Source organism: Paraburkholderia sp. SECH2, from assembly GCF_030464795.1.
GTDB classification, from domain to species: domain Bacteria; phylum Pseudomonadota; class Gammaproteobacteria; order Burkholderiales; family Burkholderiaceae; genus Paraburkholderia; species Paraburkholderia aspalathi.
Genome location: NZ_JALPRH010000014.1, coordinates 57,672 through 114,749, shown reverse-complemented (window position 1 = coordinate 114,749; position 57,078 = coordinate 57,672). Strand labels below are relative to the sequence as shown.

Below are 57,078 nucleotides of genomic sequence, written 5' to 3'. Positions count from 1 at the left end.
CCGCGTCGACCACATATAGCGAGCCGTATCACGTCGCACGCGCGTTTGCGTCGCTGGATCATCTGAGTAGCGGACGCGCAGCGTGGAACGTCGTGACGACTTCGTACGACCGCACGGCCGCGAACTTTACACGTGGCAATCATCCGGATCACGCGCTGCGCTATGAAATGGCGGGTGAATTCGTCGACGTCGTCAAGGGGCTGTGGGACAGCTGGGATGACGACGCGGTGCTCAAGGACAAGGCGAGTGGCGTCTACTTCGATCCCGCCAAGGTGCATACGCTGGATCACAAGGGGCAGTTCTTCGCCGTCAAAGGTCCGTTGAATGCGTCGCGTCCGCCACAGGGGCATCCTGTGGTGATCCAGGCCGGCTCGTCCGGCCCGGGGCAGGACCTGGCCGCGCGCACGGCGGAAGTGGTGTTTACCGCGCAGCAGACTATCGAAGAAGCGCAGGTCTTCTATCGCGATCTGAAAGGCCGCTTGCCGAAATTCGGCCGTGAGGGTCAGCAGTTGCACGTGATGCCGGGCGTGTTTCCTGTCATCGGCAGGACGGAGCAGGAAGCAAAAGACAAATACGCGCAGTTGCAGGAATGGACCGATACATCGGGTGCGTTGTCACTGTTGTCCGACCGGTTGGGGCATGACGTGTCGAAGTATCCGCTCGATGGTCCTTTGCCGGAGTTGCCCGAATCCGATCAGTTGAAGAGTCGCGCCAAACTGCTGACCGATCTCGCACGCCGCGAGAATCTGACTTTGCGCGAGCTGTACTACCTGGTGGCCGGCGCGCGTGGACACCGCATCGTATGGGGCACGCCTGTGCAAGTGGCGGATGCGCTCGAAGAGTGGTTCACGGGCGAAGCGGCCGATGGCTTCAATATCATGCCCCCGTATTTCCCGGGCGGTCTCGACGATTTTGTTGAACTCGTCGTGCCGGAGTTGCAGCGGCGTGGGTTATTCCGCACCGAATATAGCGGCACTACTCTGCGTGATCACCTCGGTTTGCAGCGGCCTGTGAGCCGCTATGCGGGGCAGTGAGAGACAAGAAGTAAAAGGCGGAAAGTAAAAAGCGGCGTCTGCTCAGCAGACGTCGCTTTTTTTTTCAAACTTGCATCCCGACCAGCGCCGTACTCGCAGGTCCAGATCGTTCGAGATCGTCTAAATCGCGAAGTGACGCAGATCCAGTGCCAACGGTGTGCGGGGCGCCGCCGCGTGTGCAGTCTCCGGCGCGGACGGCGTATGCGCCAGAAACTCACGCGTACGCGGACTGACCGGCGCGCGGAACAGCGCGTTAGCCGGACCGTGTTCGACAATCACACCGGCCTCGGTGAAATACACCGCATCGCTCACTTCCTCGGCAAAGCGCATCTCGTGCGTGACGAGCACGCAGGTCATGCCGTCCCTCACCAGATCGCGGATCACGGTCAGCACTTCGCCCACGGTCTCCGGGTCCAGTGCCGAGGTTACCTCGTCGAAGAGAATCAGATCCGGCTGCATCGCGAGCGCGCGTGCAATCGCCACGCGCTGTTGCTGACCGCCCGACAGTTCACCCGGATACGCATGCGCCTTGTTCTCGAGACGCACCTTCTTCAGCAGATCGTAAGCGGTGCGAGTGGCATCGGCTTTGTCGCGCCCGAGGATGCGCACCGGCGCGACAAGCAGATTGTCCAGTACGCTCAGATGCGGAAACAGGTTGTATTGCTGGAACACGAAGCCGACGCGCTTGCGTAGTTCGATCTCGTCGCGTTCAGAGGCGAGCTGATCGACGCGGGTGCCGTCGACTTCGATCTCGCCGTACTGGGGACGCAATAGCCCCGTAATGCAGCGCAAAATCGTCGACTTGCCCGACCCGGATGGTCCTATGATCGACACGGCCTGGCCGCGGAACACGTCGAGGTCGATGCCCTTGAGCACCGGCGTCGCGCCGAATGACAGATGCACGTCGCGCAAGCGGACCAGAGGGCGCGGACCCGCAGCGGCTGCGGGAGCGAGCGAGACATCAGCTGAAAGCATAGCGTTTCTCAAGAAGACGGGTGAAGCGCGCGATCGGGTAGCAGTAAGCGAAGAACAGGCCGAGCACGGTGAAATAGACGAGGACCGTGAAATCCGCGCGCGCCACGGTATTGCTCGCCACCTGCGCGGTGTCCAGCAAATCGTGCACACCCACCAGCGAAGCGAGCGCGGTCGCCATCGTGATGCTCGCGTACAGGTTCATCCACGGCGGCAGCATCCGCTTCACGCATTGCGGCAGGATGATCCAACGGAACACCTGGCTTCGGCTGAACGCAAGCGAACGTGCCGCATCCCACTGTGCATGAGGAATCGACTGGATTGCGCCGCGGAAGATCTCGGCGAAGTTGGCGCTGGCAGGCAGCGCGAGACCGAGCGTGACCTTGAACCAGTCGGGAAACGGCACGACGTGTTGCCCGAGCGCGATTTCGAATGGGAATACGTAGGTCGAAAAATAGATCAGCACGAGCAGGGGGGCGTTTCGAAACACCTGCACATAGCCGCGAACAATCAGCCGGACGCCCCGGATCGGCGACAGCAGCAAGGGGCCGAGCGCAAGACCGGCGAGTGTGCCGAGCGCGACGGCAAGCAGGCTGATTTCGATGTTGACCCACAAAGATTTGCCGAGCGCCGGTGCCCACGTGATGAGGGCGGCGAGTGCGGGATAGCTCGGACCATGTGCGATCTCGTGTTCAGCGAGCGCCAGCAGCGCGGCGACGCCGACTACGCTGGCAAACGCAAAGAGGGAACGGTAGCGTCCGTCCCGCGCGGGCACGGTGATGGATTCAGTGGCCATAGCCGGGCATCCTCAGACGAACTTCGAGCCAGCGTCCCGCGCGATTGATCGCAAAGGTCAGTGCGCCGAAGAACAGCAGGATCAGGATCATCAACTCGAGCACGTTGTCGCGCTGCGTCCAGATCATGATCGATGCATACGTGATGTCGCCGACGGCGATTGCGGAGGCAACCGTGGTCATCTTCACCAGGTCGACCATGTTGTTGACGAGCGCGGGGAGTGCATAGCGCAGCGCGAGCGGCAACTGCACGCTCCAAAGGCGCTGACGGCGGCTGAACCCGAGCGACTGGGCCGCTTCGAGTGTGGTGCGCGGCACCGCTTCGATACCGGCGCGCAGGGCTTCGGCATGAAACGCGCCCTTGTGCAGCGAAATGACGATCGCGCTCCAGATGAACGGCGTCAGCGGATTGCCGCCCAGATTGCGCAGTGCCTCGCTGAGCAGCATGTTGATCACCAGAAAGGCGCAGAACAGCTGCACGAGCGTCGGCGTATTGCGCGTGATCTCGACGAACACGCGAGCGGGGCGCGCGAGCGCCGGACGCTGTGAGGTGAGTAACGCCGCCAACGCCACGCCGGCGCCCAGACTGCCGAGCACCGTCACGAGCGAGAGTTCCAGCGTGACCAGCATGCCGTGCAGGAACGACGCGAGTTCATCAGGCGCGAGCACGAAACTGTAGTTCAGCCCGATCCTGCCGATCGCATCGACCACGCTAGTTGCGGCGTGCGAGAGCACTTGCGTCGACTCGCTCATGCACCTTGCGCCTTGTACTTCGTATGCAGATCGAGCACGGCCTGCGAGGGCTGCATGCCGTTCTTGTGCTCGACGTCGATCAGCCAGCCGCTGCGATGCCAGTCCTGCACGATTTTCTCAAGCGCGCTCTGCGTATCCGTTTCACCCTTGCGAACCCAGATCACAGACGGCGACGGAATCAGCTCGTTCGATACGGGAATCGTGTAGTCCTTCCAGTCCGGATTGCGCGCTACGAGCAGGCGCAACGTAGGGGCAACGTGAACCGCGGCGACGCAGTTATTACCGCGCAGCGCGAGCAGCGACTCCGGCTGGCCGCGAAATGCCTTCACCTGTGCGCCATATTCTTCGGCAAGCGGCTTCGTATAGTTGCTGCCCTGCGAGACGCACACGGGCTTGCCGCGCACATCGTTCCAGGTCTTGATGCCGCTATCCTTGCGGGTAATCAGCGCACCGCCGATTTCCTCAAACGGGGTTGGCGGATAGGAGAAGAGCTCCGCACGCTCCTTGGTGACTTCCATGTTGGCGATCAGGGCATCGACCTTGCCTTGCTGCAGGAACTGCACGCGGTTCGACGGCTGGACCGGCGTCAATTCCACGTCGACGCCGAGTCGTTTCGCGACGTCGTTCGCGAGATCGATATTAAAGCCGAGCGGTTTCTGTGTGGCCGGGTCCAGCGAACCGAACGGCGGCCCGGACAGGATCACGCCGATGACGATCTTGTGCCGCTGATGAATCCGATCGAGTGTCGTATCGGCGTGGGCGGCACTGGCGCCCAATGCTGCGAAAAGCGTCACGGCGCGCAAGGCGCGCTGGAGGGTGGGGCGGGTCGGTCGGCTGAACATGAAAGAGTAGGCGGAAGTCAGGTTGGATCCTGATATCGCTCCGGCCGATCGGCGTGACTTCGTTGCTATGAGGCCACCAGGACTCGCCGGAGGAGAAATACAGGACGCGATTCGGGACTGCCTATTCTCGGCATGTGTGACGCCGGAAAGAACCAAGGATTTTTCATACCGTTATCTGATTCGCGCATTTATGCAGACGCGAGCGTCGTTGAAACGGAGAAATGGATGTTGTGGCGGATTTGACGGGCTAATTTGACCGGCGATCCACCGGTTGTGTGTACCGCGCTATATCCGGCTGATACGTTTGCTGCCTGTTGCGGCACGCCGGCATGCTTTTGGAAAGCATGCCGGCGTGTTTGTGCGGCTAGCGCGTTGATGCTCTTCTGAATCAGAAATCCAGTCCCGGCCCACCTGCGCCCGGACCGCCCGGCTGGCCGGCTGCCGGCGCATCTTTCGGTGCTTCATGAACGGTGGCGTCGGTGGTCAACAGCAGACCCGCAACCGAGGCCGCGTTTTGCAGCGCCGTGCGCGTGACCTTGGTCGGATCGAGCACGCCCGATTCCACGAGGTCGCCGTATTGGCCGGTCTGTGCGTTGTAGCCGAAGTTGCCCGTACCTTCGGCCACTTTCGCGACCACCACGCTGGCTTCTTCACCGGCGTTCGTCACGATCTGGCGCAGCGGTTCTTCCAGCGCGCGCAGCACGATCTTGATGCCCGCATCCTGATCGGCGTTCACGCCTCTGAGTCCGCTGATGGCCTGCTTCACGCGGATCAGCGCAACACCGCCGCCCGGCACGATACCTTCTTCGACCGCAGCGCGCGTGGCGTGCAGCGCGTCGTCGACACGGTCTTTCTTTTCCTTGACCTCGATCTCGGTCGCGCCGCCCACCTTGATGACCGCCACGCCGCCCGCCAGCTTCGCCACACGTTCCTGCAGTTTTTCGCGGTCGTAGTCGGAGCTTGCTTCCTCGATCTGTGTGCGGATCTGCTTCACACGCGCTTCGATGTTCTTGCTGTCGCCGGCGCCGTCGATAACCGTGGTGTTCTCCTTGCCCACCTCGATGCGTTTGGCTTGACCGAGTTCCGCCAGTGTCGCTTTCTCGAGCGTCAGGCCGGTCTCTTCAGCGATCACCTGACCGCCGGTCAGAATCGCGATGTCTTCGAGCAGGGCCTTGCGGCGGTCGCCGAAGCCCGGCGCCTTGACCGCGACGGTCTTCAGAATGCCGCGAATGTTGTTGACCACGAGCGTAGCCAGCGCTTCGCCTTCCACGTCTTCCGCGATGATCAGAAGCGGGCGGCCGGCTTTGGCGACCTGCTCCAGAATCGGCAGCAGATCGCGGATATTCGACACCTTCTTGTCGTGCAGCAGCACGAACGGGTTATCGAGCACGGCAACCTGCTTGTCCTGATCGTTGATGAAATACGGCGACAGGTAGCCACGATCGAATTGCAGACCTTCCACCACGTCGAGTTCATCGTCGAGCGACTTGCCGTCTTCCACGGTAATGACGCCTTCCTTGCCGACCCGGTCGATCGCTTCGGCGATACGCTGGCCGATCGACTCTTCGCCGTTGGCCGAGATCGTTGCGACCTGAGCGATTTCCTTGCTGGTCGTGGTCGGCTTGCTGATCTTCTTCAGCTCGTCGATCGCGGCGATCACCGCTTTGTCGATGCCGCGTTTCAGGTCCAACGGGTTGAGACCTGCCGCGACATATTTCTGACCTTCACGCACGATGGCTTGTGCGAGCACGGTTGCGGTGGTGGTGCCGTCGCCGGCGGCGTCGCTGGTGCGCGAGGCGACTTCCTTCACGAGTTGCGCGCCGATGTTCTGCACGCGGTCCGGCAATTCGATTTCCTTGGCGACCGAGACGCCGTCTTTCGTCACCACCGGCGAGCCGAAGCTGCGTTCCAGCACGACATTGCGGCCCTTCGGACCGAGCGTGACCTTGACCGCGTTGGCCAGAATGTTGACGCCTTCTACGAGTTTCGAGCGGGCGACGTCACTAAAAATAATTTCTTTTGCTGCCATGGTTTGATGCTCCGTTCGTTATTGCGTGACGACTGCGACGACATCTTCTTCGCGCAGCACGAGCAGTTCGTTGCCGTCGACTTTGACCGACTGGCCGGCGTACTTGCCGAACAGCACGCGCTCGCCGACTTTCAGGTCGGGCTCGATGCGTTTGCCGTCGCTATCGCGCTTGCCCGGCCCAATGGCGATCACTTCGCCCTGGTCTGGCTTTTCGGCGGCGCTTTCCGGAATGACGATGCCTGAAGCAGTTTTGGTTTCCTGGTCGAGGCGCTTGACGATCAAGCGGTCATGCAAGGGACGTAGGCTCATGGTTCGACTTCCGCGATTGAAATTTGGCACTCGTCGCTGGTGAGTGCTGACCGGAATCGAGTATAGAAAGATGCCGCGCGACGCTCCAATAACGGATTCATCGATCCTTATCGGCGAATGGCATTTCAGAAACGCGCATATCAATAGCTCGATTCGCTGGTTTTGCAAGGTGGGCCGCGTCCCTATACTGATCCGTCGAATCGGCACGTCCCATTGGGACGCCGATACACGCTCACAGGACAATCAGCCGGATCAAGCCTGATCCGTGCGCTTATACAAGGAATGACGGCATGCAGGTCTCTCAGGAAAGCACAGCACGTGCACGGCTTTAGGCGGCGCTCAGCGCGTTGCCGGCGCTCGCTAAAGCGATCGGCGAAGATGCCGCGCAACGCGAGGTGCGGCGCGAGTTGCCGTTCGACCGCTTCGCATTGTTTCGCGAATCGGGGCTCGGCGTGCTCCGTTTTCCGGTCGAGTGGGGCGGCCTCGGCGGTTCGCTGGAAGATCTCTTCCATGTGATCGCCACGCTGGCTGCGGAAGAGTCGAATGTCGCGCACGCATTGCGGATTCATTTCGATCTGACCGAGCAGTTGGTGCTGTCGCCGCGCTCCGCCTTCAACGACACGCAGATCGAGCGTGTACGGGAAGGGGCGATCTTTGGAGGTGCGTCAACGGAGCTCGGCACATCCAGGCCCGGCGAAATCGTCACCAAGCTGGTGCGCGACGGTGAGCATTTTCGCGTAACGGGCAAAAAATATTACTCGACCGGCACGGCGTTCTCCGACTACGCGCGTATCAACGTGCAGGATGAAAACGACGAGAAGGTATCAATCGTTATCCCGGTCTCACGTGAAGGCCTGCAAGTGCTCGACGATTGGGACGGGATGGGTCAACGCATGACGGCGAGCGGCAGTCTCGTGCTCGACAACGTGCAGGTATTTGCCCATGAAATCGCAACGCGCGGCTATACGAGTCTTGCGGGCCGCCATGGCAGCGCGGTGCGGCAATTGCATCTGGTCACGGTCGCGGCGGGTATCGTGCGCAACATTCTCGCGGATGCGCGGCGCTACGTGACGCAATACGGTCGCCCGGTGCTGCATAGCCCGGCGCCCTCGGCACGCGAGGACGGTTTCGTGCAACAGGTGGTGGGCGATCTCGCGGCGCATAGTCTATCCATCGACGCGCTGGTCGCGCAAAACGCACGCACGCTGGACCGTTCGGCAAATGCAATCCGTAGCGGCGCAGCCAATGCGGAAGAACTCGTGCTGGAAGGGTCCTTGGCTACCGCCAAAACGCAACTGGTGGTCAGCAAGCTGGCCCTCTATGCGGGCGAGCGTCTGTTTGAAATCGGCGGAGCATCGGCCACTGGGCGAGCGCACAACTTCGACCGTCACTGGCGCAATCTGCGCACCATCTTCAGCCACAACCCGTTGCTGCATAAAGCTCGCGTGATTGGCGATTACGAGTTGAACGGCGTGACCACGCATCTGACTGAGGGGCGGGTTTTCTGAAACGCTGGAAAAAACGCCACGATCCTTTCACCCATCTTCCATTGATTGAATGCCATGAGCCGAGATCTGTTATTGCTGTTGGAGCCGGGCTTCACCGATCCGAACCACCCCGGCGAGCGCTTCATCTGTCCTGATGGCGCGCCTATCGAAGGTCTGCTCGCGAGCGATCCTGCGCTCAACGCACGCCTGGATATTCGCCGCTTGCCGTTTCCACGTCCGCGCGCGGCGGTCGTGGACGCGCTCGACGCTGAGCACCAGAGTCTGCCAGTTTTGATTTTCGGCGACGAACAGCCTGCGCCGGCAGATGCCCAGACGCTGGGCGAGAAGCGCTTCGTAACCGATACGCGCCGGATCCTCGACCTGCTCGCGCAGCGTCACGGTTTTCCTAAGGTGCATTGACGCAGCGGCTTGAGGTCGGCTTCGCGTAGCGATAGCAGTACGCGCTCACCGAACAAATTGAGGCCCGACTGACAATCGAAAAACTCAGCTGCGCGTCGTCGACGCAGACGAGCGCGCAGCCAGAGTTGAATGATTCACAGTGAGCTTCAGTTCAACGCGACCGCAGCAGCGGCGCTCACCGGCGAGCCTTCGATCGCGACAGACTGAGCACCGTCCGGGCCAACCGGCACATCACCCACCAACGTCGTGCGATACAACTGCCGGTCGAAGTCGAGATCGAAAATATCCGTAGGGGCGAGGTGAGCCGTCGCGCGGTTGTCCCAGAACGCGACGCTGCCGGCCTCCCATTTGAAGCGCACGGTGAATTCGGGCCGCGTCACATGTTCCCAGAGCAGTTCGAGCAGCACCTGGCTTTCGCGTGGCGTCACGCCGACAATCGACTTCAGGAAACTCGGGCTCACATAGAGTGCCCGCTCGCCCGTTTCCGGATGCACTCTGACGAGCGGATGCTCGGTAACGAGAATGCGTTGTTCGACGGCTTTGACAAACGCTTCCGTTCCACTCGCGCCGGCTGGTGGCGTAAAGCGGTGCAGCCCGCGCAGCCCATCGACAAACGTGCGCAACGGCGCGGACAGCTTCTGATACGCGGCCACCAGATTGGTCCACTGGGTATCGCCGCCGTACGGCGGAATGGTCACGCCGCGCAGGATCGACGCCCAGGGTGGATTGACCGCGGCCGTCACATCCGTGTGCCAACCAGTCCAAGGCCGCTGCAGCGTTTGACCCTCGAAACGGGTCGCCTTGCGGTACTTCGAGATCGAATAGATTTCCGGATGACCGTCGACATGGCCGAACACCGGATGCCCCAAAGTCAACTCACCAAACTGCGTGGAGAAAGCAATATGCTGCTCATGCGTCAGAAACTGCTCGCGAAAGAACACGACGCGCCATTTAAGAAGCGCCGCGCGAATATCCGCGATCTGACGCGCATCCAGTTTCTGCTTGAGATCGACACCGTGAATTTCAGCGCCGATATGCGCGGAAAGCGGATTGACCTGAATTGACTGTACTTCCTGCAATGCGGCTGCGCTCATGGGAGGCTCCTCGCGAAAGAGAACGTGTTGCGTCAATATCCCGCTACGGCGGGCACCTGTTTTGTCTCGGTGGTATAGCGGTTTGCAGGTCGCGGGAGTCCGAGGTTCTCGCGTAGCGTGCGGCCCTCGTATTCGGTGCGGAAAAGTCCACGCCGCTGCAATTCCGGCACCACCAGTTCGGCGAATTCCGTCAAGCCGCCCGGCAGCCACGGCGACATGATGTTGAAGCCATCGGCGCCTTCTTCTTCGAACCACTGTTGCAACTGGTCCGCGATGCTCTGCGGCGTGCCGACCACCTGCTGATGGCCGCGCGCGCCGGCAATGCGCAGGTACAGATCGCGGATCGTCAGGTTTTCGCGCCGCGCGAGATCGAACAGCAGGCGTTGACGGCTCTTGCCACCATTGGTTTCCGGCAACTCGGGGAGGGGCCCGTCGACGGGATACTGGGAAAGGTCCACGCCGCCCGACATGTTCGACAACAGCGACAGACCGACCGTCGGATGAATCAGGTCCTGCAGCGCGGCGAACTTCGCGTCCGCTTCTTCCTGCGTACGGCCGACAATCGGAAAAATGCCCGGCATGATCTTCAGGTGATCCGGCGAGCGGCCGTATTTCGCGAGGCGGCCTTTGACGTCGCGATAGAACGACTGCGCTTCATCGAGTGTCTGATGCGCGACGAAGATCACCTCTGCGGTTTGCGCCGCGAGCTCACGTCCCGCTTCCGATGCGCCGGCCTGCACGACGACTGGCCACCCCTGCGGCGAACGCGCGACGTTCAACGGCCCGCGCACTTTGAAATGCTTGCCTTTATGACCGAGCACGTGCAGCTTGTCCGGATCGAAATAGACGCCGCTTTCCTTGTCGCGGATAAACGCATCGTCTTCCCAGCTATCCCATAGGCCGGCCACCACATCGTAGAACTCGCGCGCGCGTTCATAGCGGACCGCGTGCTCCGGGTGGCGTTCGAAACTGAAGTTGAGCGCCTCGGATTCGGTGCTCGACGTCACGAGATTCCAACCCGAGCGTCCGCCGCTCAGATGATCGAGCGACGCGAATTTGCGCGCGAGGTTGTACGGCTCGTTGAATGTGGTGGAGACCGTGGCGATCAGGCCTACGTGTTTCGTCACGACAGAAAGCGCGGACAGTAGAGTCAACGGTTCGAAGTGATCGGCACGTGCGGTACGAGATAGCGAGGGTAGATTCGTGTCGCGCACGCTGACGCTGTCGGCGAAAAATATCGTGTCGAATTTGGCGCGTTCGGCGATCTGCGCCAGTTCCGCGTAGTGCGCGAAGTCGAGTCCGCCGCTCGCGAGTGCATCCGGGTGCCGCCACGCGGCGATATGGTGGCCCGTCTCCATCAGGAAGGCGCCCAGTTTGATCTGTCGCTTCTGGCGATTTTCGCCGCTCATCGTTGTCTCCGCGAAGGGTTTGTGTGTATGGGGGGCCGCGGGTGTTACCAGGCGAGTCGCCATTCGGTGATCGATGGATTCGCTACTGGAATGCGCGTGCCGCCGTGTGGCGTATCGCCGTCGTGAGGTTCGCGGCGCGCGGCGTCGTGCTCAGCGTCGTGCTCGGCGAAGTCGGCCAGCACTTCGTCGCGCAAACGAATGAAGCGGGGATCGTTACGCTCGCGCGGACGCGGCAGCGCGACATCGACGATCCGTTTGATGCGGCCCGGCCGTGGCGCCATCGTAACGACGCGGTCACCGAGGTAGAGCGCTTCGTCGACGTCGTGTGTAACGAGAATCATCGTGATGCGTTCGTGTTCCCAGATGCGTTGCAATTCGTTCTGCAGGCGGCCGCGCGTGAGCGCATCGAGCGCGCCGAATGGCTCGTCGAGCAGCAGCACGCGTGGACGGTTCACGAGGCCGCGTGCGATCGCCACACGCTGCGCCATGCCGCCCGACAACTGATGGGGATACGCATTCTCGAAGCCGTTCAGGCCGACCAGCGCGATGTGCTGCGCGACCGCATCCCGCTTTTCCCGTGCCGACAGCGGCGCGTTACGCAACGCGGCGAGAATGTTTTGCGATGCCGTGAGCCAAGGAAACAGGCGGTGATCCTGAAACACGATGCCGCGTTCGAGCGACGTATCGCGCACCTTGTCTCCGGCAACGACAATATCGCCGCTGTAATCGCTGTCTAGTCCCGCGATCAGCCGCAACAAGGTCGACTTGCCGCAACCGCTCGAACCAAGCACGCTGACGAATTCGCCGGGGCGCACCCGCAGGCTGATGTCGTCGAGCACCGCGAGCGATGTGCCGCCTTGTTGCGTATAGCGCTTGCTGACGTGAAGAATGTCGATGCTGTCGGAAAGCGTGGAAGAAGTCATGTGCGGACCTTGATCTGTAATCTGTATTCAGTGCAAACCCAGTGCAAATTCAGCGCATAGCCGGTGAATATCGGCTGCGTGCTTATCGAGCGGCCACCTGCGAACGGCGTGCAAAGATCGCCCGTTCCACCGCGCGCGCCAGCGCGTTCAACGCCCAACCGGTCACGCCGACCACGATCACGCCGAACAGCACCAGATCCATGCGGAACTGCTCGCTGCCGTCGATCAGCGTGTTGCCGATCCCGCTGCCTGCCACCAGCAGATATTCCGCGCCAAGCGTGGCAAGCCACGAATAGATCAGCGCGAGATAGAGGCCGGTGAAGATTGACGGCAATGCGGCCGGCAGAATGACAGCGCGGATCAATTGCCAGCGCGAATAGCGAAATGCGCGCGCGACTTCGATGTAGGCGCGCGGCACAGCGTGAATGCCGTCGCACGTGTGTGCGGCGACCGGCAGCAACGCCGCGAGCGAGAGGAACACGACTTTCGCTGCATCGCCGAGACCGAACCACACGGAAATCAGCGGAATCCACGCAAACAGGGAGATCTGTTTGAACGTGTCGAAGCTCGGGCCAATCATGCGCGTGGCAAGCCGCGAGAAGCCGAGCGCGCTGCCGAGCAACAGGCCACCTAGCGTGCCGATCACGAAACCGCTTGCTTCACGCACGAGTGAGGCGGAGAGGGCCTTGAAAAGCGCGCCGCTGACGATTTGCTGCCAGGCGGTGGCCAGCACCTGCGCGGGGCTGACCAGCAAGCCGCTCTTGACGACGTGCGCTTCCGAGATCGCCCACCAGATCGCAATGGCGACGATGGGTAAGACGGCGCCGCGCCAGTCGACGCGTGAGAGCAGGGACCGGCGCGGTCGCGCCGCGCGCTGGAAGGAGGCGGGCACGTTACTGCCGCAGTCGCAGGACGCATCGGCCGACTGTTTTAATCCGGCTGGCCGCTTGAAGAGAGCAAGACTCATCGTGGATACCTCATATACGGTGCGTGGCGGCAATCGGCGCCATGACCATCACTCGCGAAACGCCGACGGTTGACCGCGCCGCAAACGCGCTTCGAGCGCGTCGAGCGAACGATTCATCGCGTAACCGATGGCGCCGACCACGACGACCGAAGCCATCACCAGGTCGAGCTGGAACAGTTGCCGCCCGTAGACGATCAGATAGCCGAGCCCTTCCGAAGACGCCACCAGTTCGACGACCACCAGTGCGAGCCACGCTTTGGTGAACGCGAGCCGCACGCCGGTGGCGAGCGTCGGCACGGCAGCGGGCAGCACGAGATAGACGATCCGTTGCCAGTGCTTGTATTCGAAGACGCGCGCGACTTCATCGAGCGAAGCGGGTGTCTGGCGGAATCCTTGCAGCGTGCTCAACGTCACGGGAACAAGCGCGGCATGCGCGATCAGGATGTATTTGAGCGGCTCGCCGACACCGACGAGCAGCAGCAGAAACGGCAGCCAGCCGAGCACTGGAATCTGCACCAACGCATTGAAGCTGGGTAGCACATAGGCTTCGAAGGTACGCGACAGACCGAGCGCCGCGCCGAGCACAAAGCCGACCAGGGTGCCCGCAGCGAAGCCGAGCAGCACGCGCTGGAGACTGATGAGCGTGTTGCTTGCGAGATCGCCGCTTCTCGCCAGTTCGACAAAGGTGTCGAACACCCGCTCGGGTGGCGGCAAAATCTGCGGCGCGATCCAGCCGCGCTCGCAACCGGTCGCCCATAAGGCGAGCAGGACGACTGGCAATACCCACGGCGCGAGATGCCAGGCGAGGGCGCGCAAGCGCGCATTGCGATAGAGCGGCGCGCGCTGCGCTTCATCAGCGTGGCCGAGCCGTTCGCTATCGACCGGAAATGCGGTTTCGCTCATCGTGATCGCTCCCGTTTTAGCTGAGCGGCTTGCCGGCAGCGTCGTAGCGCGTCCAGTAGTGGTCGAGTTTTTGCGTGCGCAGCGCATTGTCGAGATACTTCGTCTCGAACCAGCCGTCGACCTGGACGGGTTGCCGGATCAGTTTGAGTTTCAGCGCATCCGCCGCGACCGCTTTATAACGCGCGACGATGAACGGATCGATCAACGGCGAATTGCGGTCTTTCAGGCTTTGATTCGCGAACTCGGCCTGCCATGAGGAGTAGGGCACCCCGCTTTTTGCCCACAGCTTGAAGAGCGCATCGCGGTTCGCTTCATCCGACGACCATTGCGCGCCTTGAACGAACACGTTGACGACGCGTTGCACGACATCCGGATGCGCGTTATCGAAATCGTCGAGTACCAGCAGATGCGATTGACGCGTGAATTGCGGCCCGTCGTTCTGCGATTCGTAGATGATTTTCGCGAGACCCTGGTCGCGCAGTTTGTACAGGTGATAGTCGTTGACCGACGCGTCGATCCCCTTGGACGCCAGCGCGGCGAGCGAGCTAGCGGTGTCGAGATTGATCACACGCAGGTCGCGCTCTTCGAGCTGATTGGCGGCGAGCGCGTTGTCGGCGACCAGTTGCAGATTGGTGCCACGAAAAATCGATACGCGGCGGCCTTTGAGGTCTTTGATCGAACGCACGTCCGAATCCGGGGGCACGGCGATCTTGATGCCGGTACGCACGCCCGAGGCGATCAGGAGGTGAGTCTTCAGGCCGTTGGCGCGGGCGAGTACTGCAGGCAGATCTCCCTGAAAGGCGAAGTCGAGTGACTTGTCGGCGATCGCTTCATTCACGGCGGGGCCGGCGCCTTTGAAGAAGAGCCATTCGACCTTGATGCCGTCGGCGGCGAATTCCTTTTCGAGCGACTGCTGCAATTGCACCGTCGCCGCTGGTGATCCGCCAAAGGTAGGTGGATCGCCCGTGCCCTGCTGCGCGACGCCGATCCGGATCACAGCGGGTTTGTCAGCGTAGGCATGACCCGTGGCAAGCGACAGGGCCGCCACGGCAACAAAAGATTTCAGCAGACGAAAATAGCGCATTCGGCGATACCGATCGATGGAAGGAAATGGAGTGCAAATGCTCAGATGGGCAGAGAGCTGGCAATACACGTTAGATTCGTGTGCGCTCGAATCCAACCAATCATTGCTGATAAGAAAATCTGCAGTAGTTCGAACCACGTTGCCTGAAAGGGTCCGTGCGGCACTGGCGCGGTGCAAGTGCGTGATTCCCGATTTGCATAGTTAAATTCGTCGTTTTGCTGGCATGGATTGCGTGGCTACCATTCGACGCTTCAGCCATTCATGCGAACGCGAGATCATGTCCACTGTTGCTTTTCCATCGACCGTCGCCGAGCCGCAGGCGCCTGCGGCTAACACAGCGTCTCCTACTGTCATCCGTAGTGCGCAAGATGTTTCGCGCATCGTCAACGCAGGCGCTGCAAAGGGCAGTAACGCACGCATCGTGATTGCGATCGCCCTGGGTGGAGTCTTTCTCGATGCTTACGACCTGACGTCGCTTGCTTACGGGATCAAGGACATCGCGCGCCAGTTTTCACTGTCGCCGGTTCAGGTGGGATTTGTCTCGTCGGCGATCACGTTTGGCGCGATTCTCGGCGCACTGTTCGGCGGGTATCTGACTGATCGCATAGGCCGTTATCGCGTGTTTATGGCCGATATGCTGTTCTTCGTGGTGGCGGCGATTGCGGCCGGTCTTGCGCCGAATGCGTGGGTGCTCGGCGGGGCACGCTTTCTGATGGGCTTCGGCGTAGGGCTCGATCTGCCCGTGGCGATGGCGTTTCTCGCCGAGTTCTCGCGGGTGGCGGGCAAGGGCAACAAGGCGGCGAGTGTCGCCGCGTGGTGCCCCGCATGGTACGCAGCCACGAGCACCTGCTATCTGCTGATTCTCGGGCTGTACGCGATTCTGCCGGAGCATCAGCTTGGCTGGCTATGGCGTCTGACGCTCGCGTTCGGTGCGGTACCGGCCATTGTGATTATTCTCGTGCGCAGCCGCTATATCAGCGAATCGCCTGTTTGGGCAGCGAACCAGGGCGATCTCGAAGAGGCGGCGCGCATTCTGAAGCGCTCCTACGGCGTCGACGCAGTGGTTGAACGAAGCGCGACACCGATCAAAGCACCGCGTGCGGCGTCCTGGCGTAACTACGGGGTACTGTTCAATGCGACTTACCGGCGCCGCACGATTCTTGCCGCGGTGATCGGCAGTGCATCTTCGTTTGGCTACAACGCGATTATTTTCGGCTTGCCGGTGATCATCACCAGCTTCTTTCATCAGGGGCCGCTTACGACGATCATCGCGGCGCTCGCGCTGAACCTGGCATTTGCGTTCGTGGGTGGACTGATCGGAGTGCGCACCGCGCCGACCGTCGGTGCGTGGAAGATGACCGTGCTCGGGCACTCGTTGCAGTTCGCTTCGCTGATCGGGCTCGCGCTGATCGGCAAACCGGGCAGTGGCGCGCTCGTGGTGCTTGCGATCCTGTTGCTCGGCGGCTATCTATTCGGGCAAGGTTTCGGACCTGGCTCCCACTCGATGACCTATGCGTCGCTGAGCTACCCGACCTCGCTGCGCGGAATCGGCGTCGGTTTCAATCAGACCTTGGTGCGTTCCGCGTCGACGGTTTCGTTGTTCCTATTCCCGGTTCTGGCCGCTGCGTTCGGTACGAAGGTTTTCTGGCTGATCGCGATTGCGCCGTTGACTTCGTTGCTCGTGCTGCTGGCGATTCGCTGGGAGCCATCGGGCTATGACATCGATGCTGAGGACTACGCGGAGCCGCCGGCCAAAGCAAACGCGGCGCTGGCGTAGCGTATTCAACGTTCTTCAACGCCCTTCAACAATCACGCGGCGCGCTCGACCAGGCCCGGTCGCAGCTGAGTGAGCGCGCTACATCCCAGCAGGCGCATGGCGATATGCATCTCCTGCATCATCAAGGCCAGTACCTCCTTGACACCGGCGCCGCCGCGCGACGCGAGACCGTAAAGCGGCGCACGCCCGAGCAAGACGCCGCGCGCGCCCAGCGAGACCGCTTTCAACGCATCGCTGCCGCGCCGCACGCCGCCGTCGACGAACACGTCGAGACGGTGACCTACGGCGTCGGCGATTTCCGGCAATAGTTCGAGCGGCGCGAACGTGCTGTCCAATTGCCGTCCGCCGTGGTTCGATAGCACGATCCCATCCGTTCCGCGTGCGAGCGCCAGCAATGCGTCGTCGCGCCCCTGAATGCCTTTCACGATCAGCTTGCCGCTCCAGTGCCGCCGGACCCATTCGAGATCTGCCCAGCCGAGTGTCAAGTCCATCTGCCGGCTGAGCATGGCGGCGTGACGCGCCAGATCGGCCCGTTCGCCGACGCTCTCTGCGATGTTTTTCAATTGCGGCGAACCATGGCGCGCCATCTGCCAGCACCAGTGCGGATGGCGGATGCAATCGGCAATGAGCCGCGGCGATAGTCGCAAGGGCAACGCGAAGCCGTTGCGCGTGTCGTGATCGCGTTTGCCATGGACCGGCACGTCGACCGTCAGGACAAGCGTGGAAAAGCCGGCCGCGCTCGCGCGCCGCATCAGGTCCTCGGCAATACCGCGGTCCTGCTGTACATAAAGTTGCATCCACAGGTCGCCACGCGGCGCGGCGGCGCGCACGTCTTCGAGCAGGGAGGTGGACGCTGTCGACAGAACGAAGGGCAAGCCCGCTTCGCTCGCGGCGTGGGCGAGCAGTTCGTCGGCACGCGGCCAGAACAGACCGTTCAAACCAGTCGGCCCGACGATCAACGGCGCGGCCGCCTCCCGTCCGAAAAACTGCGTGGCGCTCGAGCAGCGCGACACGTCGGTTAGCACGCGCGGTTTGAAGAGCCACTGGCGGTAAGCCTCGGCATTGCGGCGCAAGGCGTCGCCGTCCTCCGCGCCGCCGTCGAGATAGTCGAAGGCGAGGCGCGGCAGACGTTTCTGGGCGGCGATCCGGTAATCAGCTACGCATGAAAGCATGAATGCTCCACAGACTTCAAATTTGCTGCGGTTGTCCGATTCAATCGCATTACAATCGAGATAACTGCTATTCGATCTGTCTTGACGATCCGTTTTAAGGCCGCGCTACCACCATGTCAGAACACGCCAGAGGCACAGCCCGCAAGATTAAGGCGGCTGAACCGGAGCCGACGCGCTCGTCGCTGTTCGTCGGCTCGACCGCGAAAGCGTTTCAGGTCTTGCATGCGTTCGACGGTCCGAACCGTCACATGACGCTCGTCGATATCGCGAGGACGTCCGGCCTCGACCGCAGCGCGACGCAGCGTCTCGTGCATACGCTGGAAGCGCTCGGTTATCTATACCGTGTTCCCGACACGCGCAACTACGGTCTCACGACGAAAGTGCTGCAGTTCTCCTACAACTACGTGCGCGCCAACGAGCTCATCGACAAGGCCTCGCCGTATCTGCTCGACATCAGCCGGCGCCTTGGCGAGACCACCAATCTGCTGGAGCTCGACGGTCACGAGATCGTGTTCGTCGCGCGGTTTCCGGGCCAGCATTTGGTGAATATCGACATCGTGGTCGGTGCGCGTTTGCCGGCCATGTTCACTGCCGCCGGCATCGCGATCCTCTCGCGTCTATCCGACGACCGCGTGCGCGAGATCCTCGCGCAAACGCGCCTCGAACCGCTCACGCACTACACCGAAACCAATCCCGACAAACTGCTCGAGCGGGTGCGCAAAGTCGCCCGGCGCGGTTATGCGGTGATCGAGAACGAAACCGTGCTCGGCGATATTTCCGTTGCCGCGCCGGTGACGGATCACGGCGGCATGGGTGTCGCCGCGATCAATATCTCGGTGCCGACCTCGCGCTGGTCGCGTGAGAAAGTGGAAGCCGAACTCGCGCAACACGTGCAGGTGGCCGCAACGTCGATTTCGAAGTCGCGGCTCACGGGCTATCAGCGTTGAGCCGTCACTAGGCGCTCAACTAGGCGCTCACTAAGCGGTCACAGCGGCCGCTCGAAAGTATCGAGCTGCTTTTCCAGTTCGATTCGCAAATTCGCCGACAACTCCGGCGCCGCCTGGACCAGCGGCGCGAGCATCGTCGGCGCATGCACGCCGATCAGATCCATCACCGATTTCATCGGACCGGGATTGGTTTCGGCAAACGCCAGGTTCATCAACGGAATTAGCGAGCGGTGCAGAGCGAGCGCTTCCCGCGTTTTTCCGTCGGCCGCGAGCTGATAGATCTTGCGCCACGCGCTCGGCAACAGGCTCGCTGTCACCACGATGCCGCCACGCGCGCCCGCCGCGACATGCAGCGGAAACAACGTGTCTTCGCCGCTCAACACGGAGAACGACTCGTCGACGCCGGCGACAGTGCGCAGGAAGTGCCACATGTCGGTATTGCACGCCTTCATACCGATGATCCGCTCGTGCTTCGAGAGTTCGTGCAGCACTTCGGGCGCGATCGAAATGCGCGTGCGATACGGAATCTCATAGATCAGGATCGGCAGTGGCGATTCGTCGGCGTAACGCAGGAAGTAGTCGCGAATGCCTGCCTGGGTCGGATTCGTGTAGTAGGGCGTGATCACCAGCAAGCCGTCCGCACCCGCTGCAGCGAATTCCTTGCCTGCCTGCATGGCGTCGTGATAGCCCGGATCGAGCACGCCAGCGATGACAGGGATGCTGCCCGCCGCTTCCTCGGCGGCGATACCGGCCATGCGGATGCGTTCGGCCCGTGCCAGCGCGCCGTATTCGCCCGTACCGCCGAGCGGCACGACGCCGTCCACGCCCTGCTTGAGCAGATAGCGCATCAACGTGCGAGCCGCGCCGCTGTCGATCGTGTCGTCGGCGTTGACCGGTGTCGGAATGGCCGGCAGAACGCCGCGTAATTGTTGTGCTGAAAGCATAAAGAGTCTCGGTGAATGAATGGGGTTCAGGCGGTGAGGCTGCGCCGGCGCAAACGGTCCGCGACCCAGATGAGCGCGGCGATAAAGATGAAGAGGCAGGTCGAAACGGCCGCGATGACCGGCGAGATCTGCATCGTGATTTCGTCCCAGAACTGCTTGGGCAAGGTCGTACTCAGACCGCCCGAGGTGAAGAGGGCGATGGTCAGTTCATCGAACGAGGTCGCGAAGGCGAATAGGAACGACGACATTAAACCCGCGCCGAGAATCGGGAACGTGACGCGGCGCAGGGTGGCCCACGGACGCGCGCCCATGCTCTGGGCGGCGAGATCGAGGCGGGTGTCATAGTTGCGCAGCACGGCCATCATCGTGATCACGACGTAGGGCACGGCGACTGTCGTATGGGCCAGCACCAGGCCGAGTGACGATCCGACCAGACCAATCTTCGCGAAGAAGTAGAAGATGCCGACCGCGATGATCATGCGCGGCACGACGATCGGCGAGAGCACGAACGCCAGCATGGCCGCCTTGCCGCGCATGCCGCCGCGCACCAGCAGGAACGCGGCGGGCGTGCCGATCAGCATCGACAGCAAACCGGTGCCGATACCCACAAGCATCGAGCGCGTGATCGCCTGCATCCACAGCGGCGAATCGACGATCTGCCGATACCATTGCAGCGAAAATCCGTGCGGCGGCCACGCCAGCCCGGAAGCCGAATCGAACGACAGCGGGATCATCAGGAAGGCCGGCGAGCTGAGAAACACCAGCAGCAGGAACACGATCACCCGCAGCGTCAGGCTTTCGCCGCTGCCGGACATGCTGCGTTTGCGGCCTTTGCGTGAGCGGGGCATGACGGCGAGCAAGGCGTCCGTCGCATTACCGAGCGCGGTCAGAATCAGGTCGCCGAGCTTGCGGCTCCAGCCACTCGCACGTGAGCCTTTCGCGCCCGCGCTTTCGCCCGCCATGGTCGAGAGGCCGACCATGCGGTCGTACACCAGGAAGACGATTAGCACCACCGCAAGCAGCAGCACCGAAATCGCGCCGGCAAAGCCCCAGTTCAGCGCCTGCATGACCTGATCGATGATCAGTTGCGTGATCATCGTTTGATGACGGCCGCCCAGCAGCGTCGGCGTGATGAAGAAGCCGATCGCGGTGACGAACACCATCAGGGCGCCAGCCGCGACACCCGGCAACGACAGCGGGAAATACACCTTCCAGAACACGGTGCCGGGACGCGCGCCGAGCGTCGCCGCGGCGCGCGGCAGGCGGCGGTCGATGTTCTCCATGACCGACAGCATGGTCAGCACCGCGAGCGGCATCAGCGCATGCACCATGCCGACGATCACGCTGGAAAAGTGATAGAGCAGGCTCAGCGGTTCGTCGATGATGCCGAGCTTGAGCAGCAGTTGATTGATGACTCCGTTGCGCCCGAGCAGCACGACCCATGCAAACGTGCGCACGAGAAAGCTGGTCCAGAACGACAGCAGCACCCAGAACAGCAGGCGGTTCTTGCGTGCACGCGTTGCCGACGAGATCAGATAGGCGATCGGATAGCCGGTCAGCACCGAGAAGAACGTGGTCCATAGCGACACTTTCAGCGTGATCAGCAATACGTCCACATACACGGACGATGCGAAGAGCCGCTTGTATTCGATCAGCGTGAAGCCGGTGTCGTTGTGAATGCTGAGCATCAACAACTGGCCGACCGGATAGACCAGCATCACGAGCAGCAGCACGACGAGCGGCGCGCCTTTCGCGCCGGGCCGCAGCCACGTGCGCCAGGTGGGCCGGCGCGGCGCGGGCTGAATGGGCTGTGCCGGTCCCGCGGGCTGGGACGGGCGCGCGCTCAAAGCGGAATGATTCATCGCTTACCCCGCGATCGCAACGGCGTCGGCGGCGAGCCACGACAGGCCGAGCGTTTGCCCGACTTCGTACTGGCTGCCGAAACGGTTGGTGGGGAAGGCGGCCACGAGCGGCGCGGCATTGGCGGTATGCGGCTCGAGATAGAGCTTGGTCATGCTACCGGTCACCATGATGTCGGTGAGTTTCGCGGACAGGCTGCCGCCGTTGCCGGAGTCTGAGTTCGCGCCCGCACTGTCGTGCACGCGCAGATTTTGCGGACGCAGCATCAGCTTGACCGGCTTGCCGTTGGCGATCACCGGGTCGTAGGCCATCGCTTCGCCTTTCGCGACGCCTTGCACGCTGATCTGCACCTGATCGCCGGCCCGGCCCGTGACGACCGCGTCGAGCAGATTCGACTCGCCGAGAAAGTCCGCGACGAACACGCTGTTGGGCCGGAAATACAGATCGGCCGGCGTGCCGAGTTGAGCGATCGAACCCGCGTTCATCAGGCAGATGCGGTCCGACATCGTCATCGCTTCTTCCTGATCGTGCGTCACGTAGACGATCGTCGTGCCGAGTTCGCGATGGATGCGCTTGATCTCGAGCTGCATGTGATCGCGCAGTTTCTTGTCGAGCGCGCCGAGCGGTTCGTCCATCAGAATGATCGAGGGCCGGTAGACCATGCAGCGCGCGAGCGCGATCCGCTGCTGCTGGCCGCCGGATAGCTCGCGTGGATAGCGTTGTGCCACGTGCGGCAGATGCACCATCTCCAGCGCTTGCATGACCTTGTCTTGCGTGGCCTTTGCGTCCGTCTTGCGCATCTGCAGCGGAAACGCGATGTTCTGCGCGACTGTCATGTGCGGAAACAGCGCGTAGTTCTGAAACACCATACCGATGTCGCGTTCGTACGGCGCGCCGTACGTCACGTCCACGCCGTTGATGCGAATCTGTCCTTCATCCGGCAGGGCGAGGCCGGCGATCAGGCTGAGCAGGGTGGTCTTGCCAGAGCCGCTCGGTCCGAGCAAGGTCAGGAACTCGCCCTCGGCGACGTCGAGGCTGGTCGGCGCGAGCGCGACGAAATCGCCGTAGCGTTTGCTGAGTCCCGCGATCTGAAGATTCGAAGCAGACATGGAATCGGCCTCCGTGAAAGGTGACAGGGAGTGGCGGCGCGCTTACGTCAGGATCCAGCGATTGAAGCGCTCGAGTGCGACGCTCTGGTTTTCCTGCCAGTACTTCGCATCGATATGCAGGCCGTTGGCCATGTTCTGCGGATAGGTTGGGCAGTTTTTCGCGATCTCCGGCTTGATGAAGTTGAATGCTTCGGGTTGCGTTAGACCCGCCGGGAAATAGTCGACCAACGCGGCCTGGCGTTTCGGATCGGCGGCGAATTTGATGAATTCGCGGCAGGCATCGGTGTTCGGCGAGCCCTTCAGGATCGACCAGTTGTCGACGCCCCAAATGTTCTGGTTCCAGACGATGCCGACCGGCGCCCCACTGGCAATTGCTGCTTGCGCGCGCGAGATCCACGTGCTGATCATGTCCACTTCGCCCGAACCGAGCATCTGTTCGACCTGTGCGCCGGTGGTCCACCAGACGTCGACGTGCTTCGCAATCTTGGAGAGGCTCGCGAAGCCGCGGTCCATGTTGCAGGGATAGACCTGGCCGGTCGCTACGCCGTCGGCCATCAAGGCTTGTTCCATTGTGTCGAACGGATACTTGCGCAGACCGCGGCGGCCCGGGAAGTCCTTCACGTTCCACATGTCGGCCCATGAGCTCGGTGCCTTGCGGCCCTTGAACGCGTCCGTGCGATACGCAAGAACGGTGGTGTAAATGTTGGTGCCCACGCCATACGGCGACATGTATTGCTTCGGGATCTTCGCGATCACCGGATCGGATTCCAGCCCGTGTTTTTCGAGGTATTCCTTGCCGCCGCCGGTCAGCAGAAGAATGGCCGGCTGGCTGATCTTCGCCATGTCCCAGGTATAGCTGCCGGTGTCGACCATGCTCTTGATCAGCGCGGTCGGTTCGGCGTTCGCCTGCACGCCGACCACTTCGATGCCGGTCTTCTCCGTGAACGGCCGGTAGAACACCGCGCCGTAGGCCTTCGTATAGATGCCACCGTCGTCACGAATCACGATCCGTTTGCTGGCCGCGCGCGACGGCGTCCAGACGAACGGGAACGCGACCGCTGCCGTGCCTGCCAGCGCCGCCTTGATGGCCGTGCGGCGGCCGGGTTGTTGAATCTGATCGCGTGTGGGCTGCTTTTTCATGACGACTCCAGGGAAGTGGCAAGCGTGGAAAGCGAAAGACCGGTATGGCGAAAATTCAAGCCGCGTGAGCGGCGCGATGGGGCACGGACCGGCGCCTCAGGGCAGCAGGCGGCCGGGGTTGAATAACTGGTGCGGATCGAGCGCCTGCTTCACCGCGCGCATCAACGTGAGTTCGATAGCGGATTTGTAGTGGGCCATTTCGCTGAGCCCGGTCTGGCCGACGCCGTGTTCGGCGCTGAACGTGCCGTGCAATTCGTGCGCGACTTCGTTGACGCAATGGCGCATCGCGGTGGCCATCGCGACGGGGTCAGGGAATTCGCGCCATGCGTCGAAGGTGAAGAACGGGATGAAGTGCGCGTTGCCGTCGCCGAGATGCGCAACGATCAGAATGTCGAGGCCGGGGATGATTGCGTGGACCGCGCGTGTGGACCGCTCGATGAACGCAGGCACCGCCGATACCGGCACCGCGCAATCGGTCGTCAAGCCCACGCCGGCTTTCTTGTTCGCTTCGGACACGCTGTGGCGAATTTCCCAGAGGGCGGCGCGCTGCGTGTCGTTGCTGGCGAATACCGCATCGACGATGAGGCCGGCGTCGGCTGCCTGTTCGAGCGTGTGTTGCAGCAGTTCCGCCATCTCCTCGCCACCGCGTGTGTCCGCGAGCTCGACCAGCACGTGCCAGTCATGCAGTTCGCCAAGCGGATTGCGGCGCTCGGGTACATGTTCGATCACGAGTTCGAGCTGGCGGCGGTTGATCATCTCGAAGGCGTTGAGCCGCGACCCGCAGGCGGCCTGGAACATGCCGAGAATACGCAGCGCGGCCGCCGGGTCGACGGGCGCGAACCACGCGAGCGCGTGATGCGTCGGCAACGGATGCAGCTTCAACGTGGCCGCCGTGATGATGCCGAGCGTGCCTTCCGTGCCGATGAACAGATGCTTCAGATCGAGACCGGTGTTGTCTTTGCGTAGCGCACGCAGGCCGTTCCAGATCGTGCCGTCGGCGAGCACCACTTCGAGGCCGAGCACGTTGTCGCGCGCGTTGCCGTAGCGCAGAACGCCGGTGCCGCCCGCATTCGTCGACAGATTGCCGCCGATCTGGCATGAGCCTTCGGCGCCGAGACTTACCGGAAAGAGCCGTTGTTCGGCCGCGGCTGCGTCCTGCACGGTCTTCAGCACGCAGCCGGCTTCGACTTCCATTGAACCGTTGGCCGCGTCGATCGAGCGAATCCGCCGCATTCGCGAGAGATTGACGATGACTGGCCGAACGCCTTCGCTCGCGGGCACGGCGCCGCCGCACAGGCTGGTGTTGCCGCCTTGCGGCAGGACCGGCACGCCGTGCGCAGCGCACAGGCGAACCACCGCGGATACCTGCGCTGCCGTCGATGGCAGCGCAACACAGAGCGCCGGCGCCTTGAAGCGGCCGCGCCAATCCTCGGTGAAACCATCGAGGTCGGCTTCGGCGCTCAGGACCGCGTCCGCTCCGAGTTCGGTTTGCAGGCTGGCTAACAAGGGCGCGACAGGGTTCATTTCTGGTTCCTTGATCGGGCGGCTTCGATGCGGTCGGCTGCGACCCAGGTGGGACGGGACCTGCGTTGCCTGAGAAAAAGCATATGAGTAAAAAAATCGCATTGAAATGCAATTAATCGCAATGCGATTAAAGTGCTCGTTTTTCCTGGCGTGAGTCGGGAGGGTGCTGACGGCTACGAAAGAGGGCGCTGACGGCCACGAAACAAATAAGCAAAGCGAAATTTGTTGGTTTGGGTAAGCCTGCGGCGCCGCGATACTTGATCGTCCGATGGCCGCGCCATTCGATTTCGACGCATCCGTCTGCTGTTCAACTCCCAGACCGAACCCGACACCATGACGCAATCCCATCACCCCGATCAGCCTGCGCTCGACACACTGCGGCTGATCGGTCCAGCACCTGATAACTGGGTCCCGCCGCGCGAGGGCATCGACCATAACGTGGTGGTTGTCGGCGGTGGACAGACCGGCGCGGCGTTCGCTTTCGCCCTGCGGCGCGCCGGCATCGGTCAGGTTAGCGTGATCGATGCCGCAGCAGATGAGGGTCAAGCGGGCGTCTGGTTGAATCGCGCCCGCATGAATAAGCTGCGCACCCCTAAATCATTGGTGGGCCCTGAGGCGGGTCTGCCGGGGCTGAGCTTCCAGGCATGGTATGAAGCGCGCTTCGGCGCCGATTCGTATGCGGAGATCGACCGGATTCCTCGCACGCGTTGGGCAGAATATCTCGCGTGGTACCGGCATTTCCTCGAGATTCCGATTCGCTACGGCACGCGGCTTACGCGAATCGAACCGGTAGGTGAGCATTTCCGTTTGCATCTGGAAGTACGCGATGGCGCCACAGTGCGCAACATCGTGGAGACGGCACGCAAGATCGTGCTCGGCAATGGCGTTGCGGGTAACGGTGGGCCGAACATTCCTGCAGTGCTGAAAAATATTCTGTCGACACTACGTGCCCACACCTCCGAGGCGATCGATTTTGCTGCGCTGCGCGGCAAATCCGTGGCGGTGATCGGCGGCGCGGCATCCGCATTCGATGCGGCAGGCACGGCGCTCGAAGCCGGTGCAGGGCAGGTGCATCTGTTCGTGCGTCGTGAGCGGATTGCCTCGGTGCCGGTGACACGCACACGCGCTTATCCCGGCGCGTACGACAACTATTTCCATCTGCCTGATGCGATTCGCTGGTCGCAGGCGCGGCGCTTCCGCGTTGCCGGTTCGACGCCGCCAGTCGACGCCCTGGAGCGCGTCACACGTTTTTCGAACTTCCATCTGCATCTCGGCGCGCCGTGGACACACGCAAGCGTCAGAGATGAGCGCGTGGAGACCGACGTGTCGGGTGAGCCGTTCGCATTCGATTTCGTCATTGCCGGCACGGGCTATGTGATCGATCCGGCGTTGCGGCCGGAGTTGGCGCACATCGCCGGGCATATCCGCCTGTGGCGCGATCAATACGTGCCCGCTGCAGCCGATAGCGACGACGCGCTGGGCGCGCATCCGTATCTCGGCGCCGCGCTCGAATACCTCGAGAAGGTCGAGGGCGAAGCGCCTTATCTGAAGCACATCCACGTCTACAACCCGGCGGCCTTCGTCAGTTTTGGCTTGCCGGTCGGCGACGTGCCAAGCATGAAGCGCGATATTCCCGCCGTGGTGCAGCGAATCAGCCGCGATCTGTTTCTCGCCGATCTGGACGCGCATGAAGCACGGATTCACGGCGATATCGCCGCCGATTTTGACGATTCAATTTACGCACAGAGCGTCTGGCAGCGTGACAGGGTCGACGTCGCGTGAAGTGGACCTCAACAAGCGCGCGGTCACGATAGTTCAATAAGGCGAGAGGCAGGAGCCGCTATGTCCACGCAGTTCGAATCGATTACAACAGGAACGCCGGCCATTGGCACGGATGTCGTTGACGCCAACCGCGCCTTAACACGGCGTGGGTTTTCACGCGGTGTTCTGATTGCTGGCCTCGCTGCCATCGCGTGGTTCGGCAGCGCCGCGCTGACCGAGTGGTGGCCGAGTGCCGACGACTGGCCGTACACGAAAGAATTCATCGCATTGAAGCTGGTGCTCGCGGCATTTGCTGTTGCAACGGCGGTCGCGGGATGGCGCAATCCGTCCACTCAGGCCACGACCCCCACTCGCACGGGCGCATGGCTTGGGGCAATGCCATGGTTGCTCGCGCTGGCGCTCGGCGTGAGCGCATGGGAAGCGATCACGGCGCAACTCGAATGGCTGCCGCGGCCCTTCTTCGCGCCGCCGCAAGCGCTGATCGGTGTCTACGCCGAAGACTACCCGCGGCTTGGCTCGAGCGTCGTGCATTCATTTGGACTACTCGCCTATGGCTACGTGTTAGGCGCCGTGGCTGGCTTCGTGACGGGCGTGAGCATCGGCTGGTCGCAGGCCGTGAGCTACTGGGTCCATCCGGTCCTGCGCCTGATCGGGCCGCTACCGGCTACCGCGTGGTTGCCGTTGGCGTTCTTCTTCTTTCCGTCGAGCTTTAGCGCAAGCGTGTTCCTGATTGCGCTTGCGACCGCGTTCCCGGTTGCGGTGCTGACATGGTCTGGTGTAGCCGGCGTCAATTCGGCCTATTACGACATCGCGCGCACGCTCGGCGCGCGGCCCGCTTTTCTGATCCTGCGCGTGGCGATTCCGGCGGCGCTGCCGTCGGTGTTCGTCGGCCTGTTCATGGGTCTTGGCGCATCGTTTTCGGTGCTGATCGTCGCGGAGATGATGGGCGTGAAAGCGGGGCTTGGCTGGTATCTGCAATGGGCCCAGGGCTGGGCGGCGTATTCGAACATGTATGCCGCGCTGCTTGTGATGGCGCTGATGTGCTCCGGTCTGATCACCTTGCTGTTTCGTGTGCGTGATCGCCTGCTGGCCTGGCAAAAGGGATTGCTCAAATGGTAGCCGTACCCGAAGTGTTGAATCAGTCGGCCGCTGCCCGGTCGATCCGTGACGGCGCACGTATCGACGTGCGTCACGTCAGTCATCAATTCGCGCTGCGTGGCGCCGTGTTGCCGGTGCTTCAGGATGTCAGCTTCACGGTCGAGCCGGGCGAGTTCGTCGCGTTGCTCGGTCCGAGTGGTTGCGGCAAGTCCACCTTGCTGCGGCTGGTCGCTGGACTCGATACGCCGACGCAGGGCAGCGTGCAGGCCGATGGTGCGGCAATAGCCGGTCCTGATCCGTCGCGTGTGGTGGTATTTCAGGATCCAACCTTGTACCCATGGCGTACGGTGCGTGGCAATGTCGGGGTCGGTCCGCAGGCGCAGCGCAAACGCTTCGCGCGACGCAACGGTCCGCAAGAGGACCAGGCGGAGCAACGGATCGACGCCGCATTAGAGTTGGTCGGCCTCAGCGAATTCGCCGAAGCGTTTCCGCATCAATTGTCGGGTGGCATGGCGCAGCGCGTGGCACTGGCCCGCGCGCTCGTCAACGATCCGGCGCTGCTGGTGCTGGACGAGCCGTTCGGCAAGCTCGACTCCCTCACACGTATCCGCATGCAGGGTGAACTGGCGCGGCTTTGGTTGGACGCGCGCTTTTCCGTGCTACTGGTGACGCATGACGTGGAAGAGGCGCTGTTGCTCGCCGACCGCGTGATCGTTTTCAGCGAGCGGCCGGCGCGCGTGGTCGCCGAAGTGCGTAACGACGCGCCGTATCCGCGCCGTCGCGACGATCCGAAGCTGGTGGCGCTGCGCCGCGAGGTGCTCGCCCAGCTCGGGCTCGACACTTGAACGAATAAAACAATCGATAACGACCAGAGGAACAGTCAACCATGAATCCCTACGATGAATCGCCGCTGAGTCCGGCCCGCCGCGCGTGGTTGCGCAAGACGGCCTGGACCGCGGGCGCGGCGGCGCTCGGTGGTGCGTCGCTGATGCCGGGGTCGCTCGCGTTCGCTCAAACGCCGCAGGCTCCGCTCAAACCCCTCAAGCTTTCCTGGAACGCGGGCGCGATCTGCACCGCGCCCGTCGCCGTCGCGGTGAAGCAGGGGTTTTTCGAGCGGCACGGCTTGCAGGTGGAGCTCGTGAATTTTTCAGGTTCCACCGATCAGTTGCTCGAGGCAATCGCAACGGGCAAGTCCGACGCGGGTGTCGGCATGGCGCTGCGTTGGATCAAGCCGCTGGAGCAGGGCTTCGATGTGAAACTCACTGCCGGGATTCACGGTGGGTGCATGCGTTTGCTGGCCACGCGCGCGTCGGGCATCGTCGATGTGGCTGGGTTGAAAGGCCGCACGATCGGCGTGAGCGATATGGCGAGTCCGACCAAGAATTTCTTCGCCATCGTGTTGAAGAAGATCGGCGTCGATCCGGAGCGCGATGTGAACTGGCGCCAGTATCCGGCGAACCTGCTGGGCGAAGCGCTGAAGAAGGGCGAAGTGCAGGCGATCGCGGATGGCGACCCGACGATCTGGTCGATCCGCGAATCCGACCACTTGTATGAGGTGTCGAACAATCTGTGCGGTGAATATCAGACGCGTTCGTGCTGTGTGCTCGGCGTGCGCGGTACGCTGGTGCGAAAGGATCGCGCCACCGCGCAGGCGTTGACGCAGGCGCTGCTCGAAGCGACCGAATGGACTGCGAATCATCCTGCGAACGCCGCCGCGATTTTCTCGGTCTATACGCCGTCCGCCGATGTGGGCCAACTGGCGGCGATGCTCAAGAGCCACACCGATCGCCACCATCCGGTTGGGGATGCGTTCAAGAAGGAGATCTCGCTTTATGCCGACGACCTGAAGGCGGTGGGCGTGCTCAATAGCGGCACCGATTCCAATCGTCTCGCGGATCGGGTGTTCTCGAACGTGCTGGCTTGACGGCGCGCCGTATCCGTCCGATATGCGGTTTGTGTCGATCGATAGTCGAATTTATCGTTTGGCCGTGGCGGAAGGCATCGTTACGCTAATCGGCTTGCCTATGATGCGCCGACGCCATGATGAACCCGCACAATTCTCCGCCGTCGCGCGGCCGCCGTCGACTGCTGGGTCGTCTGGCGGCCGGCGGTCTCGTCGTTTCACACGCCGCGGCAGCTAGCGAACTGCTGCGGCCGCTCGAGGTCGCGTCTTCGACTCGGGTGCCCGGCGGGCCTGTACTCGAGCATCCATACGGCGTGCCGTCGCCGCATGAAGCAAATGTCGTGCGGCGGAGTGCGCGCGCGTGGCCGCTGCCCGGCGCGGCTTCGTCGATGACGCCGCTTGCCGATCTGCACGGTACGCTCACACCCAACGGTCTGGTCTACGAACGTCATCACGGCGGCGTGCCCGACATCGATCCCGATCAGCATCGGCTAGCCATTCATGGCCTCGTGCGCACGCCCAAACTGTTCACGATGGACGACCTGCTGCGCCTGCCGTCCGAATCGCGGATTCATTTTCTCGAATGCTCCGGCAATACCGGCAACGAATGGAATGGCCCGAGCGGCATGCCGGTGCAACTCACGCATGGTTTGCTGTCGTGCTGCGAATGGACCGGTGTGCGTTTGTCGACTTTGCTGGAGGAGGTGGGTGGTGTGACGGCGTCCGGCAAGACAAGCGGCGGCGGCTGGTTGCTGGCCGAAGGCGCGGATGCCGCTGCGATGACACGCAGCTTGCCATTCGATCGGATACTCGACCGCGCGCTCGTGGTCTATGCGCAGAACGGCGAACGCTTGCGTCCCGAGAACGGCTATCCGTTGCGTCTGATCGTTCCCGGCTTCGAGGGCAATACGAACGTCAAATGGCTACGTAGGCTAAAGGTGGTCGATGCGCCGTTGCAAACGCGCGAGGAAACTTCGAAGTACACGAGCCTGCTTGCGAACGGCACCGCGCGTCAGTTTGCGTTCGAGATGGATGCGAAGTCGGTTATCACGCGACCCTCGCCAGGACATCGTCTCACCACGCACGGTTATTACCCGATCACGGGTCTCGCCTGGTCCGGACGCGGGACGATCCGCAAGGTGGAGGTGTCGACCGACGGCGGCGCGACGTGGCGTCCCGCGCGTCTGGACGGTGCGATCCTGGATCGTGCGCTCACGCGTTTTCAGGCGGACTGGCGCTGGGATGGCGGTGCGACTGCGATTCTTTCGCGCGCCACCGATTCGACCGGCTATGTGCAACCGACACGAGCCGAACTCGTCGCCGCGCGTGGCCTGAATTCGCAGTACCACTACAACGCGATCCAGCAATGGCGAGTGGATGCTAACGGCGAGGTGCGTAATGCGTGATGACCGCCGTCTGACCGGCGTGCGGGCGCGAACGGCACGGACCGCGCTGGCCGTGCTGCTTTCGCTCACGGCACTGACATCGTGCTCATCGATTGCGCCGGGTGACCAGAGCGCCAGGTCGATCCATGATATCGGCACGCCGCTCACCGAGCAGGACCTCGCTGCCTGGAACATCGACGTGGCGCCGGATGGCCGCGGCCTGCCTGCGGGCAGCGGCGACGTCGCCACCGGCGCGTACATATTCGCCGCAAAATGCGCGGCGTGCCACGGCGCGCAGGGGCAGGGCGGTCTCGGCGATCAACTGGTGGGTGGGCAGGGCACACTGACCAGCGCGAAGCCGAAGCGCACCGTGGGCAGCTACTGGCCCTATGCGACGACGCTCTTCGACTATATTCGCCGCGCGATGCCCTACAACGCGCCTGAATCGCTTTCCGCCGACGAGGTGTACGCGCTCAGCGCATTTCTGCTCAACCAGAACGGCATCGTGCCGGCGAATACGCGGCTCGACGCGGCCTCGCTGCCGCGTGTGGCGATGCCTAATCGCGGCGGTTTTGTGGCTGATCCGCGTCCAGGGCAGCTATGAGGCGCTTGCGCTGATCGGACGGTCCGGGAGCGGGCCCGAAGCGCCGCTAACCGTTATTGCCGGCTCGCTCATGTAACCGCTCATGCAGTCGGCTTCATGCAGCCGGCGCAGCAGGCGCATTCGGTGTGTATTTCCGCAGCCGCTGGGAAATCAGATGCGAAGGTTTTTCGATCATCCGGTAAAACGCGTAGCTGATGGCGAACGCCAACGCCACCTGCACGAACCAGGCGAATCGGGACGTCTCGTCGAATCGGGTCATTTCCAGCAGGGCGAGCGCCATCTTGTGGCAAAGATAGAGGCTATAGGACCACGCGCCAAAAGTAGCCAGTCTGGACCAGACGCCGCCTCTGGAAGGCGTGGCTGTCTCCGCCGCGATCCAGATTGCCGCGAGGAACTGAAATAGCGGAAGCGTGATATCGGGCGTAATCAACGGCACAACGGCCGGTTTGAGATTCGATTCGGACAGCAGAATCATAACGGCGGCCCCGGCAGCGACAATCACCACTCTCAGCGCAACCAGGTGATTCGCGAGAAAGCGGGTGCTGCGATCAAGGCCGCGCTTGATCATCAGGGTAAGCGGCGAATACGCGCCACGAACGTGGAACTGCTCCGCGTTGCGCTGAGTCTCCGCGATCAGGCAGCCGAAGATCCATCCAGCCGCATACAGTAAAGCCGTACCCGGAACGCCATACGTCTCAATGACGCAGCCGTGGCAAACGGGATGCCCGATCAGGCGAACCACAGCCACCATCACGCCCGCCGCAACCGCGCAGCCAACGATCATTTCGCCGATGTAGCGAAAGCGGGCGCGCAGGAGCGGATAAGCGGCGTAATACACCATCTCGCAATAGAGCGACCACAGCACGGACTCCAGATAGTTCTGCCCCGTCGGCAACGGTTGAACGAGGCACAGCAGGATGACTAGCGGTAATCCAATGCGGATGAATCTGGACGCGTAATAGTTGATTGGCTTAAGCGTCACATCCGTTTGATATGCGTTATGGATGCAATAGCCGGAAATGACAAAGAAGACGATGACGGCGGCAGGGCCCGCGAACAGCGCTGTCGAGCCGGACCATAGTGCGCCGCCGAGGAAGGCGAGTTGATGAGGCAGAAGTTCTTTAAACGCGGGTGGCTTGAAGTGATACATCAGCACCCAGACAGCCGCGAGGAATCGAATCGCATCAATCTTTAGCGACTTGTTCAGATTCGCAGACGCTGAGAGATTCAAGGTGATCGCCATTTATTGCCCCTTCTTCTATTCAGGCTGCGGCGATCTTACGTCTGTCGTGATCAACAAAAATCGAAAAAAATGGGGAAATAAATGTCCCACCAGGCCTCAGTAAAATGCAATGTTGGGCGGTTGTTTTTGTCAGCGTCAGGTGCGGGTTTACAGCAATACCTTGCGGCATTGGCATAGGTTTTAGCCCGAATGGATTGATGCGGGCACAATTCAAAGCTAGGCTCTGTCGAAACCGAACAATAATTCGAGGCACAAGGATCCAATGACTCCATCGGAAAACATTGACCAGCTGATCGCAGGCATCACGGACTGGCGTGGCAAAACATTCGCCAGCATCCGCAAAACCATCCTTGAAGCCGACCCGGAGATCATCGAGGAATGGAAGTGGATGGGAAGCCCGGTGTGGTCCCGCGACGGAATGATCGCGGTCGCCAATGCTCATAAAGGGAAGGTGAAGCTGACCTTTGCCCACGGGGCGAATCTCGCCGATCCCGACAAGCTTTTCAACGCGGGCCTCGACGGTAACGCGAGACGCGCGATCGATTTTCTCGAGGGCGATAAGGTCAATGGGCCCGCTTTAAAGAAACTCGTGCGCGCCGCTATTGAGTACAACCAGACCAAATTGAAGAAAAATGCGCCGGCGAGTACTCGAGCGAAAGCACATAAAGCTAAAGAGGCGTGAAGCAATAGCGTTATCTTGGGGAAGCGCTTAGGCCGATCAGGCTGATTGGAATATCTACGGTTCTCAGCGCGACAGCAACGAAACGGTCGCGATGCCGAGAATCGTCATGATGAGCGAAGCCGCTACGTGAATGACGATTTCGCCTGCCGCCCAGCCGAGCCGGCCGTCCTGCAAGCGCTGCACGACTTCCGCTGAGAACGTCGAGAACGTCGACAGGCCGCCCATCAAGCCTGTGATGACAAAGAGCCGCCATTCCGGCGCGATCTGCGGCACCCTTGCGAACCACGCAACCGCGACGCCGATAACGTAGCCGGCAATCACATTAGCGGCGAAGGTGCCGAGCGGCATGCCCGTGAACAGGCCGTTCAGACGGATACCGAGAAACCAGCGGAACAGCGAGCCGAGCGCGCCGCCGATGCCGACCGCGAGAATGGACAAATACATGAAGAAGTACTCTGGCGAAGCCGAAAGGTCGACAAACCGGGCTTGAGCGGAAGGCGTGATGCCGCGTCCGCAGTCGTCCGGGCGAAGCAGGCATCATCAGCCATCGAGGGCGGTTGAGGGAGAACGCCATCGGGAGAATGCCATCTCCAGCGCGCCAGTCTAGCATTGGCAGGGCATTGGGGACAGGTGAGCGCCGTCGCGGCGCGCGTGTCCGGTCTGCATCGCGTGGGGCGTGATCTAGAATCAATAGAGGGCCTGCGAGCGTCTGCCGTGGTCCACTGCAACGCCGCAACCGCGCGGGAGGCCGACATGACGAAGGGCTACCAGCTCACGTTCTATACGGAGAAGAACCGGCGCCACGGCCATCAATCGGTCGTGGAATGTCTGCTGTCGATCGCGAAGCTCATCGGCATTCATGGCGCGACCGTCGTGGCGGCGGCCGAAGGCGTCGGCCACGCTGGCGCGCGGCATGCAGTGCGCTTCTTCGAACTGGCGGATCAGCCGCAGCTGGTGATCTTCGCGGTCACCGAAGGGGAGGCGGAAGCCTTGCTCGAAGCGGTGCGAGCGGGCTGCCTCCCGGTGTTCTACACGCGTTGCCCGATCGAATTCGGCCTGATCGGTGAACACGGGGACGCGAAACATCCGGCGCGCCGCTAAGCCTGGTTTGCGGTCAATGAGCGACTAACTAGCGGTTAAGCAGTCAGCCGACGCTTTCGCGCTCCGGCGTCGCCGAAATCTTGTGGATCGACAGGTCCGCGCCGTTGTATTCGTCTTCCTGGTCGAGCCGCAAGCCCACCGTCAGGCGAATCGCCCCATACACGAGCGTGCTGCCGAGCGTCGCCACCACGATGCCGCCCAACGTGCCGATCAGTTGCGCGCCGAACGATACGCCGCCCAGTCCCCCGAGCGCATGCAAGCCGAAGATGCCGGCGGCGAGGCCGCCCCACGCGCCGCACAGACCGTGCAATGGCCACACGCCGAGCACGTCGTCGATACGCCAGCGGTTTTGGACGCAGGTGAACATGTACACGAACAGCACGCCCGCAATGCCGCCCGTCACCAGCGCGCCGAGCGGATGCATCACGTCGGAGCCGGCGCACACCGCGACCAGCCCGGCGAGCGGGCCGTTGTACGTGAAGCCGGGGTCGTTTCGGCCCGCGAGCCACGCGCTCAGCGTGCCGCCGACCATCGCCATCAGCGAATTGACTGCCACGAGACCGCTGATCTTGTCGACGGTCTGCGCGCTCATCACGTTAAAGCCGAACCAGCCGACCGCGAGCACCCATGCGCCCAGCGCGAGGAACGGAATATTCGACGGCGGATGCGCGGCGATGCCGCCATCGCGGTGATAGCGGCCATGACGCGCGCCGAGCAGCAGCACGGCCGGCAACGCGACCCAGCCGCCAAACGCATGCACCACTACCGAACCGGCGAAATCGTGAAACGGCACGCCGAATACCTGGGTGAGCCAGCCCTGAATACCGAAGCGGCCGTTCCACGCGATCCCTTCGAAGAACGGATAGACGAAGCCGACCAGCACGAAGGTGGCGAACAGTTGCGGATTGAATTTCGAGCGCTCGGCGATACCGCCCGATACGATCGCCGGGATCGCCGCCGCGAAGGTCAGCAGGAAGAAGAAGCGCACCAGCGCATAGCCGTTGTGCGCGGCCAGCGACTCGGCGCTGCCGAAGAACTGCACGCCATAGGCGATCGTGTAGCCGATGAAGAAATACGCGATCGTCGAGACCGAGAAGTCCACCAGAATCTTGACCAGTGCATTGACCTGATTCTTTTTGCGGACGGTGCCGAGTTCGAGAAACGCGAACCCCGCATGCATGGCCAGCACCATCGCGGCACCCAGCAAAAGGAAGAGGGTATCGGTGCCGGTTTTCAGACTTTCCATCGATGTGTCCCGCTTATGACAAAAAAGCGGGCATGGAATGCAAGAAGTGGGCCAAATTTGTGCCGAAAACGTCGATAAGGTGCAAAACCGCACCGGAGTGGGGTTCATGACTTACATGCCCGGGCTGGTGATGCACTATCTTTTGCACCTCGGACAACGACAAAGGCACCATATATGTGCGTTATGGCTTCGTATCGGTCGTCGCGATCCAAACCAGGGCACGACATTCGATTTGATTTACGTTTAATTCAAAAGTCTGACGTTTTATGCGGATTCATTGCACCCGGGTTTGTATTTGGCGGCAGAAGCCTGGTTAGTGGCGCATCCTCTTTGTCTTCCTGCGTAAACGCCGACATAATGTGCCGTCCCGCGCACGATCTGCCGGCCATCGACTTCCAATGCGCACGCATGAGACTGACCACTAAAGGCCTGTTGCTGATCGCAATTCCGGCCGTCTTCGAACTGGCGTTGCTGTCCGGCCTGGTTATGGCGCAGGCCGACGCGACGCAAGCCGAACGGTGGGCCATCCATAGCGAAGACGTGCTGCGCCAGACCACCGCGATTCTCGATCCGGTGCTGGGTGAGTCCGTGGCGCTGCGCGGCGCGGTGCTCGCCAACGACACGCACTTTACGACGCCGGTCGCCTTGTGGGTGGACGTCGACCGTCGTATCGATCAACTGGCCGAGCTGGTTGCCGACAACCCGGCGCAAGTCGAGCGCGTGGTGCAGGTGCGCCAGGCGGTGCAGGGGTATCGGCAATGGTCCGACCGCGTTCAGGACATGCTGCATTCGGGGCGGCGGCGTGACCTGCTCGATCGCTTCCGCGACCTGGCCTCGGCCGACGTGCTCGATCGTTTCCGTCAACAGGTGGTGGCTTTCCAGGCCGAAGAGCGGCGCCTCGACACCTTGCGCTCGAATGCCGCCGCTGCCGCGCGTGAACGGCAACAGACGCTGGTCGTCGCGGCCGTGTTCGGCTCCTTGCTATTCGTCGCGCTGGCCGTGTGGCTGTTCACGCGCGGCGTGCGCGGCCGGCTTGCGGTGCTGTCCGATAACGCCGGGCGCCTCGCGGGCAACGAGCCGCTGGCGCCGATCAGCCCGGGGCGCGATGAAATCGCACGGCTCGATCTGACCTTGCATGAAACCAGCAGGCGCCTGCTCGAAGCCGAGCGCATCCAGGCGCGTTTCCAGTCCGATCTGGCGCGGCGCACGAGCGAACTGGCGCGCATCAACGAGACCTTGCGGCAACAGACTCAGGAAAACGAAATGTTCATCTACAGCGTGTCGCACGACCTGCGTGCGCCGCTGGTGAATCTGCAAGGCTTCTCGAAAGAACTGATTCGCGCGTGTGACGAACTGCGCGTGGTGCTGCGCCAGTCGTCGCTCGCGACAGAGTCGCGGCAGCGCATCGAACGGGTGGTGGACGAGGATATCGGCGAGGCGCTGCATTTCCTGCAGACGGCCGTGCTGCGGGCATCTCATATCATCGACGCGCTATTGCGGCTGTCGCGGGTCGGCCGTGTGGAATACCGGCAGCAAAAGGTCGAAGTGCGCGACATCGTGCCGCGCGTGGTCGATGCGATGCAGGGGTCGATCCGGGCGCGCCGGGCGAACGTTATCGTCGAGGATTTGCCGGCTGTCTGGGGCGACCCGACCGCGCTCGAACAGGTGTTCGCGAACCTGATCGGCAATGCGGTCAATTATCTGGACCCCACGCGCGAAGGCCGGGTTGAAATCGGCACGACGCCGGCGCCGCCGGGCGTGCATTCGCTACGGATTTTCTACGTGCGGGATAACGGTCTGGGTATTCCGGCGGTCGCGCTGCCGCGGCTTTTCAACGCGTTTCAGCGGCTGCACGGCAATGTGGCGGCGGGTGAGGGCATCGGCCTCGCGCTCGTGCGGCGCGTGGTGGAACGGCACGGCGGGCGCGTGTGGGCGGAGTCGAAAGAGGGCATTGGCACGACGTTTTATCTGTCGCTGCCCGAAGCCGAGGTGCGGACGGCGCAACCGGCGGTCGAAACGCAGGCCACGCAGGCAGACGGCGTTCAGGCGATTCGTGGTGTGCGCGAAGCACGCGCGGGCCTCGGCGATCGTGATGGCCAGGGCCCGCGCGGCGGTGCGCCGGCACATGCCGCCAATGCGGCATCGGGTATCAGTACGCGGTAAAGAGCCGGCGCGGCTTGAGGAGTTTGCTGCCGCGAATCGACCAGTAGCAGCCGCAAACGAGCAGGATCGCCACGCCGGTCAGCGCCTCGCGCGGCGCAGGGTGCAGGCCGGGCAGGCCGTCCAGGGCGAACAGGCCGTGCGCGACGATCAACAGCGCCGCCCAGAGCGAACACGCCGCTTGCACCAGCATGCGTGTGCCAGTCAGACGCCGCGCACGGTTTTCTCGCGACCAGTTGGCCGGTGTACGCGCGCAGAAAAAAGCAATCGCCATCAACGTCACGGCGAGCATGACGATCCAGTCAGTCAGTTCCATCGAAAGGGGCTCCAAAGTCAACCGGCGACTATAGGAAACCCTTGCGTTGCGAACTATCGGACGAGTCTCAAATGTGGGTGTGTTCTGGCGAGCGCGCAGTGCCGCGAGGGCAAGGCGCTCGCCTGAGGATCAGAGTTCGATCCGCGTGCCGAGCAGCACGAGGAACTGACGCAGCCACTCAGGGTGAGCGGGCCATGCGGGTGCGGTGACGAAATTGGCGTCGGTGATCGCCGCGTCGACCGGAATGTCGGCGTACTCGCCGCCGGCCAGTTTCACTTCGGGTGCGCAGGCCGGGTAGGCGGAAATGCGCTTGCCGCGAATCACGTCGGCGGCAGCCAGCAGTTGCGCGGCGTGGCAGATCGCGGCGATCGGCTTGCCTGCTTCGGCGAACTGCCGCACGAGTTCGATCACCTTGTGGTTGAGCCGCAGGTATTCCGGCGCGCGGCCGCCTGCAATTGCCAGCGCATCGTATTGACGCGGATCGGCGTCCTCGAACGTTGCGTTGAGCGTGAATTGGTGGCCGGGTTTTTCGGTGTAGGTCTGGTCGCCTTCGAAATCATGAATCGCGGTCTTGATCTTGTCGCCCGCTTTCTTGTTCGGGCAGACCGCGTCGACGACGTGGCCGACCGCCTGCAGTGCCTGGAACGGCACCATCGTTTCGTAATCCTCGGCGAAGTCGCCGGTCAGGAACAGAATCTTCTTTGCTGCCATCGCATGCCTCCTATTGATCAACGGAACACATCGAACGCTCAGGCAGTCTACTCCAACACGTTTGACAGAACCGCGACGAGGTGTGCAATGAAGTATTTCGAAGGGCGTGCACTATACGCTGGCGATACGGCGGCGCTGGTGCAATTGTTTCGAGCCGCAGCCGGGCAGCTTCGGGTCCGCGGGCTTCCAGGTGCTCGCCGAGGAGAGCGTGCCGCGCAACGGCGTATCATGAGCCCGTTTTCGCATGCGGAAGCCGCTCGACGCGGCTCACACTTAAATATGACTTTATCCATTCGTTCGCCGTTGTTGCGCCGCGTCGCGGTTGTCGCCCTCGTGTTCGGCGGCCTCACGGCTTGTCAGAAGAACGACGCGTCGGCACAGGTTGCCGGCAAGCTCAACGATGCGGCGCAAGCCGCCGGTCAGAAGCTCGATCAGGCGGCCAGCTACGTTGGCCAGCAGGTCGATGCGACCAAGGCCGCCGCGCAGCAGAACCTCTCATCGGCGTCCGCGCCGTCGATCACGATCGATCCGGCCTCGCTGGCGTCGAGCGCGCAAGCCAACCTGCAAGGCGCGGCCAGCGCGACCAATGCGCAACTCGGCAAGGCGGCGGCGCTAACCGGGCAGAGCCTCGAGACGGCGGGGCGCAAGCTGCAGGAATGGTCGGCGCAAAGTTCGGCGTCGGCGGCGGGCGTTTCGGCTTCGGCGTCGACATCGAGCGATTCCAGCGATGCGCAAAAGCAGATGGACAAGTGAGATCGCGGCCGGCGCATCCGGCCGCTCGTGCTCGTTCGTCCGTTTGACAGCCGGATTAAATGTAATTACTATGGTTACACATCGTCGTTGCCGGGCAGGTTTGCTGTGAATACGAGTAGCCGGTTTGCATTTGCAGTGCACGTGCTCGCGCTGCTGTCGTTGCAGGAGGGCGTGCCGCTCTCGTCGGAGATGATCGCGGGCAGCGTGAATACGAATCCTGCGTTGATCCGGCGTTTGTTGAGCATGCTGGCCGATGCGGGTCTCACGACCTCGCAACTCGGCGCGGGCGGCGGCGCGCTGCTCGCCAAAGCGCCTGACGAGATCACCTTGCTGCAGGTGTATCGCGCGGTAGACGACGCGCAATTGTTCGCCATGCATCGCGAGGAGCCGAACCCGGCGTGCATGGTGGGGCGGCACATCCAGGTCGTGCTGCGCGGCATTATCGACGAAGCGCAGCAGGCCATGGAAGCGTCGCTCGGCGCACGCACGCTGGCCGATGCCACTGCCGATCTGATGCGCGCTGAACGGGCGCTTGAACGCAAACGGCGTTCGAATGGGTGATGCGGCGACGAGTGTGGTTAAGAAGGTAGCAATGAGGCGGTATCGAAGGGCGCGCGCGGTGTAGCTTGAGCCTGCGCACCTGAGAACGGACGGGGGCTTACGCCCCTCTTTTTTCCACTTGATATGTAATCAACATAGTTACATATAAGCTAATCACAGGAGCATTGAAATGAGCAAACAGTTGAAGATCGCGTTGTTCGGCGCCACCGGCACGATTGGTTCGCGGATCGCCGCGGAAGCTGCTCGTCGCGGGCATCAGGTGACGGCGCTGGCGCGCAATCCGGCACGTGTGCCGGCGGGTGTGGCGAATCTCAAAGCCGCGCAGGCCGATCTGCTCGACGCCGCGAGCGTCGGCGCCGCGGTGCGTGGCCACGACGTGGTGGCGAGCGCGTATGCGCCGCCGCATGACGATCCCGCGGCGGTGTCCAAGGCGACCCATGCGCTCGTTGAAGGCCTGCGCGCAGCGGGCTTGAAGCGCCTCGTGGTGGTGGGCGGCGCGGGTTCGCTCGAAGTGGCGCCGGGCAAGCAACTGGTCGACGCGGACGGTTTTCCGGACGCCTACAAAGCCGTCGCACTGGCCCACCGCGATGCACTCAATTACTACCGCGGCATCACCGACCTCGACTGGACGTTTTTCGCGCCGGCCGCGCTGATTGCACCGGGCGAGCGCACCGGCACGTTCCGCACGGGCGCGAACACGCTTCTGGCCGACGCCGAAGGCAATAGCCGCATTTCCGCGGAAGACTATGCGATCGCCTTTGTCGACGAACTGGAGCAGGGCCGTTTCGTCCGTCAAATCGCGACGGTGGCTTATTGAGCCTTGACGGAGGGCGGGACCACGCGCGGCTCGTGTCGCGCGTCGCCCGTTGCGTGCGCCCTGGCGGCGGTTCGAGGGGATGAAGGCAGCCCGCCGTTCCTCGAACTTGCGCAAGCGTCCTAACAATCGGTTACGCATGTTCAGGCGCGGGTGGTGCAACTGCGGCTACACTGGCGTCTCCCGTTTTCTTACGGAACGCCATGCAGTCATGCCCATTGCGGCGTGAGTCCGGGGCCGCGCCGTCTAACGGCGGGCAACTGGCGACTCGCGCCGTCTTTCATTTACCTTCCGGTCAGATCGGGCGCGGCATTCGCGCTCATGTCGCGGCGTGGACGGCCGCGGTCTGCCTCGTACTGACCCTCGGCATCGGATGGATGCCCGCGACGGCCCAGGCCGCCGGCGCTGCCACGCCGGTCATTCCGGCCTTGCAAAGCCTGATCAATAGCGCGACGGCAACGCCGGCGTCTGCCGCCTCAGGCGCGTCTGCCGCGGAAGCGGCTTCGGCGCCGTCGCCCGCCAGCCAGGCGGAACTGGCGCGCTCGCTCGATAGCGTGATCGCCACGCTCGACAACGACAAGCAGCGCACCGCGCTCGTCGCCCAGCTCAAAAAGCTTCGTGACGTGTCGCAAAACGTTGCGCCAGCCGCGCCCGCGTCTGCGTCGGCCCAAACGAGTGCTGGCTTGCTCGGCGCGATCGCGTCGGGCATCGCGTCGTTCGAATCCAATGTGCATCAGGGCCGCACGCCGGTGCGCTATTGGGGCGGGCGCTTCAACGCGGCCGGCAACGAGCTCTACACGATCATTTCGGGCCAGGGGCAGGAGAGCTTCGGGCGCATCATCTTCTCGATGATTGCCATGCTGGCCGGCTGGGGCGCATGCGCCGGCGCGATAATCTACGTGCAGCACCGGCTGTACCGGCGCTTCGGTATCGTCATGGGGCTCAAACCGAATCCCACCACGCGCGAACTGCTGATCTTCGCGCTGCGCCGCGTCGGCCCGTGGATCATCGCCTTTCTCGCCGCGTTGCTGTTTGTGCGCGCGATGCCCGATGCGCTCGGCCGCACGCTCGGCCTGGTGGTCGCCTATGCGATCGTTGCGGGTGCGGTGTTCTCGGCGATCTGTCTGATCATGTTTTCGCTGTTCGGCTCAGGGCATCGGCGGGTTGCGGTGCACCTGCTGATCGAACACGCGCGGCGCGTGCTGTTCGTGGTGGGCATATGCGCTGCCCTCGGCGATGCGGCGGTCAATTACGACGTCGAGCATCAGCTCGGACCGAATCTCGCCGCGCTGATTTCGACGGCCGCCAACATGACGGCCGCTGTGCTTACCGGCTATTTCGCGCTGGCATTCCGCCGGCCGGTCGCGCATCTGATTCGCAACCGGCCTTACGAGCAGCGCCACGATCACCGGGCCGCGACCGACGCCTTCGATGTGCTCGCCTCGCTCTGGCACGTGCCGGTGCTGGTGCTCGCCGCCGCGTCGGTGGTGGCCACGCTCGGCGGCTCGGGCTCCAGCGAAAACGTGCTGCAGATTTCGGTGGTCACCGCACTGTTGCTGGTGTTCGCATTTTTCCTGTCAGCTATCGTGCTGCGTGTGACGCGCCCGCGAAGCCACCGCGCGCGGCGCCGCTCGCCTTATCTGTCGCGTTTGCTGCGCTTTTGCGGGACGCTGCTGACGCTGTTCATCTGGCTGTTCTTCTTCGAACTGGCGGCGCGTTTATGGGGCGTGTCGCTCGCGGAAGTCGTGGAGAAAAACGTTGCGGCGCGCGGGATTGCGCACGCGGTGACCGCGATCATCGCGACGGTGTTCATTTCATGGCTGCTGTGGATTCTGGTCGACACGGCGATTACCGAGGCCCTCAATCCGGGTGGTCCGCGCAACAAGTCGCGCAATCCGAGCATGCGGGCGCGCACGATGCTGCCGCTGCTGCGCAACGTGCTGCTGGTGACGATCATGACGATTGCCGGCATCGTGACTGCGGCGAACCTGGGCATCAATGTCACGCCGCTGCTGGCCGGCGCCGGAGTGATCGGCCTCGCGATCGGCTTCGGCGCGCAGTCGCTCGTGACCGACCTGATCACGGGCCTGTTCATCATCATCGAAGATACGATTTCGGTCGGTGACTGGATCGACGTGGACGGCGGCCACGCGGGCACCGTCGAACATCTGTCGATCCGCACCGTCCGCCTGCGCGACGGGCAAGGGGCGATTCACGCCATTCCGTTCTCGCAGATCAAGATTGTCAAGAACCTGTCGCGCGATTTCGCCTATGCGGTGTTCGAAGTGCGCATGTCGTTCTCGACCGATGTCGATGAGATCACGCAGCTGATTCGCGAAGTCGGCGCCGATCTGATGGCCGACTTCCGCTACCGGCGCGAAATGCTCGGCCCGATCGAGGTGTGGGGGCTCGACCGCTTCGATCCGAACTGGATGGTCGTGAAAGGGCAGATCAAGACGCGGCCGTTGCAGCAATGGAGCGTGGCGCGCGCCTTCAATCTGCGGCTCAAACGCAAGATGGACGAAGCCGGCATCGAGATTCCGGTGCCGCAGATGCGGGTGTACACGTCGTCGAAGGATAGCGAGGGACAGCCTTTGCCGGACGATGAACTGCCTGAGCTTGGCCCGCATGGCCATGGGCAGGCGCATACCGAGGCGGCGGCTGCCACGCGGACCGCGCACGCTGCGATGGCGGTGGCGCGCGACGTGTCGCACGAGCCGCGTCCGGCGCCGCCGCCGACCGGGCAGACCGCGCCGATTCCGCCGCAGATTCCGACGGCCGGAGAAGCGGGCGGTAAAAGCTGATTTGTGCTGGATGCGAGGCGAGGCTAGCGGACCTTGGCGCGGTCCGCGTCCGCTTTTCGCGCCCGCGGTTCGCGTCTTTAGGCAGGACCTACCGGTTTCAGACGAGCGCCGGTGCGTCGGCGGCGCGCACGATGTCGTTGACGTGCGTGGCGATCTGCGCACCCGCCACACCATAGATATGCAGTGAGACGGCAGGCGCGCCGCTGCAATTGCCTAGGCGATGAATGCCGCCCCTGCCACCGCGTACAAACGACACGGCTCCGGTATTGCGCGCTTGGGTACGCGTGGCGCTTGCGCAGTGCTGCGCGCCATTCCATTCGAAGACCGTTTCGCTCAGCGTGCCGTCGATCACGGCATAGCCGCACCATGTGTGGTGCGCGTGCACCGGGCTTGCCTGGCGCGGCTGCCACACCAGCGCGGCAATCGCATAGCGGCCGTGCGGATCGGCGGCCAGCAGATGACGCCGGTAATTTTCAGCGGAGCCTTCGCGTTGCGCCGACGTGAGCAAATCGGGATTCGCTGCGGCTTCGGCTAGCGCGATGCGCATGCTGCGCGCGAAGAAGGTCGAATCCGACGGTTCGGGAAATTTCACGCAGGCTTCGAACATGGCGTCGAGTGCGTCGCACAGGTTCGCGAGCGGCGCGGTGTGGTGCGCGCGCGAGGGCGTTTCATGCGCTCCGGCAAACTGTGCGGCATGGGTAGAGGAACGGGCGACGGGTGTTGAACGGAGATCTTGGCTCATGATCGCGGCGCAGCGGCATGGCTGCTTATTGGCTATTTTTGGATAGACATATTTATACCGGTTTGCCCGGAGAAAGAGTTTCCATATAATTCCCCCTGGAGTCTTAAAAGTAGAATAATTTCCTATGGGGGTTTGAAGATGGGAATGGATATCATCGATCGCAAGCTGCTCGAGCTGTTGCAGGAAGACGCAACCATGCCGATCGCCGAACTGGCGCAGCGCGTGAATCTGTCGCAAACACCGTGCTGGAAGCGGCTGCAGCGCCTGAAAGAGACGGGTGTGATTCGCGCCCAGGTGGCGCTGTGCGATGCGCGCAAGTTGGGCGTGGGCACCACCGTATTCGTCGCGGTGCGCACCAACGAGCACACCGAGGCCTGGGCGCAGACCTTTACGCGCGCGGTGCGGGAGATCCCGGAGGTGGTGGAGGTGTACCGGATGAGCGGCGAAACCGACTACCTGCTGCGCGTGGTGGTGTCCGATATCGACGACTACGATCGCGTCTACAAGCAGTTGATCGCCGCCGTGCCGCTATACGACGTGAGTTCGAGTTTCGCGATGGAACAGATCAAGTATTCGACGGCGCTGCCGGTGCGGCCGGCGGCGGTGGTGGAGGGGCGCTGACTGCAAGCCGTGTGCAAGCTCAGTGGGCGTAGAATGCCGCCTTCCCAGACACTATCCGCGACTGCCTCGCGAACCGAGCCCGCCTCATGAACAAACCGCCACGCAAGAAGAACCCGACCTTTGGCATTGCTGTTTTCATCGTGGTCGCGGTACTGCTGGTGATCGCCACGCTCTTCTATAACGCCATCACGGAAAAGCGCGATTTCGATCGCCAGAACGAGCCGGCGCCGACGATTTCATCGGATGCGGCGGCTGCTGCGGCTGCGGCTACCGCAGCGAAGCCCGCAAGCGGCGCCGCGCAATAAGACGACCCGAGCGCTTCACTCGTCCGGCAGGCGAATGACGCTCGCATCCTTGCGAATCTGCGCCGAGGCCGTCAGCATCTGCTTGCATTGATGGGCGAGCAATTTCATGTCATGCACGGCGTCCGCCGGGTGGTCCGGCGATTTCTCCGTCTCGACCACCATCGCATCCAACTCACGCGACAATTGTTTGATCTGCTCGGCCTGATCGGCGGGCGGGGCGCTGCCGGCTTCGGCTTCGGTCAGATTGTCGCGGACCGTGCTCAGGGCGCGTTGCAAGGGCTGCAGTGAGACGTTGTCAGCCCGCTGCGCGGAGGTGCGCAGCAACGGCGCCGCCACCGTGATCTGCGAGGCGAGCACGTGGCTGCGCACCAGCAGATCATTCAATTCCGGCACGAACTTCTGCGCGGACTTCGGTTCGAGCATCATGCGCTGGAATGCCTGACCCAGATTGGCAAACGCCACGTGGACGTTCTTGCGCGCGAGCCGGTAGCGGTAATCGCGATCGAGCGCTGTTGCAGCGGCTGCGGCGGCAGGGGATGCGCCGCCGGCCGGCTTGGCGGTCGGGTTGCTGATCGTGGTGGTGCCGGCGCCGCTTGCACTGGTGGTCGCCCCCGTGCTTGCTGCACCAGCAGTTGCGCCGGCTTTGAGAGCCGCGTTGCCGCCCGCGTTCGCTCCTGCGTTGGCCACCGCGAGCGCCGGTGCGCCGAGTTCGATCGCCGGATCCGCCATCGCCGCGGCGGGCGCGAACGCACCGGCCTCTGTCACTGTAGCGACCACCGCTGCGGCCGGCTTGCCGCTCCACCACCAGCTCGCTTCCAGGTATTGCCGCGTCGCATTGATCATGTTGTTGACGAGCTTGCCCATCAACCGGTATTCCCAGTAGGGGAACAGATGGCTCGCCGCAATGGCGATCGCGCAGCCCACCACCGTATCGATTGCGCGCTCGCCGATGATGCGCATGCTGCCCGGCGCGAGCAGATGGAACATGAGCAGCACATACGAGGACGTGAACACCACGCTCGCCGTGTAATTGAACAGTAGCAGGCTGTAGCTCATCACCATCGAGGCGAACATCACCACCAGCAGGATGTGCGGCTCCTTGACGAAGATCATCAACGCGATACTCGCCGCGCAGCCGATCAGCGTACCGACTATCCGCTGCCCGTTACGCTGCTTGGTCAGCGAATAGCCTGGCTTCAGGATGATGACGGTGGTCATCACGATCCAGTATGCGTTGGTGAGCGGCAGCAGGCGGCCGAGCCAGAAACCCACGGCCACCGCGATCGTCACGCGCAGCGCATGGCGGAAGCTCGGCGAGGCCATCGTCAGATTCGAGAAGATCTGCCCGAATGGCACTCGGCGGCTCGAGACGAAGCGGGAGAGCGCCTTGTCGAGCCGCAGTTCGGTCTCGGTCGCGCTTGGATCGCTCGACAGGCTTTGGTGCATCCTGTCGATCAGGCGCGTGGCGCTCCAGATGCGCCGGAAGGTGGACGAGACCGCCGAATAAGCCTCAGGATTTTTGGCAGCCAGGTCCTGCTTGCGCATCAGTTCGATCTCGAACTCGATGGCGCGCAATTCGGCCTTTACATTGATGCGCGTACGCGCCGGCTGGTTTTGCAGCACCGCAAGTCCGATTTCTTCGAGATCGGCCGCGGATTTGCGAATCAGATCGCGGTAGAACACCAGCAGGTCGGAGCCGCCAAACGTGGTTCGCACCAGCGAGTAGTCCACGTGCGTGCCGACAAACAGCTCGTGCAGATCGACGGTATTGATAAACAGATTGAACAGCATGGCCCGGCGCGGTTCGAGCCGGCCGGCTTTCAGCTTGGGCAGATTGCGCAGCACGATATCGCGTGCGGCGTCCTGACGTTCGACGGCGGTAATCTGCTTGTCGACCAGATTGCGATAGCACTCGTCGAGATCGTTATTGAGATCGTAGAAGGCGGCGCGCGCGAGCAGATAGTCCGCGCACGCGAACACGCTTTCGGCAAGCGCCTGCTGTTCGATGCGGTGCATCATCCAGCGGCTCACGAAGGTTGACCAGTACGTGTACCAGAGACCGCCCACCAGAATCCACGACGCATTGACGAGCGCCTGCATCGGCGTGAAATGCTCTTCCAGCGTCATGATCATCATGAACAGCGTGGCGAAGCTGATCTGCGGCCAGCGGTTGCCATACACGACGATCAACGAGAGCACGAACGTGAGCGGCACGACCGTGCACCACAGGGCCACGGGGTTGACCGTGGCGATGCCGGTGGCGAGCGCGGACAGGAAGCCGATCACCGTGCACGCCAGCATCTCGTTGTGCTTGTACTTGAGCGGGCCCGGCATATCGACCACACAGGCGCCGAGTGCGCCGGTCGCGATCGTGAAGCCGAGTTCGCGGTCGTGAAATACGATCAAACACAATATGGCCGGTAATGACACTCCGACTGCGATGCGCAGGCCGCCATAGAAGTACTGGCTGTAGAGGAATTTTTTTATTTCAACCGAATAGCGCATCGACTGCCTGGATTCCATTCACTGAGAAAACGCGGTTGAACAGGCCGACCCGGGCCGCCCCCAAACTGCCGTCGAGTCTAACTGATTTTGAACCTGATCTGACCTCGTCCATTCGGCCAGGTTCTGCCCTGGGAGCGCGTTTGTTATGCTGTCGCTTCAATGTCTGTCGCGGCCCGGGCGTTCCGCTCGCGTCGCCTGCTTTCCCAGGATCCATGCTCCAACTCTTCTACTCGAACCGCTACGAAACCCTTGTCGGCGCGCTACTCGACGACCTGGCAGAAGCGCCGTCCGATCCCTGGACCGCGCAGCCCGTGATCGTCCCGAGCGCGGCGGTGCGGCGGCGGCTCGAGCTCGACATCGCGGCGCGCCAGGGAATCTGCGCGAATGTCAATTTTGGTTACCTCGCGCAGTGGTTGTGGGCGCAAATCGGCGGCGTGATCGAAGTGCCCAAGCATTCGCCATTCGCGCCGGACCGGCTCGTCTGGCGCTGCTACCGGTTGCTGGGGGAGGCGGATGAAGCATTGCCGTGGAATGCGTCGCCGCGTCTGCGTACTTATCTCGATGCGGCGGATGCATCGATGCGCTATGAACTGGCGCGGCGCGTCGCTACCGTGCTCGACCACTATCTGACTTATCGCCCGGAATGGCTGCTGCAATGGCAGAAGGGCGGTTCGATTTTCGCGAGCGGCGCGGCGGATGACAAGGGGCCGCGTCTCGTTGGCGCAAGTGAAGCGGCCCGTGAGGACGAGCGTTGGCAAGCCGCGCTGTGGCGTGCCGTGCTCGCCGAAGTAGCGGGCGACGCGCAAACGCCCGCAGCCGCCTTACCGCCCGCTTATCGCTTTCTCGAGGAAATCGGCACGCTCGATCTCGAAGCCATCTCGAACGCACAGTGGCCTGAAGCGGTCAGCGTGTTCGCGCTGCCGACCATGCCGCCGCTGCACGTCGCCTTGTTGCGCGCGTTGTCGCGCTGGGTTGACGTGCGTCTGTATGTGATGAACCCGTGCCGTGAATTCTGGTTCGACGTCGTCAGTGCGGGCCGCGTCGAAGCGCTCGATGTTGCTGGTCAGCTCGACTATCAGGAAGTGGGTCATCCGCTGCTAGCCGAATGGGGCCGTCAGACTCAGGCGCAACTGCATATGCTGCACGAGCTGACTGAGAGCGCTGCATCTGGCGAGACCGGAGACTTCACCGAGAATCCGGAACCGAGCTGGCTCGCCGCCGTGCAGAACGGCATCCTCGATCTGCGGGCTGAAGCGGGAACAGACGCGGACACGGACGAATTGCCGATCGAAAACGGCATTGAAGTCCACGTGTGTCACAGCCTGTCGCGGCAGCTCGAAGTGCTGCACGACCGCCTGCTTGGCTGGTTCGATGAGTTCGACGATCTGCAGCCGTCCGATGTGCTCGTTGCCGTGTCCGATCTCGCCGCCGCCGGGCCGTTGATCGATGCGGTATTCGGCACCGCGCCGCCTGGCGATACTCGCCGCATTCCGTATCGGATCACCGGCTTGCCGCCTTCGCAGGCCAATCCGGTCGCGCGTTTGCTGCTCGATTGGCTGGCCTTGCCTGAGCGTAGCGTGGGCGCGCCGGATCTGATCGAATGGTTGCGTGTCGATGCGATCGCCGCGCGTTACGGCATCGATGCCAGCGCGCTTGAAGCTGCGCAGGAATGGCTCGCGGCAGCCGGTGCGCGTCGCGGGCTGGTGCCTGGCGAGCCGACGGGCGAGCACGTGCCTGTCGAGCGTCATACGTTTGCGGATGCGCTGACCCGTCTGTACCTTGGCTATGCGATGCCGGATGGCGGCGAGCCGGTCGATGCCTGGCTGCCCGTTGAAGGCGCTGATGGTTCGGACGCGGAGCTTCTCGGCCGCTTGTCGCGTTTCGTCGACGATATCGAAACCTTCGCGCAGCGCTGCTCGGTCGAGCAGACGCCCGCCGAATGGACGCAACTGCTGCTCGAAACGCTTGCGCAGTGTTTCGACGGCGGCGTGGCGTTTGCCGATTCGCTGGCGGCAGTACGCGACGCGATCGACAAGATGGGCGACGCGATGCAAGCGGGCGCGCAAGATGTCGTGCTGCCGGCCGCCGTGGTGCGCGGCGCGCTCACCGAGGCGCTCGACGACCCGGCGCGCGGCGGCGTGCCTTGGGGCAGCGTGACGTTTTCGTCGCTGACCAGCTTGCGCGGTTTGCCGTATCGCATCGTCTGCCTGCTCGGCATGGATGACGGCGTGCTGCCGAGTCTCGCCCGCGCGGACGAATTCGACCTGATGGCCGCGTTCGGCAAAGCAGGCGACCGGCAGCGCCGCGACGACGAACGCAATCTGTTTCTCGATCTGCTGCTGGCCGCGCGCGACCGGCTGTTCATCGCCTATACCGGCCGCAGCATTCGCGACAATGCGCCGTTGCCGCCGGCCGCGCTGGTCGATGAATTGCTCGACCACCTCGCGCAAGTGTCGGCGGGGGAAGGGGCGAGTCCCGCGGAGATCGAAGCCGCACGGCATGCGTTCATCATTGATCATCCGCTGCAGGCGTTCGCGTCGGACTATTTCTCGTCGCAGCGCGGTCTTTTCACTTACGACGTGGATCGCGCGGAACTGGCCAGTTTGCTGGCCGCGCCGCAGCATCCGGCCGCCGCGCCGTTCTTCGATCAACCCTTGCCGCCCGAAGAGACGGCCTCAGTCGCATTCGACGAATTCGTGCGCTTCTGGCGTCATCCGGCGCGTGCGTTGTTGCGCGACCGTTTGGGGATCGTGTTGTCGGATGCGCAGGGTGAATTGCTCGACACCGAGCCGTTCGAACTCGATTGGGCCGGACGGGATGCGCTGGCGGAGCGGCTCTTGCCGGTACTGCTGGACAGCGAGATCAAAGACGACGACAGCATGTTCGAGCGCGTGCGCCGCGTCGCCGCGGCCAGTCCCGAACTGCCGGGTGGCGCGACCGGCGCGGTATGGCGCTCGCGCGAACTCGGCGCGCTGCGACAGCTCGCCGACAGCGTGCGCCGCGAAGTCGCCTCGGGTGTGGAACGGTTGCCGTTCGTGCTGGATATCGTGCCGCGTTGGCCTCACAGCGCTGACATTGCAGATACGCTTTTCGGCTCGCATGACGCCGCACTGCGCAAAGCGGCCGAAACACCGTTGCAACTGCATGGCACCTTGAATTTGCTGACCGAAACAGGACAAGTGATTTTCCGCTACGCCAAGCCTACTGCGCGCGACTATCTATCGGCGTGGCTTGCGCATCTGGTCTATTGCGCGGCGCTGCCGAACGGCCCACGCCGTACGGTTTGGCATGGCAGTGGCGAGAGCTTCGAGTTCACGCCGGTCGCCGCGCCACTCGATGAGCTGGCGCCGCTTGCGGCGTTGTTCAGAGCAGGGCGCATGCTGCCGCTGCGCTTTTTCCCAAAGAGCGCGTGGGTGAAGGTCAGCGAAAGCGATTCCGCGGCGCAGGGCGTGTGGATCAATGATCGGGTGCGCGGTGAATCAGATGACCCTGCCTTGCGCATCGCGCTGCGCGGCACGCCGCTTTCGCTCGACGAACCGTTCGGCAGTCTTGCCTCGATCGTGTTCAAGCCGCTCGTGCAGCATCTGCGGAGCGCGTCATGAGCGGCGCCGTTCACCATCACGCACTGGTCGCGGAAGAGCTCGACGTCTTCGCCTGTTCGCTCGACGGCGTCAATCAGATCGAGGCGTCGGCGGGAACCGGCAAGACCTGGAACATTTGCGCGTTGTACGTGCGTCTGCTGCTCGAAAAGAACCTGAACGCGGATCAGATTCTCGTCGTGACCTTTACCAAGGCGGCGACCGCAGAGTTGCACGAGCGGATTCGCGGGCGGCTCGCGGAACTGGGCCGGGCCATCGATACGGACGACGACGGTGGCGATCCGTTCATCCAGCGTCTCTTTGAAACGACGCTGGCGCCGGAGCGCGGCATCGATCGCGAGACCGCATTGAAGGTCGTCCGCCGCGCACTGCGCACGTTCGACCAGGCCGCGATTCACACCATCCACGCGTTCTGTCAGCGTGCGTTGCAGGAGGCGCCGTTCGCCGCGGCCATGCCGTTCGCCTTCGAAATGGAAGCCGACGATGCGGCCTTGCGTTTCGAAATGGCGGCCGATTTCTGGCGCGAGCAGGTGGAACCGGTGGCCTACGCGCATCCTGCGTTTGCCGCATGGCTGGTGGCCAAACGCGCCGGTCCCGCGTCGCTCGATGAGCAACTCGCGCGGCGCCTGAAGAAGCCGTTGGCGCAGTTGCGCTGGGGCCAGCTCGATTCAGCTGGAAACAATGCCGATCCGCAGACGGTTTTCGATGCGGCCTGCGCGATGTGGCGGGCGGAGCGCGACGCGATCGTCAGTCTGCTTGGACAAGCGCAGGACCGTCTGAGCAAGACCTCGCACAAGCCTGAACTCGTGAGCGCCGCGATTGCCGCATGGACCGAATACTTCGCTCAGGGCGATTGCCATGCGCCGCCGCCCAAGGCTGCCTTGAAACTGACGGCTTCGGCGTTGAAGAAGGCGACCAAGGTCAAGTTCGAACCGCCCGAGCATCCGTTCTTCGAGCACGCCGAAGCGCTCTCTGCCGCCGTGATCGCAGCCGAAGCCGCGCAACGCGCGCGCTGGCTTTCGCTCGTCGAAACATGGCTCGACTACGCGCCGGCCGAACTGATAGCGCGCAAACGCACGCGCCGGGTGGTGTCGTTCGACGATCTGCTGTCCAATCTGTATCGCGCGCTCGCGGCCAACCCCTGGCTGGCCGATGCTTTGCGCGCACGTTATCCGGCCGCACTGATCGACGAGTTTCAGGATACCGATCCGTTGCAGTTCGCGATCTTCAGCCGTATCTTCGCGCCGGCTGGTCCGCTGTTTCTGGTCGGCGATCCGAAGCAGGCGATCTACAGTTTTCGCGCGGCGGATTTGCATACTTATCTGGCGGCGCGTGAGGCGGCTTCGGCGTGCTACACGCTTGCGGTCAATCAGCGTTCGACCGCGCCGATCGTCGAGGCCTGCAACCGGCTGTTCGAAGCCAATCCACAGGCGTTCGTGCTCGACGGTCTCGGCTATCAGCCGGTGCGGGCTGGCGAGCGGCGTCGTCCGCCGTTCTCCGAACCGGATGCAAACGCGGGGGACTTCCGCATCTGGACTTTGCCGCAAGGCGACGCCGCGTTGACCAAACGCGAAGCGCAGCGCGCGGCGAGCGAAGCCTGCGCCGCCGAGATCGTGCGGCTCCTGCGCGGCGCACGCGAAGGTTCGGTGACGATCGGTGATGCGCCGCTTGCGCCAGGCAACATCGCAGTGCTTGTGCAAACTCATAAGCAGGGCAGTCTGATCAAGCGTGTGCTGGCGTCGTGGGGTGTGGGCAGCGTGGAACTGGCGCAGGCCTCGGTGTTCGCGACGCTCGACGCTGAGCAGATTGAACGCGTGCTGGCCGCAGTTGATACGCCGGGCGATCTGCGCCGTTTGCGCGCCGCGCTCGCTACTGATTGGCTTGGCCTCGACGCGGCCGCGCTGTGGCGCCTGGAGCAGGTCGCCGACGCACCGGCGCCGGCCGACGATCCCGCACATGCCGCGGACGCGATGGGTTGGGTCGAACGTTTCTCGCGCTATCGCACGCTATGGCACGAGCGCGGTTTCGCTTTGATGTGGCGCACGCTGATGCGCGAACTGCGCGTCGCGCAGCGTTTGGTGGCCGGGCCGGATGGCGAGCGCCGTCTGACGAATGTGAATCATCTGGCCGAACTCGTGCAGGCGCGTGCCGCCACGCAGCCCGGCATCGCGCCGACCTTGCGTTGGCTCGCCGCGCAACGCACGCAAGGTGGCGGCGAAGACGCGCAATTGCGGCTCGAGTCGGATCGCAACCTTGTGCAGATCGTCACCGTGCACAAATCGAAAGGGCTGGAATATGCGGTCGTGTTCTGTCCGTTTCTGAACGACGGTGCGCTGCGCGAGCCGCCATCCTCCGGCTTGCCCGATGCACGCGAATATCACGACGAAACCGGCGGCGCGGTATTGCATTACGGTTGCGACGACGAGGAAGCCGAACGCGCCTCACGTTACGCGGCGCGCGAACAGGCGGCGGAACGGGCACGGCTCGTCTACGTTGCGTTGACGCGCGCGGTGTACCGTTGCTATCTCGTCGCAGGGACTTATCTTTCGTCGCGCTCCACCAAGGAGTCGCGGCGCAGCGTGCTGAACTGGCTGGTGGGTGGCAACGGTCACAGCTTCGACGATTGGCTCACCGATCCACCCGACGAAGCCGCTTTGTCATCATCGTGGCAGGCGCTGGCGGGCGGTCCGATCACGCTGCAGGCATTGCCGAAAGTGGAGCGCCGTGCGCCCTTGGAAAGCCTCCAGGACAGCGGCGCGCGGATGCAGGCGCGCGCCAATCGGCGGCCGTTGCGTGACCAGTGGCGCATGGCCAGCTTCAGCGGCTTGATCGCCGCCGGCAGCAAAGCGGAGGAGGCGCATACGCCGCTGGAAGAGGTACGCCCCGATCACGACGAGATCGCCGACGCGCTAACGCCGATGCCATTAGCGGTGCCGCAAGCGCCGTCCTACGCGGAGGACGACATTTTCGCGTTTCCACGCGGCGCGGCGGCGGGCGAGTGTCTGCACCGCATGTTCGAGCTCGCGGATTTCACCGATCCGCAGACATGGCCGGACGCCATCCGGGGCGCGTTGCGCGAGCGTCCGGCGCCGGCAGTGCCCGAACTCGCGGCACGCTTGCCCGCCATGATGCATAACCTGATCGCGGACGTGGTGAGCACCGAGCTTGTGCCCGGCATGGCGCTCGCCAGGTTGAATCCGCGGCACCGTCTGAACGAACTCGAATTTCTGTTTGCCGCGCCTTCGCTCGATTTTCCGGCGTTGCGCGAGTTGCTGATCGAACACGGCTATCCCGACGTTGCGCTGGAACCCGGCATGTTGCGTGGTTTCGTCAAAGGATTTATCGACATGATCGTCGAGCATGACGGACGCTTCTGGATCGTCGACTGGAAGTCGAACCATCTGGGCGACACCGCTACCGACTACGCCGCGGCGCCGCTCGAAGCGGCCATGGCGGGCCACGCTTATCACTTGCAGGCGCTGCTTTATACGGTGGCGCTGCATCGCTATCTGAAAACACGGGTACGCGATTATGCGTACGACACGCACATCGGCGGCTATCTCTATCTGTTCGTGCGCGGGGTTCGTCCGCAGTGGCGTGACGCCGATGGAGCGGCCGGCGTGCATATGCGGCGGCCTGCATTCGAACTCGTGGCGCTGCTCGACGCGGCAATGATTGGAGGTGTCGCATGAGCACGTTCGAGCGGAACTCTTCCGCGCCGCCGGAGCTCGACGACATCGGGGTGAATCTGCCCGCGCCGGCCGATTTCAGCACCGCGCTCGCCGAAGGGTTCGCGCGCCGCATCGGCACGTTGGCGCGGCGTGGCGGCGCCTCGGGCGAGGCTGTGAAGTGGGCCGCGCGGGCCGCCTTTGCCGCGAGCCGTGCGACTGCCGAAGGGCACGTGTGCCTGCCGCTGGCGGTGCTGGCGCGACGCTTCGATGCATCGAGCGCGGAAGTGCGTGCAGCGCTGTTCGCCAGCGGCATGGCTAGCGACGGGTCACAAAGTGCGGCGGCGTTGCGGCCGCTGGTGGTCGATGGGCAAGGGCGGCTGTATCTGGCGCGCTACTACGACTATGAGCGGCGTCTTGCGCGTTCGCTGGTTGCGCACGCGAGTGCAAATGCAGGCGCCAGTGCAGGCGTAGACACGGACGCTACCGCTCAAACGTTGCACGAACGTCTGTTGCGCTACTTCGGCCTCCCGCAGGACGATGAAGTCGACTGGCAACGTGTCGCGGCAGTCATGGCGCTGTCCGGGCGCTTGACCATCGTCAGCGGCGGCCCAGGTACCGGCAAGACGACGACGGTGGTCGGCGTGCTCGCCTGTTTGCTCGATGCGCGGGCCGATCTGCGAATTGCATTGGCGGCGCCCACTGGCAAAGCCGCGCAACGCATGCAGGAAGCCTTGCTCGCCCGTGCCGGCGATTTGCCGCCCGAACTCGCCGCGCGCTTGCCGCAGACGTCGTACACCTTGCATCGGTTGCTTGGTTCAGGGCCGGGTGCGCGCTTCCGGCATCATCGCGACAACCCGCTGCCTTACGACGTCGTCGTGATCGACGAGGCTTCGATGATCGACGTGGCGATGGCGGCGCATCTGCTCGACGCCATTGCGCCGCAGACGCGTCTCGTGATGCTGGGTGACAAGGACCAGCT

At 63.0% G+C, this 57,078-nt stretch carries 48 protein-coding genes and 1 riboswitch (2 of these 49 running past the window's edge); of the genes, 23 read left to right on the top strand and 25 right to left on the bottom strand.

Going from position 1 to position 57,078, the window contains the following annotated elements:
* A protein-coding gene (locus M0D66_RS22595; protein ID WP_093632393.1) for an LLM class flavin-dependent oxidoreductase crosses the window boundary here: on the top strand, positions 1-1,034 show its 3' portion. The gene continues 295 nt to the left of window position 1, outside the view; only the last 1,034 of its 1,329 coding nucleotides appear in the window; the start codon falls outside the window, past its left edge; it ends in the stop codon at positions 1,032-1,034.
* A gap of 120 nt (positions 1,035-1,154) precedes the next feature.
* On the opposite strand, the gene M0D66_RS22590 is transcribed toward M0D66_RS22595, so the two are convergent.
* The 6 genes from M0D66_RS22590 to M0D66_RS22565 all read right to left on the bottom strand — a co-directional run bounded on the left by M0D66_RS22590 (position 1,155) and on the right by M0D66_RS22565 (position 6,733).
* Complete coding sequence (locus tag M0D66_RS22590; RefSeq protein WP_093632395.1) at positions 1,155-2,009, bottom strand: amino acid ABC transporter ATP-binding protein; 855 nt, start codon at positions 2,007-2,009, stop codon at positions 1,155-1,157.
* A complete protein-coding gene (locus M0D66_RS22585; protein WP_093632397.1) occupies positions 1,996-2,802 on the bottom strand; it encodes an amino acid ABC transporter permease in 807 nt (268 codons plus the stop codon). Before M0D66_RS22585 ends, M0D66_RS22590 begins: the two co-directional genes overlap by 14 nt.
* A complete protein-coding gene (locus M0D66_RS22580; RefSeq protein ID WP_266211631.1) occupies positions 2,792-3,553 on the bottom strand; it encodes an amino acid ABC transporter permease in 762 nt (253 codons plus the stop codon). The genes M0D66_RS22585 and M0D66_RS22580 overlap by 11 nt, the downstream gene beginning before the upstream one ends.
* A complete protein-coding gene (locus M0D66_RS22575) occupies positions 3,550-4,395 on the bottom strand; it encodes a transporter substrate-binding domain-containing protein (RefSeq protein WP_211701753.1) in 846 nt (281 codons plus the stop codon). The genes M0D66_RS22580 and M0D66_RS22575 overlap by 4 nt, the downstream gene beginning before the upstream one ends.
* Before the next feature lie 388 nt (positions 4,396-4,783).
* Positions 4,784-6,424 carry a chaperonin GroEL gene (groL, locus tag M0D66_RS22570; RefSeq protein ID WP_093632401.1) on the bottom strand — a complete coding sequence of 547 codons (1,641 nt, stop codon included), beginning with the start codon at positions 6,422-6,424 and terminating at the stop codon, positions 4,784-4,786.
* Between the two features lie 18 nt (positions 6,425-6,442).
* Positions 6,443-6,733: a co-chaperone GroES gene (locus tag M0D66_RS22565; RefSeq protein WP_007177123.1), complete on the bottom strand. Its 291-nt coding sequence runs from the start codon at positions 6,731-6,733 to the stop codon at positions 6,443-6,445.
* A 347-nt stretch (positions 6,734-7,080) separates the two neighbouring features.
* Here M0D66_RS22565 and M0D66_RS22560 point away from each other — a divergent pair, with 347 nt between their 5' ends.
* Together M0D66_RS22560 and M0D66_RS22555 are read left to right on the top strand one after the other, a co-directional pair.
* A complete protein-coding gene (locus M0D66_RS22560; protein WP_266211630.1) occupies positions 7,081-8,241 on the top strand; it encodes an acyl-CoA dehydrogenase family protein in 1,161 nt (386 codons plus the stop codon).
* 54 nt (positions 8,242-8,295) lie between these two features.
* Entirely contained in the window at positions 8,296-8,640 is a 345-nt protein-coding gene (locus M0D66_RS22555) for a DUF3088 domain-containing protein (RefSeq protein WP_266211629.1), read from the top strand.
* Between the two features lie 146 nt (positions 8,641-8,786).
* On the opposite strand, the gene M0D66_RS22550 is transcribed toward M0D66_RS22555, so the two are convergent.
* From M0D66_RS22550 to M0D66_RS22525, 6 genes are all read right to left on the bottom strand, one after another.
* Complete coding sequence (locus M0D66_RS22550; protein ID WP_266211628.1) at positions 8,787-9,734, bottom strand: TauD/TfdA family dioxygenase; 948 nt, start codon at positions 9,732-9,734, stop codon at positions 8,787-8,789.
* A 32-nt stretch (positions 9,735-9,766) separates the two neighbouring features.
* Positions 9,767-11,143 carry an LLM class flavin-dependent oxidoreductase gene (locus tag M0D66_RS22545; protein WP_093632404.1) on the bottom strand — a complete coding sequence of 459 codons (1,377 nt, stop codon included), beginning with the start codon at positions 11,141-11,143 and terminating at the stop codon, positions 9,767-9,769.
* A 44-nt stretch (positions 11,144-11,187) separates the two neighbouring features.
* Entirely contained in the window at positions 11,188-12,066 is an 879-nt protein-coding gene (locus M0D66_RS22540; RefSeq protein WP_211701748.1) for an ABC transporter ATP-binding protein, read from the bottom strand.
* A gap of 82 nt (positions 12,067-12,148) precedes the next feature.
* Positions 12,149-13,033, bottom strand: a complete 885-nt coding sequence (locus M0D66_RS22535) for an ABC transporter permease (RefSeq protein ID WP_211701747.1) — start codon at positions 13,031-13,033, stop codon at positions 12,149-12,151.
* A gap of 48 nt (positions 13,034-13,081) precedes the next feature.
* Complete coding sequence (locus M0D66_RS22530) at positions 13,082-13,936, bottom strand: ABC transporter permease (protein WP_200654044.1); 855 nt, start codon at positions 13,934-13,936, stop codon at positions 13,082-13,084.
* A 16-nt stretch (positions 13,937-13,952) separates the two neighbouring features.
* Positions 13,953-15,020, bottom strand: coding sequence for an ABC transporter substrate-binding protein (locus M0D66_RS22525; RefSeq protein ID WP_093632408.1), 1,068 nt, complete (start codon positions 15,018-15,020; stop codon positions 13,953-13,955).
* 277 nt (positions 15,021-15,297) lie between these two features.
* Between M0D66_RS22525 and M0D66_RS22520 the strand changes: the two genes are divergently transcribed.
* Positions 15,298-16,797: an MFS transporter gene (locus M0D66_RS22520; RefSeq protein ID WP_200618577.1), complete on the top strand. Its 1,500-nt coding sequence runs from the start codon at positions 15,298-15,300 to the stop codon at positions 16,795-16,797.
* Positions 16,798-16,829: 32 nt separating this feature from the next.
* On the opposite strand, the gene M0D66_RS22515 is transcribed toward M0D66_RS22520, so the two are convergent.
* Entirely contained in the window at positions 16,830-17,969 is a 1,140-nt protein-coding gene (locus M0D66_RS22515) for an alpha-hydroxy acid oxidase (RefSeq protein ID WP_266211627.1), read from the bottom strand.
* 113 nt (positions 17,970-18,082) lie between these two features.
* Here M0D66_RS22515 and M0D66_RS22510 point away from each other — a divergent pair, with 113 nt between their 5' ends.
* Positions 18,083-18,916, top strand: coding sequence for an IclR family transcriptional regulator (locus M0D66_RS22510; RefSeq protein WP_093632411.1), 834 nt, complete (start codon positions 18,083-18,085; stop codon positions 18,914-18,916).
* 38 nt (positions 18,917-18,954) lie between these two features.
* Here M0D66_RS22510 and dapA read toward each other — a convergent pair whose 3' ends face one another.
* The 5 genes from dapA to M0D66_RS22485 form a co-directional block, all read right to left on the bottom strand.
* Positions 18,955-19,860 carry a 4-hydroxy-tetrahydrodipicolinate synthase gene (dapA, locus tag M0D66_RS22505; protein WP_266211626.1) on the bottom strand — a complete coding sequence of 302 codons (906 nt, stop codon included), beginning with the start codon at positions 19,858-19,860 and terminating at the stop codon, positions 18,955-18,957.
* 26 nt (positions 19,861-19,886) lie between these two features.
* Entirely contained in the window at positions 19,887-21,578 is a 1,692-nt protein-coding gene (locus tag M0D66_RS22500; protein WP_266211668.1) for an ABC transporter permease subunit, read from the bottom strand.
* 147 nt (positions 21,579-21,725) lie between these two features.
* Positions 21,726-22,829 carry an ABC transporter ATP-binding protein gene (locus M0D66_RS22495; protein WP_266211625.1) on the bottom strand — a complete coding sequence of 368 codons (1,104 nt, stop codon included), beginning with the start codon at positions 22,827-22,829 and terminating at the stop codon, positions 21,726-21,728.
* A gap of 42 nt (positions 22,830-22,871) precedes the next feature.
* The gene (locus M0D66_RS22490) at positions 22,872-23,969 is read right to left on the bottom strand and encodes an ABC transporter substrate-binding protein (RefSeq protein WP_266211624.1); all 1,098 of its coding nucleotides are present in this window, start codon (positions 23,967-23,969) and stop codon (positions 22,872-22,874) included.
* Positions 23,970-24,065: 96 nt separating this feature from the next.
* Entirely contained in the window at positions 24,066-25,493 is a 1,428-nt protein-coding gene (locus M0D66_RS22485; protein WP_266211623.1) for an FAD-binding oxidoreductase, read from the bottom strand.
* Between the two features lie 333 nt (positions 25,494-25,826).
* Here M0D66_RS22485 and M0D66_RS22480 point away from each other — a divergent pair, with 333 nt between their 5' ends.
* From M0D66_RS22480 to M0D66_RS22455, 6 genes are all read left to right on the top strand, one after another.
* Entirely contained in the window at positions 25,827-27,275 is a 1,449-nt protein-coding gene (locus M0D66_RS22480; protein ID WP_266211622.1) for a SidA/IucD/PvdA family monooxygenase, read from the top strand.
* A 60-nt stretch (positions 27,276-27,335) separates the two neighbouring features.
* The gene (locus M0D66_RS22475) at positions 27,336-28,394 is read left to right on the top strand and encodes an ABC transporter permease (protein WP_266211621.1); all 1,059 of its coding nucleotides are present in this window, start codon (positions 27,336-27,338) and stop codon (positions 28,392-28,394) included.
* The gene (locus M0D66_RS22470; protein WP_266211620.1) at positions 28,388-29,218 is read left to right on the top strand and encodes an ABC transporter ATP-binding protein; all 831 of its coding nucleotides are present in this window, start codon (positions 28,388-28,390) and stop codon (positions 29,216-29,218) included. Before M0D66_RS22475 ends, M0D66_RS22470 begins: the two co-directional genes overlap by 7 nt.
* A gap of 41 nt (positions 29,219-29,259) precedes the next feature.
* Complete coding sequence (locus M0D66_RS22465) at positions 29,260-30,297, top strand: ABC transporter substrate-binding protein (RefSeq protein WP_266211619.1); 1,038 nt, start codon at positions 29,260-29,262, stop codon at positions 30,295-30,297.
* A gap of 116 nt (positions 30,298-30,413) precedes the next feature.
* Positions 30,414-31,682: a sulfite dehydrogenase gene (gene soxC / locus M0D66_RS22460; RefSeq protein WP_093632421.1), complete on the top strand. Its 1,269-nt coding sequence runs from the start codon at positions 30,414-30,416 to the stop codon at positions 31,680-31,682.
* A complete protein-coding gene (locus tag M0D66_RS22455) occupies positions 31,675-32,265 on the top strand; it encodes a c-type cytochrome (protein WP_266211618.1) in 591 nt (196 codons plus the stop codon). The genes soxC and M0D66_RS22455 overlap by 8 nt, the downstream gene beginning before the upstream one ends.
* A 94-nt stretch (positions 32,266-32,359) precedes the next feature.
* Here M0D66_RS22455 and M0D66_RS22450 read toward each other — a convergent pair whose 3' ends face one another.
* Positions 32,360-33,508 carry an acyltransferase gene (locus M0D66_RS22450; RefSeq protein ID WP_266211617.1) on the bottom strand — a complete coding sequence of 383 codons (1,149 nt, stop codon included), beginning with the start codon at positions 33,506-33,508 and terminating at the stop codon, positions 32,360-32,362.
* Between the two features lie 262 nt (positions 33,509-33,770).
* Here M0D66_RS22450 and M0D66_RS22445 point away from each other — a divergent pair, with 262 nt between their 5' ends.
* Positions 33,771-34,190, top strand: coding sequence for a DUF1801 domain-containing protein (locus M0D66_RS22445; protein WP_054040078.1), 420 nt, complete (start codon positions 33,771-33,773; stop codon positions 34,188-34,190).
* A gap of 63 nt (positions 34,191-34,253) precedes the next feature.
* Here the strand turns inward: M0D66_RS22445 and crcB are convergent, their stop codons facing one another.
* A complete protein-coding gene (crcB, locus tag M0D66_RS22440) occupies positions 34,254-34,634 on the bottom strand; it encodes a fluoride efflux transporter CrcB (protein WP_093632425.1) in 381 nt (126 codons plus the stop codon).
* A gap of 80 nt (positions 34,635-34,714) precedes the next feature.
* Positions 34,715-34,791, bottom strand: a riboswitch (Fluoride riboswitch).
* Positions 34,792-34,943: 152 nt separating this feature from the next.
* Here crcB and M0D66_RS22435 point away from each other — a divergent pair.
* On the top strand, positions 34,944-35,291 hold the full coding sequence (locus M0D66_RS22435) for a DUF190 domain-containing protein (RefSeq protein ID WP_266211616.1): 348 nt from the start codon (positions 34,944-34,946) through the stop codon (positions 35,289-35,291).
* 43 nt (positions 35,292-35,334) lie between these two features.
* Here the strand turns inward: M0D66_RS22435 and M0D66_RS22430 are convergent, their stop codons facing one another.
* Positions 35,335-36,537 carry an ammonium transporter gene (locus M0D66_RS22430; protein WP_093632427.1) on the bottom strand — a complete coding sequence of 401 codons (1,203 nt, stop codon included), beginning with the start codon at positions 36,535-36,537 and terminating at the stop codon, positions 35,335-35,337.
* Positions 36,538-36,945: 408 nt separating this feature from the next.
* Here M0D66_RS22430 and M0D66_RS22425 point away from each other — a divergent pair, with 408 nt between their 5' ends.
* On the top strand, positions 36,946-38,700 hold the full coding sequence (locus tag M0D66_RS22425; protein WP_093632752.1) for an ATP-binding protein: 1,755 nt from the start codon (positions 36,946-36,948) through the stop codon (positions 38,698-38,700).
* Here the strand turns inward: M0D66_RS22425 and M0D66_RS22420 are convergent.
* Both M0D66_RS22420 and M0D66_RS22415 read right to left on the bottom strand, forming a co-directional pair.
* Positions 38,687-39,013 carry a hypothetical protein gene (locus M0D66_RS22420; RefSeq protein WP_054034668.1) on the bottom strand — a complete coding sequence of 109 codons (327 nt, stop codon included), beginning with the start codon at positions 39,011-39,013 and terminating at the stop codon, positions 38,687-38,689. The genes M0D66_RS22425 and M0D66_RS22420 overlap by 14 nt on opposite strands.
* A 129-nt stretch (positions 39,014-39,142) precedes the next feature.
* Complete coding sequence (locus tag M0D66_RS22415; RefSeq protein ID WP_054034667.1) at positions 39,143-39,724, bottom strand: DJ-1/PfpI family protein; 582 nt, start codon at positions 39,722-39,724, stop codon at positions 39,143-39,145.
* A 279-nt stretch (positions 39,725-40,003) separates the two neighbouring features.
* Here M0D66_RS22415 and M0D66_RS22410 point away from each other — a divergent pair, with 279 nt between their 5' ends.
* The 4 genes from M0D66_RS22410 to M0D66_RS22395 all read left to right on the top strand — a co-directional run bounded on the left by M0D66_RS22410 (position 40,004) and on the right by M0D66_RS22395 (position 44,656).
* Positions 40,004-40,477 carry a hypothetical protein gene (locus tag M0D66_RS22410; protein ID WP_167378273.1) on the top strand — a complete coding sequence of 158 codons (474 nt, stop codon included), beginning with the start codon at positions 40,004-40,006 and terminating at the stop codon, positions 40,475-40,477.
* Positions 40,478-40,582: 105 nt separating this feature from the next.
* The gene (locus tag M0D66_RS22405; protein WP_093632754.1) at positions 40,583-41,038 is read left to right on the top strand and encodes an Rrf2 family transcriptional regulator; all 456 of its coding nucleotides are present in this window, start codon (positions 40,583-40,585) and stop codon (positions 41,036-41,038) included.
* Positions 41,039-41,207: 169 nt separating this feature from the next.
* Complete coding sequence (locus M0D66_RS22400; protein WP_266211615.1) at positions 41,208-41,855, top strand: NAD(P)-dependent oxidoreductase; 648 nt, start codon at positions 41,208-41,210, stop codon at positions 41,853-41,855.
* 200 nt (positions 41,856-42,055) lie between these two features.
* Positions 42,056-44,656, top strand: coding sequence for a mechanosensitive ion channel family protein (locus tag M0D66_RS22395; RefSeq protein ID WP_266211614.1), 2,601 nt, complete (start codon positions 42,056-42,058; stop codon positions 44,654-44,656).
* Positions 44,657-44,753: 97 nt separating this feature from the next.
* Here M0D66_RS22395 and M0D66_RS22390 read toward each other — a convergent pair whose 3' ends face one another.
* A complete protein-coding gene (locus tag M0D66_RS22390; protein WP_234486576.1) occupies positions 44,754-45,263 on the bottom strand; it encodes a cysteine dioxygenase family protein in 510 nt (169 codons plus the stop codon).
* A 273-nt stretch (positions 45,264-45,536) separates the two neighbouring features.
* On the opposite strand from M0D66_RS22390, the gene M0D66_RS22385 reads away from it, so the two are divergent.
* Both M0D66_RS22385 and M0D66_RS22380 read left to right on the top strand, forming a co-directional pair.
* Positions 45,537-46,019: an Lrp/AsnC family transcriptional regulator gene (locus tag M0D66_RS22385; RefSeq protein WP_093632431.1), complete on the top strand. Its 483-nt coding sequence runs from the start codon at positions 45,537-45,539 to the stop codon at positions 46,017-46,019.
* Between the two features lie 86 nt (positions 46,020-46,105).
* Positions 46,106-46,324 (top strand): hypothetical protein, encoded by a 219-nt coding sequence (locus M0D66_RS22380; RefSeq protein ID WP_093632432.1) that lies wholly within the window; start codon positions 46,106-46,108, stop codon positions 46,322-46,324.
* Positions 46,325-46,339: 15 nt separating this feature from the next.
* Here the strand turns inward: M0D66_RS22380 and M0D66_RS22375 are convergent, their stop codons facing one another.
* The gene (locus M0D66_RS22375; protein ID WP_093632433.1) at positions 46,340-48,829 is read right to left on the bottom strand and encodes an FUSC family protein; all 2,490 of its coding nucleotides are present in this window, start codon (positions 48,827-48,829) and stop codon (positions 46,340-46,342) included.
* Between the two features lie 212 nt (positions 48,830-49,041).
* Here M0D66_RS22375 and recC point away from each other — a divergent pair, with 212 nt between their 5' ends.
* The 3 genes in view from recC to M0D66_RS22360 are tightly spaced (each overlapping or abutting the next) and all read left to right on the top strand, a layout consistent with a single transcriptional unit that may run on beyond the window.
* The gene (gene recC / locus M0D66_RS22370) at positions 49,042-52,431 is read left to right on the top strand and encodes an exodeoxyribonuclease V subunit gamma (protein WP_266211613.1); all 3,390 of its coding nucleotides are present in this window, start codon (positions 49,042-49,044) and stop codon (positions 52,429-52,431) included.
* Positions 52,428-56,120: an exodeoxyribonuclease V subunit beta gene (gene recB, locus M0D66_RS22365; protein WP_266211612.1), complete on the top strand. Its 3,693-nt coding sequence runs from the start codon at positions 52,428-52,430 to the stop codon at positions 56,118-56,120. Before recC ends, recB begins: the two co-directional genes overlap by 4 nt.
* Positions 56,117-57,078, top strand: the 5' end (the start) of a protein-coding gene (locus tag M0D66_RS22360; RefSeq protein ID WP_266211611.1) for an AAA family ATPase. The gene runs 1,075 nt beyond the window's last position; the window shows 962 of its 2,037 coding nt (coding positions 1-962); it begins with the start codon at positions 56,117-56,119; its stop codon lies off the right edge, out of view. Before recB ends, M0D66_RS22360 begins: the two co-directional genes overlap by 4 nt.

What these genes read in the sequence shown, in the direction of transcription:
- M0D66_RS22525 (WP_093632408.1), bottom strand. Translation starts at nt 15,020, where the DNA reads ATGCGCTATTTTCGTCTGCTGAAATCTTTTGTTGCCGTGGCGGCCCTG.
- M0D66_RS22540 (WP_211701748.1), bottom strand. Translation starts at nt 12,066, where the DNA reads ATGACTTCTTCCACGCTTTCCGACAGCATCGACATTCTTCACGTCAGC.
- M0D66_RS22415 (WP_054034667.1), bottom strand. Translation starts at nt 39,724, where the DNA reads ATGGCAGCAAAGAAGATTCTGTTCCTGACCGGCGACTTCGCCGAGGAT.
- M0D66_RS22455 (WP_266211618.1), top strand. Translation starts at nt 31,675, where the DNA reads ATGCGTGATGACCGCCGTCTGACCGGCGTGCGGGCGCGAACGGCACGG.
- M0D66_RS22480 (WP_266211622.1), top strand. Translation starts at nt 25,827, where the DNA reads ATGACGCAATCCCATCACCCCGATCAGCCTGCGCTCGACACACTGCGG.
- M0D66_RS22375 (WP_093632433.1), bottom strand. Translation starts at nt 48,829, where the DNA reads ATGCGCTATTCGGTTGAAATAAAAAAATTCCTCTACAGCCAGTACTTC.
- M0D66_RS22580 (WP_266211631.1), bottom strand. Translation starts at nt 3,553, where the DNA reads ATGAGCGAGTCGACGCAAGTGCTCTCGCACGCCGCAACTAGCGTGGTC.
- M0D66_RS22530 (WP_200654044.1), bottom strand. Translation starts at nt 13,936, where the DNA reads ATGAGCGAAACCGCATTTCCGGTCGATAGCGAACGGCTCGGCCACGCT.
- soxC (WP_093632421.1), top strand. Translation starts at nt 30,414, where the DNA reads ATGATGAACCCGCACAATTCTCCGCCGTCGCGCGGCCGCCGTCGACTG.
- dapA (WP_266211626.1), bottom strand. Translation starts at nt 19,860, where the DNA reads ATGCTTTCAGCACAACAATTACGCGGCGTTCTGCCGGCCATTCCGACA.
- M0D66_RS22435 (WP_266211616.1), top strand. Translation starts at nt 34,944, where the DNA reads ATGACGAAGGGCTACCAGCTCACGTTCTATACGGAGAAGAACCGGCGC.
- M0D66_RS22390 (WP_234486576.1), bottom strand. Translation starts at nt 45,263, where the DNA reads ATGTTCGAAGCCTGCGTGAAATTTCCCGAACCGTCGGATTCGACCTTC.
- M0D66_RS22555 (WP_266211629.1), top strand. Translation starts at nt 8,296, where the DNA reads ATGAGCCGAGATCTGTTATTGCTGTTGGAGCCGGGCTTCACCGATCCG.
- M0D66_RS22535 (WP_211701747.1), bottom strand. Translation starts at nt 13,033, where the DNA reads ATGAGTCTTGCTCTCTTCAAGCGGCCAGCCGGATTAAAACAGTCGGCC.
- M0D66_RS22380 (WP_093632432.1), top strand. Translation starts at nt 46,106, where the DNA reads ATGAACAAACCGCCACGCAAGAAGAACCCGACCTTTGGCATTGCTGTT.
- M0D66_RS22420 (WP_054034668.1), bottom strand. Translation starts at nt 39,013, where the DNA reads ATGGAACTGACTGACTGGATCGTCATGCTCGCCGTGACGTTGATGGCG.
- M0D66_RS22395 (WP_266211614.1), top strand. Translation starts at nt 42,056, where the DNA reads ATGCAGTCATGCCCATTGCGGCGTGAGTCCGGGGCCGCGCCGTCTAAC.
- M0D66_RS22490 (WP_266211624.1), bottom strand. Translation starts at nt 23,969, where the DNA reads ATGAAAAAGCAGCCCACACGCGATCAGATTCAACAACCCGGCCGCCGC.
- M0D66_RS22590 (WP_093632395.1), bottom strand. Translation starts at nt 2,009, where the DNA reads ATGCTTTCAGCTGATGTCTCGCTCGCTCCCGCAGCCGCTGCGGGTCCG.
- M0D66_RS22500 (WP_266211668.1), bottom strand. Translation starts at nt 21,578, where the DNA reads ATGCTGGTCTATCCGGTCGGCCAGTTGTTGATGCTCAGCATTCACAAC.
- M0D66_RS22510 (WP_093632411.1), top strand. Translation starts at nt 18,083, where the DNA reads ATGTCAGAACACGCCAGAGGCACAGCCCGCAAGATTAAGGCGGCTGAA.
- M0D66_RS22585 (WP_093632397.1), bottom strand. Translation starts at nt 2,802, where the DNA reads ATGGCCACTGAATCCATCACCGTGCCCGCGCGGGACGGACGCTACCGT.
- M0D66_RS22410 (WP_167378273.1), top strand. Translation starts at nt 40,004, where the DNA reads ATGACTTTATCCATTCGTTCGCCGTTGTTGCGCCGCGTCGCGGTTGTC.
- M0D66_RS22495 (WP_266211625.1), bottom strand. Translation starts at nt 22,829, where the DNA reads ATGTCTGCTTCGAATCTTCAGATCGCGGGACTCAGCAAACGCTACGGC.
- M0D66_RS22400 (WP_266211615.1), top strand. Translation starts at nt 41,208, where the DNA reads ATGAGCAAACAGTTGAAGATCGCGTTGTTCGGCGCCACCGGCACGATT.
- M0D66_RS22575 (WP_211701753.1), bottom strand. Translation starts at nt 4,395, where the DNA reads ATGTTCAGCCGACCGACCCGCCCCACCCTCCAGCGCGCCTTGCGCGCC.
- recC (WP_266211613.1), top strand. Translation starts at nt 49,042, where the DNA reads ATGCTCCAACTCTTCTACTCGAACCGCTACGAAACCCTTGTCGGCGCG.
- M0D66_RS22425 (WP_093632752.1), top strand. Translation starts at nt 36,946, where the DNA reads ATGAGACTGACCACTAAAGGCCTGTTGCTGATCGCAATTCCGGCCGTC.
- M0D66_RS22520 (WP_200618577.1), top strand. Translation starts at nt 15,298, where the DNA reads ATGTCCACTGTTGCTTTTCCATCGACCGTCGCCGAGCCGCAGGCGCCT.
- M0D66_RS22465 (WP_266211619.1), top strand. Translation starts at nt 29,260, where the DNA reads ATGAATCCCTACGATGAATCGCCGCTGAGTCCGGCCCGCCGCGCGTGG.
- M0D66_RS22430 (WP_093632427.1), bottom strand. Translation starts at nt 36,537, where the DNA reads ATGGAAAGTCTGAAAACCGGCACCGATACCCTCTTCCTTTTGCTGGGT.
- M0D66_RS22565 (WP_007177123.1), bottom strand. Translation starts at nt 6,733, where the DNA reads ATGAGCCTACGTCCCTTGCATGACCGCTTGATCGTCAAGCGCCTCGAC.
- M0D66_RS22515 (WP_266211627.1), bottom strand. Translation starts at nt 17,969, where the DNA reads ATGCTTTCATGCGTAGCTGATTACCGGATCGCCGCCCAGAAACGTCTG.
- M0D66_RS22445 (WP_054040078.1), top strand. Translation starts at nt 33,771, where the DNA reads ATGACTCCATCGGAAAACATTGACCAGCTGATCGCAGGCATCACGGAC.
- M0D66_RS22485 (WP_266211623.1), bottom strand. Translation starts at nt 25,493, where the DNA reads ATGAACCCTGTCGCGCCCTTGTTAGCCAGCCTGCAAACCGAACTCGGA.
- groL (WP_093632401.1), bottom strand. Translation starts at nt 6,424, where the DNA reads ATGGCAGCAAAAGAAATTATTTTTAGTGACGTCGCCCGCTCGAAACTC.
- M0D66_RS22450 (WP_266211617.1), bottom strand. Translation starts at nt 33,508, where the DNA reads ATGGCGATCACCTTGAATCTCTCAGCGTCTGCGAATCTGAACAAGTCG.
- crcB (WP_093632425.1), bottom strand. Translation starts at nt 34,634, where the DNA reads ATGTATTTGTCCATTCTCGCGGTCGGCATCGGCGGCGCGCTCGGCTCG.
- M0D66_RS22470 (WP_266211620.1), top strand. Translation starts at nt 28,388, where the DNA reads ATGGTAGCCGTACCCGAAGTGTTGAATCAGTCGGCCGCTGCCCGGTCG.
- M0D66_RS22385 (WP_093632431.1), top strand. Translation starts at nt 45,537, where the DNA reads ATGGGAATGGATATCATCGATCGCAAGCTGCTCGAGCTGTTGCAGGAA.
- M0D66_RS22475 (WP_266211621.1), top strand. Translation starts at nt 27,336, where the DNA reads ATGTCCACGCAGTTCGAATCGATTACAACAGGAACGCCGGCCATTGGC.
- M0D66_RS22550 (WP_266211628.1), bottom strand. Translation starts at nt 9,734, where the DNA reads ATGAGCGCAGCCGCATTGCAGGAAGTACAGTCAATTCAGGTCAATCCG.
- M0D66_RS22545 (WP_093632404.1), bottom strand. Translation starts at nt 11,143, where the DNA reads ATGAGCGGCGAAAATCGCCAGAAGCGACAGATCAAACTGGGCGCCTTC.
- recB (WP_266211612.1), top strand. Translation starts at nt 52,428, where the DNA reads ATGAGCGGCGCCGTTCACCATCACGCACTGGTCGCGGAAGAGCTCGAC.